General features: G+C 30.0%; 57 protein-coding genes (2 of these 57 cut by a window edge). 14 read left to right on the top strand and 43 right to left on the bottom strand.

Translation table 11 applies throughout. From position 1 onward, the window contains the following. A protein-coding gene (locus LOS86_RS00565; RefSeq protein ID WP_231842729.1) for an RNA polymerase sigma factor crosses the window boundary here: on the top strand, positions 1-58 show its end. The gene continues 485 nt to the left of window position 1, outside the view; the window shows 58 of its 543 coding nt (coding positions 486-543); its start codon lies beyond the left edge, outside the window; it ends in the stop codon at positions 56-58. Then, positions 55-1,731, top strand: a complete 1,677-nt coding sequence (locus tag LOS86_RS00560; protein ID WP_231842728.1) for a hypothetical protein — start codon at positions 55-57, stop codon at positions 1,729-1,731. The genes LOS86_RS00565 and LOS86_RS00560 overlap by 4 nt, the downstream gene beginning before the upstream one ends. 89 nt (positions 1,732-1,820) lie before the next feature. Here LOS86_RS00560 and LOS86_RS00555 read toward each other — a convergent pair whose 3' ends face one another. Next, positions 1,821-2,561: a lysophospholipid acyltransferase family protein gene (locus LOS86_RS00555; RefSeq protein ID WP_231842727.1), complete on the bottom strand. Its 741-nt coding sequence runs from the start codon at positions 2,559-2,561 to the stop codon at positions 1,821-1,823. A 106-nt stretch (positions 2,562-2,667) separates the two neighbouring features. Here LOS86_RS00555 and trpS point away from each other — a divergent pair, with 106 nt between their 5' ends. Then, on the top strand, positions 2,668-3,636 hold the full coding sequence (trpS, locus tag LOS86_RS00550; protein WP_231842726.1) for a tryptophan--tRNA ligase: 969 nt from the start codon (positions 2,668-2,670) through the stop codon (positions 3,634-3,636). Positions 3,637-3,695: 59 nt separating this feature from the next. On the opposite strand, the gene LOS86_RS00545 is transcribed toward trpS, so the two are convergent. Genes LOS86_RS00545 through dprA form a run of 4 tightly spaced genes read right to left on the bottom strand, consistent with a single transcriptional unit; the run spans position 3,696 to position 8,699 of the window. Further along, positions 3,696-4,331 carry a hypothetical protein gene (locus LOS86_RS00545; protein WP_231842725.1) on the bottom strand — a complete coding sequence of 212 codons (636 nt, stop codon included), beginning with the start codon at positions 4,329-4,331 and terminating at the stop codon, positions 3,696-3,698. Between the two features lie 4 nt (positions 4,332-4,335). Continuing rightward, positions 4,336-4,956 (bottom strand): hypothetical protein, encoded by a 621-nt coding sequence (locus tag LOS86_RS00540; protein ID WP_231842724.1) that lies wholly within the window; start codon positions 4,954-4,956, stop codon positions 4,336-4,338. Positions 4,957-4,986: 30 nt separating this feature from the next. Next, on the bottom strand, positions 4,987-7,560 hold the full coding sequence (locus LOS86_RS00535) for a phosphoenolpyruvate carboxylase (RefSeq protein ID WP_231842723.1): 2,574 nt from the start codon (positions 7,558-7,560) through the stop codon (positions 4,987-4,989). A 35-nt stretch (positions 7,561-7,595) separates the two neighbouring features. Continuing rightward, positions 7,596-8,699 carry a DNA-processing protein DprA gene (gene dprA, locus LOS86_RS00530; protein ID WP_231842722.1) on the bottom strand — a complete coding sequence of 368 codons (1,104 nt, stop codon included), beginning with the start codon at positions 8,697-8,699 and terminating at the stop codon, positions 7,596-7,598. Positions 8,700-8,995: 296 nt separating this feature from the next. Between dprA and LOS86_RS00525 the strand changes: the two genes are divergently transcribed. Together LOS86_RS00525 and LOS86_RS00520 are read left to right on the top strand one after the other, a co-directional pair. Beyond that, a complete protein-coding gene (locus LOS86_RS00525; protein WP_231842721.1) occupies positions 8,996-9,937 on the top strand; it encodes an HU domain-containing protein in 942 nt (313 codons plus the stop codon). A 98-nt stretch (positions 9,938-10,035) separates the two neighbouring features. After that, positions 10,036-10,548 (top strand): acyl-CoA thioesterase, encoded by a 513-nt coding sequence (locus tag LOS86_RS00520; protein WP_231842720.1) that lies wholly within the window; start codon positions 10,036-10,038, stop codon positions 10,546-10,548. A 35-nt stretch (positions 10,549-10,583) separates the two neighbouring features. Here the strand turns inward: LOS86_RS00520 and LOS86_RS00515 are convergent, their stop codons facing one another. From LOS86_RS00515 to LOS86_RS00495, 5 genes are read right to left on the bottom strand one after another with little or no spacing between them, the layout of a single operon-like run. Continuing rightward, positions 10,584-11,768: a hypothetical protein gene (locus tag LOS86_RS00515; protein ID WP_231842719.1), complete on the bottom strand. Its 1,185-nt coding sequence runs from the start codon at positions 11,766-11,768 to the stop codon at positions 10,584-10,586. Next, positions 11,755-12,459, bottom strand: a complete 705-nt coding sequence (locus LOS86_RS00510) for a DUF5392 family protein (RefSeq protein ID WP_231842718.1) — start codon at positions 12,457-12,459, stop codon at positions 11,755-11,757. Before LOS86_RS00510 ends, LOS86_RS00515 begins: the two co-directional genes overlap by 14 nt. Further along, on the bottom strand, positions 12,456-13,076 hold the full coding sequence (locus LOS86_RS00505) for a hypothetical protein (protein ID WP_231842717.1): 621 nt from the start codon (positions 13,074-13,076) through the stop codon (positions 12,456-12,458). Before LOS86_RS00505 ends, LOS86_RS00510 begins: the two co-directional genes overlap by 4 nt. Before the next feature lies 1 nt (position 13,077). Continuing rightward, entirely contained in the window at positions 13,078-13,752 is a 675-nt protein-coding gene (locus LOS86_RS00500; protein WP_231842716.1) for a hypothetical protein, read from the bottom strand. A 1-nt stretch (position 13,753) separates the two neighbouring features. Further along, positions 13,754-14,089 carry a PadR family transcriptional regulator gene (locus LOS86_RS00495; protein WP_231842715.1) on the bottom strand — a complete coding sequence of 112 codons (336 nt, stop codon included), beginning with the start codon at positions 14,087-14,089 and terminating at the stop codon, positions 13,754-13,756. 138 nt (positions 14,090-14,227) lie between these two features. Between LOS86_RS00495 and LOS86_RS00490 the strand changes: the two genes are divergently transcribed. Then, on the top strand, positions 14,228-15,280 hold the full coding sequence (locus tag LOS86_RS00490) for a ferredoxin--NADP reductase (protein ID WP_231842714.1): 1,053 nt from the start codon (positions 14,228-14,230) through the stop codon (positions 15,278-15,280). On the opposite strand, the gene LOS86_RS00485 is transcribed toward LOS86_RS00490, so the two are convergent. After that, positions 15,277-16,359: a helix-turn-helix domain-containing protein gene (locus LOS86_RS00485; RefSeq protein WP_231842713.1), complete on the bottom strand. Its 1,083-nt coding sequence runs from the start codon at positions 16,357-16,359 to the stop codon at positions 15,277-15,279. The genes LOS86_RS00490 and LOS86_RS00485 overlap by 4 nt on opposite strands. A 122-nt stretch (positions 16,360-16,481) precedes the next feature. On the opposite strand from LOS86_RS00485, the gene LOS86_RS00480 reads away from it, so the two are divergent. Next, positions 16,482-18,437 carry a phage tail-like protein gene (locus LOS86_RS00480; protein ID WP_231842712.1) on the top strand — a complete coding sequence of 652 codons (1,956 nt, stop codon included), beginning with the start codon at positions 16,482-16,484 and terminating at the stop codon, positions 18,435-18,437. 34 nt (positions 18,438-18,471) lie between these two features. Here LOS86_RS00480 and LOS86_RS00475 read toward each other — a convergent pair whose 3' ends face one another. Then, the gene (locus LOS86_RS00475) at positions 18,472-19,428 is read right to left on the bottom strand and encodes a helix-turn-helix domain-containing protein (protein ID WP_231842711.1); all 957 of its coding nucleotides are present in this window, start codon (positions 19,426-19,428) and stop codon (positions 18,472-18,474) included. 218 nt (positions 19,429-19,646) lie between these two features. On the opposite strand from LOS86_RS00475, the gene LOS86_RS00470 reads away from it, so the two are divergent. Then, a complete protein-coding gene (locus LOS86_RS00470; protein ID WP_231842710.1) occupies positions 19,647-21,347 on the top strand; it encodes a tail fiber domain-containing protein in 1,701 nt (566 codons plus the stop codon). Positions 21,348-21,380: 33 nt separating this feature from the next. Here LOS86_RS00470 and LOS86_RS00465 read toward each other — a convergent pair whose 3' ends face one another. Next, the gene (locus LOS86_RS00465; RefSeq protein WP_231842709.1) at positions 21,381-22,421 is read right to left on the bottom strand and encodes a glycosyltransferase family 9 protein; all 1,041 of its coding nucleotides are present in this window, start codon (positions 22,419-22,421) and stop codon (positions 21,381-21,383) included. Positions 22,422-22,431: 10 nt separating this feature from the next. Further along, positions 22,432-23,037 carry a DUF4254 domain-containing protein gene (locus LOS86_RS00460; protein WP_231842708.1) on the bottom strand — a complete coding sequence of 202 codons (606 nt, stop codon included), beginning with the start codon at positions 23,035-23,037 and terminating at the stop codon, positions 22,432-22,434. Between the two features lie 73 nt (positions 23,038-23,110). On the opposite strand from LOS86_RS00460, the gene upp reads away from it, so the two are divergent. After that, entirely contained in the window at positions 23,111-23,764 is a 654-nt protein-coding gene (upp, locus tag LOS86_RS00455) for a uracil phosphoribosyltransferase (RefSeq protein ID WP_231842707.1), read from the top strand. Here upp and LOS86_RS00450 read toward each other — a convergent pair. Continuing rightward, entirely contained in the window at positions 23,759-24,688 is a 930-nt protein-coding gene (locus LOS86_RS00450; RefSeq protein WP_231842706.1) for a DUF6427 family protein, read from the bottom strand. The two genes, upp and LOS86_RS00450, sit on opposite strands and share 6 nt — an antisense overlap. 46 nt (positions 24,689-24,734) lie before the next feature. Here LOS86_RS00450 and LOS86_RS00445 point away from each other — a divergent pair, with 46 nt between their 5' ends. Further along, on the top strand, positions 24,735-24,965 hold the full coding sequence (locus LOS86_RS00445; RefSeq protein WP_231842705.1) for a DUF6341 family protein: 231 nt from the start codon (positions 24,735-24,737) through the stop codon (positions 24,963-24,965). A 25-nt stretch (positions 24,966-24,990) separates the two neighbouring features. Here LOS86_RS00445 and purD read toward each other — a convergent pair whose 3' ends face one another. Then, on the bottom strand, positions 24,991-26,262 hold the full coding sequence (gene purD, locus LOS86_RS00440) for a phosphoribosylamine--glycine ligase (protein WP_231842704.1): 1,272 nt from the start codon (positions 26,260-26,262) through the stop codon (positions 24,991-24,993). Between the two features lie 112 nt (positions 26,263-26,374). Between purD and LOS86_RS00435 the strand changes: the two genes are divergently transcribed. Then, positions 26,375-27,709: a phenylacetate--CoA ligase family protein gene (locus tag LOS86_RS00435; protein ID WP_231842703.1), complete on the top strand. Its 1,335-nt coding sequence runs from the start codon at positions 26,375-26,377 to the stop codon at positions 27,707-27,709. Positions 27,710-27,837: 128 nt separating this feature from the next. Here the strand turns inward: LOS86_RS00435 and LOS86_RS00430 are convergent, their stop codons facing one another. The 11 genes from LOS86_RS00430 to LOS86_RS00380 all read right to left on the bottom strand — a co-directional run bounded on the left by LOS86_RS00430 (position 27,838) and on the right by LOS86_RS00380 (position 38,855). Beyond that, on the bottom strand, positions 27,838-28,590 hold the full coding sequence (locus LOS86_RS00430) for a glycosyltransferase family 2 protein (RefSeq protein ID WP_231842702.1): 753 nt from the start codon (positions 28,588-28,590) through the stop codon (positions 27,838-27,840). Further along, positions 28,590-29,948: an undecaprenyl-phosphate glucose phosphotransferase gene (locus LOS86_RS00425; RefSeq protein ID WP_231842701.1), complete on the bottom strand. Its 1,359-nt coding sequence runs from the start codon at positions 29,946-29,948 to the stop codon at positions 28,590-28,592. The genes LOS86_RS00430 and LOS86_RS00425 overlap by 1 nt, the downstream gene beginning before the upstream one ends. Before the next feature lie 3 nt (positions 29,949-29,951). Next, the gene (locus LOS86_RS00420) at positions 29,952-30,935 is read right to left on the bottom strand and encodes a UDP-glucuronic acid decarboxylase family protein (protein WP_231842700.1); all 984 of its coding nucleotides are present in this window, start codon (positions 30,933-30,935) and stop codon (positions 29,952-29,954) included. Further along, positions 30,936-32,282 carry an O-antigen ligase family protein gene (locus tag LOS86_RS00415; RefSeq protein ID WP_231842699.1) on the bottom strand — a complete coding sequence of 449 codons (1,347 nt, stop codon included), beginning with the start codon at positions 32,280-32,282 and terminating at the stop codon, positions 30,936-30,938. After that, positions 32,224-33,333, bottom strand: coding sequence for a DUF1972 domain-containing protein (locus tag LOS86_RS00410; protein ID WP_231842698.1), 1,110 nt, complete (start codon positions 33,331-33,333; stop codon positions 32,224-32,226). Before LOS86_RS00410 ends, LOS86_RS00415 begins: the two co-directional genes overlap by 59 nt. A 56-nt stretch (positions 33,334-33,389) precedes the next feature. Further along, positions 33,390-34,553: a glycosyltransferase family 4 protein gene (locus tag LOS86_RS00405; RefSeq protein WP_231842697.1), complete on the bottom strand. Its 1,164-nt coding sequence runs from the start codon at positions 34,551-34,553 to the stop codon at positions 33,390-33,392. After that, positions 34,553-35,779 (bottom strand): O-antigen ligase family protein, encoded by a 1,227-nt coding sequence (locus LOS86_RS00400; protein ID WP_231842696.1) that lies wholly within the window; start codon positions 35,777-35,779, stop codon positions 34,553-34,555. Before LOS86_RS00400 ends, LOS86_RS00405 begins: the two co-directional genes overlap by 1 nt. Next, complete coding sequence (locus LOS86_RS00395) at positions 35,776-36,456, bottom strand: acyltransferase (RefSeq protein ID WP_231842695.1); 681 nt, start codon at positions 36,454-36,456, stop codon at positions 35,776-35,778. The genes LOS86_RS00400 and LOS86_RS00395 overlap by 4 nt, the downstream gene beginning before the upstream one ends. After that, on the bottom strand, positions 36,449-37,708 hold the full coding sequence (locus LOS86_RS00390; protein WP_231842694.1) for an oligosaccharide flippase family protein: 1,260 nt from the start codon (positions 37,706-37,708) through the stop codon (positions 36,449-36,451). The genes LOS86_RS00395 and LOS86_RS00390 overlap by 8 nt, the downstream gene beginning before the upstream one ends. Further along, positions 37,709-38,218, bottom strand: a complete 510-nt coding sequence (locus tag LOS86_RS00385) for a hypothetical protein (protein ID WP_231842693.1) — start codon at positions 38,216-38,218, stop codon at positions 37,709-37,711. Positions 38,219-38,309: 91 nt separating this feature from the next. Beyond that, entirely contained in the window at positions 38,310-38,855 is a 546-nt protein-coding gene (locus LOS86_RS00380) for a hypothetical protein (protein WP_231842692.1), read from the bottom strand. Positions 38,856-38,956: 101 nt separating this feature from the next. Between LOS86_RS00380 and LOS86_RS00375 the strand changes: the two genes are divergently transcribed. Next, positions 38,957-40,453, top strand: coding sequence for a glucosyltransferase domain-containing protein (locus tag LOS86_RS00375; RefSeq protein WP_231842691.1), 1,497 nt, complete (start codon positions 38,957-38,959; stop codon positions 40,451-40,453). A 60-nt stretch (positions 40,454-40,513) separates the two neighbouring features. On the opposite strand, the gene rffA is transcribed toward LOS86_RS00375, so the two are convergent. The 16 genes from rffA to LOS86_RS00295 all read right to left on the bottom strand — a co-directional run bounded on the left by rffA (position 40,514) and on the right by LOS86_RS00295 (position 56,251). Next, on the bottom strand, positions 40,514-41,638 hold the full coding sequence (gene rffA / locus LOS86_RS00370) for a dTDP-4-amino-4,6-dideoxygalactose transaminase (protein WP_231842690.1): 1,125 nt from the start codon (positions 41,636-41,638) through the stop codon (positions 40,514-40,516). Then, positions 41,625-42,311: a GNAT family N-acetyltransferase gene (locus tag LOS86_RS00365; RefSeq protein WP_231842689.1), complete on the bottom strand. Its 687-nt coding sequence runs from the start codon at positions 42,309-42,311 to the stop codon at positions 41,625-41,627. Before LOS86_RS00365 ends, rffA begins: the two co-directional genes overlap by 14 nt. After that, complete coding sequence (locus LOS86_RS00360; RefSeq protein WP_231842688.1) at positions 42,308-43,225, bottom strand: glycosyltransferase family 2 protein; 918 nt, start codon at positions 43,223-43,225, stop codon at positions 42,308-42,310. Before LOS86_RS00360 ends, LOS86_RS00365 begins: the two co-directional genes overlap by 4 nt. A 3-nt stretch (positions 43,226-43,228) precedes the next feature. Beyond that, the gene (locus LOS86_RS00355; protein WP_231842687.1) at positions 43,229-43,987 is read right to left on the bottom strand and encodes a GIN domain-containing protein; all 759 of its coding nucleotides are present in this window, start codon (positions 43,985-43,987) and stop codon (positions 43,229-43,231) included. 56 nt (positions 43,988-44,043) lie between these two features. Next, complete coding sequence (locus LOS86_RS00350; protein WP_231842686.1) at positions 44,044-45,135, bottom strand: acyloxyacyl hydrolase; 1,092 nt, start codon at positions 45,133-45,135, stop codon at positions 44,044-44,046. Continuing rightward, on the bottom strand, positions 45,132-46,025 hold the full coding sequence (gene rfbD / locus LOS86_RS00345; protein WP_231842685.1) for a dTDP-4-dehydrorhamnose reductase: 894 nt from the start codon (positions 46,023-46,025) through the stop codon (positions 45,132-45,134). Before rfbD ends, LOS86_RS00350 begins: the two co-directional genes overlap by 4 nt. Continuing rightward, positions 46,019-46,570 (bottom strand): dTDP-4-dehydrorhamnose 3,5-epimerase, encoded by a 552-nt coding sequence (rfbC, locus tag LOS86_RS00340; RefSeq protein ID WP_231842684.1) that lies wholly within the window; start codon positions 46,568-46,570, stop codon positions 46,019-46,021. The genes rfbD and rfbC overlap by 7 nt, the downstream gene beginning before the upstream one ends. An 83-nt stretch (positions 46,571-46,653) precedes the next feature. Then, a complete protein-coding gene (rfbA, locus tag LOS86_RS00335) occupies positions 46,654-47,511 on the bottom strand; it encodes a glucose-1-phosphate thymidylyltransferase RfbA (RefSeq protein ID WP_231842683.1) in 858 nt (285 codons plus the stop codon). A 51-nt stretch (positions 47,512-47,562) separates the two neighbouring features. Further along, positions 47,563-48,585, bottom strand: coding sequence for a dTDP-glucose 4,6-dehydratase (rfbB, locus tag LOS86_RS00330; RefSeq protein ID WP_231842682.1), 1,023 nt, complete (start codon positions 48,583-48,585; stop codon positions 47,563-47,565). Then, positions 48,585-49,538 (bottom strand): hypothetical protein, encoded by a 954-nt coding sequence (locus tag LOS86_RS00325; RefSeq protein ID WP_231842681.1) that lies wholly within the window; start codon positions 49,536-49,538, stop codon positions 48,585-48,587. Before LOS86_RS00325 ends, rfbB begins: the two co-directional genes overlap by 1 nt. A gap of 6 nt (positions 49,539-49,544) precedes the next feature. Further along, the gene (locus LOS86_RS00320) at positions 49,545-51,236 is read right to left on the bottom strand and encodes a DUF6909 family protein (RefSeq protein ID WP_231842680.1); all 1,692 of its coding nucleotides are present in this window, start codon (positions 51,234-51,236) and stop codon (positions 49,545-49,547) included. Between the two features lie 43 nt (positions 51,237-51,279). After that, positions 51,280-52,095 carry a carboxypeptidase-like regulatory domain-containing protein gene (locus tag LOS86_RS00315; RefSeq protein WP_231842679.1) on the bottom strand — a complete coding sequence of 272 codons (816 nt, stop codon included), beginning with the start codon at positions 52,093-52,095 and terminating at the stop codon, positions 51,280-51,282. Beyond that, entirely contained in the window at positions 52,095-52,994 is a 900-nt protein-coding gene (locus tag LOS86_RS00310; RefSeq protein WP_231842678.1) for a carboxypeptidase-like regulatory domain-containing protein, read from the bottom strand. The genes LOS86_RS00315 and LOS86_RS00310 overlap by 1 nt, the downstream gene beginning before the upstream one ends. Beyond that, complete coding sequence (locus LOS86_RS00305; protein WP_231842677.1) at positions 52,994-53,884, bottom strand: carboxypeptidase-like regulatory domain-containing protein; 891 nt, start codon at positions 53,882-53,884, stop codon at positions 52,994-52,996. Before LOS86_RS00305 ends, LOS86_RS00310 begins: the two co-directional genes overlap by 1 nt. 2 nt (positions 53,885-53,886) lie before the next feature. After that, positions 53,887-55,377 (bottom strand): GH3 auxin-responsive promoter family protein, encoded by a 1,491-nt coding sequence (locus tag LOS86_RS00300; protein WP_231842676.1) that lies wholly within the window; start codon positions 55,375-55,377, stop codon positions 53,887-53,889. A gap of 1 nt (position 55,378) precedes the next feature. Continuing rightward, on the bottom strand, positions 55,379-56,251 hold the full coding sequence (locus LOS86_RS00295; protein ID WP_231842675.1) for a murein hydrolase activator EnvC family protein: 873 nt from the start codon (positions 56,249-56,251) through the stop codon (positions 55,379-55,381). Between the two features lie 131 nt (positions 56,252-56,382). Here LOS86_RS00295 and tatA point away from each other — a divergent pair, with 131 nt between their 5' ends. Both tatA and LOS86_RS00285 read left to right on the top strand, forming a co-directional pair. Beyond that, on the top strand, positions 56,383-56,589 hold the full coding sequence (tatA, locus tag LOS86_RS00290) for a twin-arginine translocase TatA/TatE family subunit (protein WP_231842674.1): 207 nt from the start codon (positions 56,383-56,385) through the stop codon (positions 56,587-56,589). A 119-nt stretch (positions 56,590-56,708) separates the two neighbouring features. Then, a protein-coding gene (locus LOS86_RS00285; protein ID WP_231842673.1) for a hypothetical protein crosses the window boundary here: on the top strand, positions 56,709-57,671 show its 5' portion. The gene runs 3 nt beyond the window's last position; only the first 963 of its 966 coding nucleotides appear in the window; it begins with the start codon at positions 56,709-56,711; the stop codon falls past the right edge of the window.

The raw sequence follows: 57,671 nt of genomic DNA, 5'->3' as shown, positions 1-57,671 counted from the left end.
TATTTTGAAGAATAAAATTGAGTCAAATACTTGTTTTGATGTAAAAAAAAGTAAATGAAAGAAAATAAAAATATAGAACGATTATTTCAGGAGAAATTCAAAGATTTTGAAGCAATACCGCCTCAGGAATCTTGGGATTTGATTGCTAGTCGTTTACAAGAAAAAAAGAAAAAGAAACGTGTCATTCCTATATGGTTCCGTTATTCAGGAATAGCTGCTTCTTTGTTCTTAATTGGAACATTAATTTGGAATTATAGCTTTACTAATAATCCAAACGAACATTTAACAAATCCTGAAAACACTATTGTAGATAAGGATGGAAACATTATTAATAAAAAAGATGCAAATTCTTCAATTGATAATGCTGTAGTTTATGATGCAAAATTGAACCAACAGAAATCGGATGCTAACTTAGAAAATTCAACTAAAAACGAAAACCAACTAGAAAACGCATCAACCTTTTACAAGAATTCTATTGATTCAAAAATCCAAAAAAAATCTAGTAAAACAAATGCTGTTGTGAACAATAACACGATTCAAAAATATACTGACCCAAAAGTTGTTTCTAAAAGAAAATCTAACAAAAATTACAATAACCAACTTAACGTATTTAAGAATTCTAATGATGGAGTAGTTGATATCGCTCAAAAAAATAATTCAAAAAGAAAATCAAAATATAAAACGAATAAGAAAAATTCTTCTGTTACAGAAAATGAAATCTTATTGGAAAACAATTTAATTGTTAATGATGATAAGAAGGGAAAAACTTCTGTAAATAAAGAAAACATTGATGCTTTCTTTGAAAAAGAATTATCTAATTCTACCATTGTAAACAATAACCATAATGATTCTATTGCTAATAAAACAATTCTTTCAAATGGAGTTGTTGAAAATGAAATCATTACTCAAGATAGTACTTTAGTGGCTGAGGTTGCAGTTGAACCAAATCCGCTTGAGGAATTGCTAAAAGAAAAAGAGGATGGGAAAAATGAAGATGAAAAAGAAGAAAAAAGAAGTAAATGGGCGATTAGCACAAACGCGTCGCCTGTTTATTTCAATTCCTTAGCAGAAGGATCTTCAATTGATGATCAATTCAATTCAAATAGCAAAAATTATACTACAACATTAAGTTATGGAATAGCAGGTAGTTATGCTATTAATGATAAATTAAGTTTAAAAACAGGAGTTAACAGTATTAATCTTAGTTACAACACTAACGATGTTCTTTTTGAATCTAGAATGAGAGAAGTTGATAACAATATTCCAACAATATCAAGAAATGCAAATGCATCTAATATGGTTTTTAGTTCAAAAAATGGTACTATAAATGAAATATCAGGTGATGTTGAAAACGTTATCATTGACAATAACATTGGTTCATTAAAACAAAACATCTCATATATTGAAGTTCCTCTAGAACTGAGTTATAAATTAATTGACAAAAAATTTGGAGTAGAAATCATCGGAGGTATGAGTACTTTATTTTTAAATCAAAACAACATTTCTTTAGTTACAAATGGCTTAGAAATGGAAGTTGGTAGTGCTAATAATTTAAACAATATACATTTTAGTAGTAACGTCGGTTTGGGTTTTAAATACTCGTTCTGGAAAAGCTTTAATGCCAATTTCCAACCTATGTTTAAATACCAGATCAATACCTTTAATCAGAATTCTGGAAATTTCAAACCTTATTTCATTGGTTTATACTCTGGAATTAGTTTTAGTTTTTAAGCTTTGTTGGTTAAGCTTAAATTTTTAGTTAAGTAGTTTCATTATTTGCTTAAATGAAACTGAAAAAGTCCAAATGCGTTTGGACTTTTTTATTTTAAATCCTCAAGTAACGGTTGTACTATTATTTCTCTTACTTGTTGTTTTAATTCATTTTTGTCTTCTAATGTTTTCCCTTTTGTTTCAATAATTGGAAAAATTTTAGCTCTCATTTTTCCTGGACTTCCACTAAAGAATGTATAGGAAAAACGTTTTTTATTATCGAAAAACACCATAGGAACAATGGCTAAACCATGCTCAATAGCAATTCTAAAAGCGCCATCTTTAAATTCATCTAACACAATATGTTCTTCTGGAACGCCTCCTTCTGGAAAAATACAAATACTCAACCCTTGATGAATTCTTTTTTGAGCTCTTTCAAAAACTGCATATCGGCTTTTGCTATTACTTCTATCTACTAAAATACAAACACGTTTATAGATAAATCCAAAAATTGGAATCTTCGCCAATTCTTTTTTTCCTACAAATACAAAAGGATGATTTTTAACCGCTATCAACATCAACATAATATCCGTCATCGAAGTATGATTGGCTACTAACATATAACTTTTTCCATCTTCAAAAACTTCATCACCTTCAATTTTGTAATGGAATCCCATTCCAATTAAAATGAATTTGGCCCAAATACGAGCAATTTTAAAAAATAGCGGATAGGTTTTTTCACTTAAAATCGTAGCAAAAATGAAAGGAAATAGTACAATAATGGGAACTAAAACCAAGATGTAAAACCAAATACGATATAAAAGGGTAAGCGGATATTTTAAAAATTTCATTTTCTTCAGCAAATAATATTCCCAAAAGTAATGATTTTCGTAAAACTTCTACTTTTTAGTTTTGCCTTTTTACATTATCCTTTACCTTTGCAAAAAACAGTAGAAAATGGCAAAAATTTTAACCGGAGTTCAAAGTACAGGAACGCCTCACTTAGGTAATTTATTGGGAGCAATTTTACCAGCAATTAAAATGGCTGAAAATCCTGATAATCAATCATTTCTTTTTATTGCCGATTTGCATTCGATTACGCAAATCAAAAATGGTGCAGAATTAAGACAAAACACCTACAGTACGGCGGCAACTTGGCTAGCTTGTGGATTAAATACTGATAAAGTAATTTTCTATCGTCAATCAGATGTGCCTCAAACAGCAGAATTGTCTTGGTATTTAAGCTGTTTTTTTCCGTTCCAACGTTTAACATTAGCGCATTCGTTCAAAGATAAAGCAGATAGACTAGAAGATGTAAATGCTGGATTGTTCACCTATCCAATGCTAATGGCTGCGGATATTTTATTGTACGACGCCAATATAGTTCCAGTTGGAAAAGACCAATTACAACATATAGAAATTACAAGAGACGTTGCTTCAAGATTTAATCATCAAATGGGAGAAACCTTTGTTTTACCTGAAGGAAAAACAAGTGAAGAAACCATGTATGTTCCGGGAACAGACGGACAAAAAATGAGTAAATCGAGAAACAATTTCATTAATATTTTTGTGGATGACAAAGCGCTTCGCAAACAAATTATGGGAATTCAAACCGATAGTACACCTTTAGAAGATCCAAAAAACCCAGATACTTGTAATTGTTTTGCTTTATACAAATTGTTAGCAACACCAGAACAAACGGAAGTAATGAAAGCCAACTATTTAGGTGGAAATTACGGCTACGGTCACGCGAAACAGGAATTATTCGAATTAATCGTTGAGAAATTCAAAACTGAAAGAGAAAAATACAATTACTACATCAATAACCTAGAAGAAGTAGATCGTTTGTTGTTAGAAGGTGCTGCAAAAGCAAGTGCTGTTGCAAATGGCGTTTTGAAAAGAGTTAGAAAGAAGTTGGGATATTAAGAACTAATTCCTATAAATTAAAAACCTCAAAATTTAGATTTCTAAACTTTGAGGTTTTTTTATTCTTTAATGATTTTTTCGATTTTCCATTTTTTCTGCTTTTGTGAGAAATTACAAAATACGTTATAGTGATAATACATTTTATTACATTGGAAATAAGCTTTTCCGTTTTTGTGAATTAAAACTCTACTCAACCCAGAAAGTGGAAGATGTTCATCATTTCTAACGCCACCTTCAAAAGTGTTTTTGTAAGATACTAAAACAACATCTACATTTGATTTTTCAAATTCCTTTACATTTAATTTTCGCGCTGGTAATGAATCAAATTCATACTTTAAATATTCACTAATTGGTTTATTTACTGAAAGTAAAGTGTCAATAACTGCGTATTTATATTTTTTGAATTGATCTATATTTTTGATTGCAATTTCAATGCTTTGGTTTAGTTCTAACTTAAAAGTCATCCAATCTTCATCACGTTTCTTATTCAATTGTTGAATTTCTTCTTTAGAAAATTTTAAACTATCAGTTTCTAAAGGTGGAGGAAGAAAATTGTTTTGACTTTGATTTAATTCATATTTTGCAATTCCCGGCAACACATCGCACAAAACTTCCGCTTCTAATTCTTCATAGGTTTTTTCTTTCTCAGTGCAAGAAAACAACATTAAAGAAATTAATAAAAAGATATATCTCATAAAATTATTCTTTAATGATTTCTTTAACTACCCATTTATTATTCACTTTCTCTGAAACTATTTCAATTGAATAAGGCAAACAACCAAAAGGATAAAGTTTAAAAAAAGCTTTTGTATTTTTATCATCAAACAAAACTCGAGTAACGCTTGATAACGCTTTAACTTCATGATCCTTTATAAATTCACCCCAGATAGCAATAGTGTCATTTTCAAAAAATTTAACTTTGAGTGTTGAGTCTAATAATTCATTTGGTCGAAATTTTCTTTCCATTAAACTATCAATAAAAATATTATTTATATTGATAGTATTAAATTCTGATTTGTTGATAGAAAACATAAGAGAATTTAAACCAATATGTAATTTATGTTTGTCTAGAGCTAATTTTTTGATTTCATCCGTTTGTCTCTTTATATCCTTAGTAATAGAATCAATATTTAAATTAATTTCTAATGAATCCGAACTTGGAGGAGGTGGGGGCGGCAAATTAATTTTAATAAATGGATATATAACCTCCGGCAACACATCACACAAAACTTCCGCTTCTAATTCTTCATAGGTTTTTTCTTTCTCAGTGCAAGAAAGTATAAAGAAAGAAAAAAATGTAAGTAAGATTAGTTTTTGCATAAACCTGAATTTATAAATCAACAACAAAAACTAAGCCGAATTTCTACTCGCATTAATATTTCCAAACAACGAACGCGTTACTATTTTTTCGTACACCTCAATTTGCTTTTCATCTGGGTTTTCACTCTCTTTTAATTCTTTAATTTTTAATAATGCATATTGCTGAATAGTTAAAAGTGGTAACACGATTTTCTCACGAAGTTCAACGGAAGCTTTCCCGTCAGGATAGTTTTCCATTAACTCTTTATATCCCGAAAGTTTCAATAACAAACGTTTGGTTTCTAAAAATTCGGTGTAAATCAATTGCCAAAATTCGCCAAACTCTTTGTCATTTTTCATATAAGCAGTTAACGGGAAAAACGATTTGCTCAATGCCATCATACTGTTTTCGATAAGGGTTTTAAAGAATAACGAATTGTTATATAAATCGGAAACTTTTTGCCATTCGTTGTTTTCTTCATACGTTTTTAAAGCTGTTCCTACGCCATAAAAACCAGGAACATTTTGCTTCAATTGACTCCACGAACCCACAAAAGGAATCGCTCTTAAATCGGCAAAATTCAATTTGTCAGAAGCATTTCTTTTTGAAGGGCGACTTCCTATATTGGTTTTAGCATAATAATTTAATGTACTCATTCGTTCCAAATAAGGCACAAACATTTCGTGATTTTTAAAATCAACATATTTCTGATAGCTGATTTCTGATAAGTTTTGTAAAACCGCTTTTTCTTCAGCCGTTAACTCGTTTTCGGTTTTAGTAAATACCTGATTACTTGCTCCTGCACTTAATAAATTCTCTAAATTATAACGACAAGAATCTAAGGTTCCAAAATTAGAACTTATGGTTTGCCCTTGAACCGTAAGTTGAATTTGTTGGTTTTCAATTGTTGGACCTAAAGACGCATAAAACTTATTGGTTTTACCACCACCACGCGCTGGAGGTCCACCACGACCATCAAAAAACACCACTTTAATATCGTATTTTCTTGAAATTGCCGTTAGTGCTTCTTTTGCTTTGTATATACCCCAATTGGCCATTAAATAGCCGCCATCTTTTGTTCCGTCAGAAAAACCAAGCATTATGGTTTGTTCATTTCCGCGTAGTTGTAAGTGTTTGGCATAAGTGGGATTGATATATAATTTTTCCATTACTTGATCGGCCTTTTCTAAATCGTCTACCGATTCAAAAAGTGGCACAATATCAACTGTAGGATTTTGCCAGCCACATAAATGGAACATACTCAGAGTTTCGAAAACATGTAAAGCACTTTCGTTATTACTAATGATGTATCGATTACAAGCTCTTTCTCCATTGTTTTCCTGTATGGTTTTCATTGCTCGAATTGAGCCAATTGTTGATTTTACTATTTCGTCATCAAAGTCATTTACTTCTAAATTAGATGAAACTCCTGATAAAAATTGTATTTTTTCGTTTTCAGTTAAACTCTTATAATTTTCAGGGAAATTTGATTTTTTGTTAGTAATTATAGCATCAAAAACTTTTTTATGAATTTTACTGTTTTGACGAATATCTAATGTTGCAAAATGGAATCCAAATAAATTTAATTTGTTCAATAACAAATCGATTTCATCAATATATAACGATTGATGTTTCTCGGTTACCAATTGCTTTACTTCTAATAACTTTTGGTTCAATTCTTCTAATGAAATAAATAATTCACCTTGAGAATAAAAAACCGAACGATACAACTTGTTTTCAATTTCCGCGATGATGGTATCAACTCCTAAGAAAGTAAGTTTTCGTTTTAATTTTCTAATATCAGTATAGTAACTTTTTAAGATAGAAGTTCGTAAACGGTCAGCAACTTTTAAGGTGATTTCAGTGGTAACAAATGGATTCCCATCTCTATCTCCACCAGGCCAAAAACCAAGATTTAAAATGTCGTTTTTAGGAAATTCGCCATTTAAAATATTCTTTTGGATATATTGCATCATCGCACCAGCGGTTTCATAAAATACATTTTCCAAGTACCAAATTAAACTTACTGCCTCGTCAAAAGGGGTTGGTTTTTCTTTTTTAATAAAAGGAGTTTTTCCTAATTGCGCCAATAATTGTTTAATTGTATTCAAATCGTTTAACCGAATAGCTTCTGTTAAATCGGTAATAATTCCCAAAACAGAACCCGGATAAAATTGGGTAGGATGCGCTGTTAAAACCGTTCGAATTTTGAAACTATTTAAAAACTCTTTAAGTTCTTCATGTTTGTTTTTTTGTTCGGCATTTTCTTTCATATCACGAAGCGAACCTCTTCCTTCCAAATTATTCACAACCGGAAATGCAGCATCTTCAATTGCGTCAAAAAGCACAACTTGTCTTTCAATATATTGAATAAAACGAAACATCAACGTTTCCTTTTCATGCTGAGTTGGATGGTCTAAATATTTAGAAACAAAAGTGTCAAAAATTTCAGTTGGGCTATTGTGATTTTTAAATCCATTTTCGCAAACCTCAGCAAATAAAGGCAATAATACCCCTGTGTTGTTTATTTCATCAAAGGGTAAAGTAATAAAAACACTATTATATATGTTGTATTTTGAAGCAACATTTTGCTCAAATCTTTCAATTTTTGGAAGTGTGTACATGGAATTTAAATTTGTACTAATTTACGAGATTTAAATTAAACCACCTCAAACATTTTACCCGGCAAAGGTCGGATTACGCCTTTAAGTTCCATATTTAACAAAATTGATGAAATTCGATAAATTGGAAAATCGCATTCTAAAGCGATGATATCCATCATTTCTTTTCCGTTTTTTTGAAGGTAATCATAGATGATTTGCTCCTCATCGGTTAAGGTTACGAACAATTGTTTTTGCACTGCTTTTTGAGATTCACGTTTCAATTCCCAATTCAAAATATAAACCAAATCTGCCGCCGAAGAAAGTAAATTTGCCCGTTGTGTTTTTATCAAATTATTACACCCTTGACTGTATTTATCAGTTGTTCTTCCTGGAACTGCGAAAACATCTCGGTTGTAATCGTTAGCCAAATTAGCGGTGACTAATGAACCACCTCTTTCAGCACTTTCAATTACGATAGTAGCTTCGCTTATCCCAGCCACAATACGATTTCGCTTGATGAAATTTTCTTTATCGGGATTGCTGGTGCTCCAAAATTCCGTCAAAAAACCGCCGTTTTGTTCTATTTTAGCCATGTATTTTTTGTGAACTTTGGGATAAATTTGATTTAATCCATGTGCTAAAACACCTATCGTTTGCAATCCGAATTCCATTGCCATTTGATGCGCATAAATATCAACTCCATAAGCAAAACCGCTAACAATTATTGGATTTAATGGTGAAATTTCTTCAATCAATTTCTTAGTAAATTCCATACCATATGTCGTGATTTGGCGTGTGCCGACGATACTAATGATTCTTTGGTTTTGTGAATCGATATTTCCCGCTTGGAACAAAAGTACAGGGCTGTCGTAGCAATTTTTTAATCGTTCGGGATAGTTTTCTTCTTGAAAATAAGTAGTGGAAATATTTTCTTGTGCGATGAATTGGAGTTCAGCTTCCGCTTTTTTGAAAACGGATTTATCTTGTAAATTTTTAATTACAACCGAACCAATGCCGTCAATTTTTTGAAGTTGGGATTTTTTTGAAGCGAAGACTTCTGTTGCGTTTCCGCAATTTTGGATGAGTTTTTTGGCGATTACATCTCCTACTCCTTCCACTTGCATCAACGCAAGCGTGTGGTATAATTCTGATTGTGTCATGGCGTGTATAAAATTTATTTGGTGTATAATTGAAAAACAAAAATAGTTCTTTTTAGGAATAATCCAAAAAAGAAAATGGAAAGCTAATTAGCCCTGATTGCAGTGGAAATCCTTTTTTATTTGTTGCCTGAGGTTCTCGAAGGCAACAAATAAAAGATTGCAACGTAAAGCAGGAACATGGAAACCAAGAAATCCCAAGCCATTCGCTTCCAATTATTTACAGTAAAAATCGCAATTGTTAATAATTTTTGTTGATAAAATTTTGATATTGCTATTGATTATCTAACTTTGTTGTTATGCAGATAGAAAAACACATATCCGACTTATTATATCGTTATCAGTGCGTTACTGTTCCTGGTTTTGGTGCGTTTTTAACTGAAACTGTATCCGCTCATGTTACTGGAAGCGCAAGTTCGTTTTTTCCACCTAAAAAAGTGGTTTCGTTTAATGCGAATGTAAAAAACAATGATGGTTTATTAGCGAATCATGTGGCATTACAAGAAAAAATGTCCTACGAATTAGCGGTAATCAAGATTGGTGATGTGGTGAACGAATGGACGTATTTGTTGCAAAACCGTAATCGTGTAGTGTTGAAAAACATTGGCGAAATTTCGGTTAATAACGAAATGAATTGGGTTTTTGAACCAGCGAATACCGTAAATTATTTAACAGAATCTTTTGGTTTATCTCCATTTGTTTCTCCAGAAATTACAAGAGAAGTTTTAAAACAAGAGGTAGCAACTTTAGAAGAAAAAGCACCTATTATTTTTACTCCTGAAAGAAAAAGAGATTACTCGTATTTGAAATATGCTGCTATTTTTGTGGTAATGTTGGGCGTTGGTGGTTTTGGATATAAAACATATTATGATCAACAAATTGAAACCAAAACTTTAGCGGTTCAGAAAAACGTACAAGAGAAAGTACAACAACAAATTCAAGAAGCAACTTTTGTAATTAGCGCTCCGGTTGAAGCTGTTGAATTAAATGTAGCTCCAACTGTTGAAGAAAAAATGCCCTATCATTTAGTGGCTGGTGCTTATAGAAGTGAAGAAAATGCCAACAAAGCTGTTGCCGAATTAAAAGCGGATGGTTTTGAGAATGCAAAAATGCTTCCATTAAATAAACACAACTTATATCCTGTAGTTTATTCAAGTTTTAAAACTTTAGATGAAGCTCAATCTGAAAGAAAAACAATTCAAAAAACACATAATGCTGAGGCTTGGTTGTTAATTGAATAACTATTTAACACTTTGCGTAATAATTATTAAAATCCCTTTTTTGGGATTTTTTTATGAATTTAATTTTAAAATTCCTCATTATCTTTGCAAAAAAAACAATGCAACCAAAATTTCCTTCAGAGTCGATAACGACTTTAACCGACTTAGTTTTACCAGGTGAAACGAATCCATTGAACAACTTATTTGGTGGTGAATTGCTAGCGCGAATGGACCGAGCAGCGAGTATTACCGCTAGAAGACATTCCCGTAGAATTTGTGTAACGGCATCTGTGAATCACGTGGCGTTTAACAGAGCTATTCCGTTAGGAAGTGTGGTGACTGTAGAATCTAAGGTTTCCAGAACTTTCAACTCGTCAATGGAAATTTTTATTGATGTTTGGATTGAAGACCGTGAATCGGGAATTAAAAATAAAGCAAACGAAGCGATTTATACTTTTGTTGCCGTTGATGAAACCGGAAGACCAATTCCAGTTCCACCAATTGTTCCAGAAACAGATTTAGAAAAAGAACGCTATGCCGCAGCATTAAGAAGAAAACAACTAAGCTTAGTCTTAGCTGGAAAAATGAAACCAAGCGAAGCAACGGAATTAAAAGCGTTGTTTATGGAGTAACAAACGAAAGCCTACTCATAAAGTAGGCTTTTTTATTATTCTAATTTTATTTCATACCAAGGAATATTCAACTTTCCTTCATAAAAATTTATAGTGATTGTATCTCCTTTTTTTATTATTTCATAATCCGATTCGTTCGTGTTTTCTTCTTTTGGCTCTTTTTGATTATTCCATGGTGATACTGTAAGATAATAATTTGTAGATTTTCCTTTCGTAATTCTTTTATCCAACACAATTGTTTTAAATTTCTTAGGTTGAGAATCATCTAAAGCATAATTTAAATTTATCACAGTACCAAAACTGTAGCCAAAAACAATAAAAACAGAAAATATTAAAATGGTTGATGTTCTTTCAAATTTATTAAATACAAACCCTCGGTTATTAATTATTAATGTGAAAAAAAAGCTAAAAGCAATTACAGCGGTTAAAAGCCAAACATTGTCGTAATTATAAATTTTGAAATACATTAAAGCTCTCAAAAAAATAACTGAAGTTGGGGCAAAAAATGCCCAAAAAACGCTTGGATAAACTGCTTCATTCCTTTCATCTAATGTTAACAATCCTTTTGAGAATAAAATTGCTAACAAGCAAAAAATTGGATAAACAATACACAGCAAAATTATGTAATCTGATGTCTTTAAAAGTAGAGTAGTTCCAATGGCTATAATACCTCCCGACCAATTCAAAATTTTAGCTAATCTTTTATATTTCAAAAATTTAGATTCTCTTTCCTCAATGGTCCATCCAAGATCTTGTTTACTTAAAATCTCCTGTTTCTCTTGTATTATTTCAAGCTCATTGAGATTTTTATAATTCCAAATAAGCCAATCATGAAGCTCATTTCTGTTTTCATAATAATTACTAAGTTTTATTCTTGTTTTATTACTTATTGATTCTATGAAAGTGAAATGTTCGGTAATTCGATAACCTTTTATATCATTAAAATAAATTTGTTTGTTATTAAACAATCCTGTTGTGTAAATTTTATTTTTATCAATAACAAATTTTCCAATAATAGTGTTTACAAAAGCAACGATTATCACAAATAACATAGTGACTGATAAAGGCAGAAGAAACCAATAATAAACATCTTTATTAATATCAAAATTAAAATCTGGAATAATTGGGAATAGTAATAAAACCCCAAACGGAATCATTGCTACTGGAGTTAATACACATGTAATGATTCTCCAAACTTTATCAATTTTATATACTTTCATTTTCTAAAGCATATTCGGGATACGTTTCTTTTAAATAGTCTTCTGCTTTGGATGGGATGATTACCAAAATAATATATTCGCATAATGCCATGGAAACAAAAAGTAAACTAAATAATGTAGCTTTTAGTATTCCAATATTATCAGTAAAATCAGTGTTAATTAAAATTTGAACTGGTAGATAACTTAATCCTGCAAAAGAACTATGACCGAAAATAATTTCTTTAAGCAACCATTTTTTTCCTGTTTTTTGGTATTGCTTTTTGTTTTTTCTAGATTGTAAAAATAGGCTTATCCAAAACAAAGTTAATATTCCAAAAAACAAAATTAAGATTAGATTTTCAGAATTAGCATAATTTCTAAAAACGAAAAACATCAAGAAAAATGAAAAAAGGGTTATAACAATCTTAGGAATCGTAAAAAAGGCTTTAAAATGCTGCCAAACAATTTTGTTATATCTTTTATTTAAAGCTTCTTGCCGTTTTTCTACTACATCCATGAACCCAAAAATGCCAAACTTTTTAAACTCCATTTGCAACGCATCTTCAAAAGAAACTTTTGGGTTTTCTTGCCATTGCACTTCAATTGAATTGGCTAAATGATCTACTAACTCGGTTTGCAAATCGTACCATTCTACGTAATGTTGGCGGGTGAATTTGTAAAGACGGTCTATTTGTTCTGGTGTGAGTTTCATTGGAATAAAAATTGGTTTTTCTGTTTAAAAGACTTCATTTCTAAATAATAAAATCGGAGAAAAGCAAAGAAGACAAACAAGAGTATGGAATTGAAAATAACAGACGATATAAATCTTTCATTTGCTGTTATATGTAATGGATTTGCTATTTGATATAATAAAAAAATGATGGAGAAGTTCTTATCTATATAATAAAACTTCTTCTTCCAAGTTATCAAATAATGAAGTATTCCCAAGATCAAATAAGTAAATATTACAATTACATAAAAATAATTTGTGAAATCATTAATCCCGAAATATTGAGTAAAAAAATACACCATTAGATAGGTACAAACTGCCAAAAACAATTGAAATGGTTGAATTACAAATAAGCCAAACTTCTTTAATGGTTCTTTAAAATACAACCCTTCCTCTTTATTCCCTTTTAAAATTTCTCTTTTATTCACCACCATATAACTTTTGAAAGCATCGTAAAAATCTATATTTTCAGCTTCCATTTTTTGTTCCACAGCGGTTGCAACATGGTCAAGCATTTCCATGCGAATGTCGTAATAAATGACTTCGCTGTTTTTAAGGTAATTGTCTATGAATTTTATATTTTCTGCTGTCAACTTCATCTTAAACAAAAATTTGAGTTTTTAATTCCTCTATTGTTCTCTTTCTAATTTCAATGTAAACGAATAGCGAAATCCATAAAAAAGTGAAAACAATTGTCATAAATAATCGTGTTAAAATATGATCAAAGTCTATTGACTCTTTCCCGAAAATTAAAATTGTATTAGATAATTGATAAATAGGAAATAACAGCATTGAAGCAAAATTCAACATGTGAGTTTTTAAAATGTAAAAATTTTTGATTTTTTGAAATTTTTTGAAGTATAAATACTGGGAAAACCCAAAAAACATAAGAGCTGTAGAAATAATTGCATGAACTTTCCTTGGGTCTTCAAAACACTCCAAAAACAATAAATAACCAACAAAAACAGACAAAGTCATCACAATTTTAGGAAATGTAAAATATTCCTTAATCATTTTGTTGTTTAGCTTTCTGGCTTGAATTTGAGCTTGTTTTTGTTTTTCATTCATCATCCCTTTAAAACCTTTTTTGCCAAAGCCTTCAACTTTTGCTTTCAAAACCGCATCTTCAAAAGAAATTTCATTATTTTCTTCCAAAATAGCTTCTACACTTAAAATCATGTGGTCAAGTATTTCCATATAGACTTCATAATACTTGATGTCGAAACTTTTGATGTAGTTTTCAATGTAGGAGATTTGTTTTGCTGTCAACTTCATCTTAATAACTCAATTTAGGATTTACAATCGTTTGCATGTTTTTGATGAATTCTTCTAATTCGGCTAAACGGTTTACGGTTTCTGTGGTGCCTTTTTCGGTAAGTTTGTAGTACTTTCTTAAGCGATTATCTACTTTTTCCACCTCAACATCTAATAAACCATCGGCTTCTAATTTATGCAAAGCAGGATACAAGGCGCCTTCGGTAATATTCAATTCGCCTTTGGTAATTTCTTTTACTTTCTGTGTAATTTCATAGCCATACATTCTGCCTTGCTCTTCTAAAAGCTTCATTATAATGGTGTTTAAACTGCCTTTGTATAATTGAGAGTTTTTCATAAAATTATATTTTCAAAACAAATGTATGCATAATTTTCTTATGCATAACATTCTTAAGTATATTTTTTTGACCTCTATTTTCTATAATCTATCTTCTATTTTCTTGATAAATAGTATTTTTGTAAAAAATAAAATCACATGTCATCATTTTATAAATTAAGCATTAAAGAAATCATTAAAGAAACGGCCGATGCGGTTTCGATTCTATTTAATGTACCAGAAGAATTAAAATCACATTATCAATTCGTAGCTGGTCAATATGTAAACTTAAAAATAACATTAGACGGACAAGAAATTAGAAGAGCCTATTCTATTTGTTCTGCTCCAAAAAGTGGCGAATTACGAATAGCCGTTAAAGCAATAAAAAACGGCTTCTTTTCTAAATTTGCTAATGATAAATTGGCGGTTGGAAACGTTATTGAAGTAGGAACTCCAGAAGGAAAATTCACTTTCGAACCTAAAGCAGAACGTCAGAAAAATTATGCTGCATTTGTAGCGGGAAGCGGAATTACGCCTGTTTATTCGATTTTAAAATCGGTTTTAGAAGAAGAGCCAAATAGTACTTTTGTATTAGTTTACGGAAACAAAACAGAAAAAGACACCATTTTCCACAATCAAATACACGATTTACAATTGCAATATGTGGGTCGTTTGTTTGTGCAATATGTTTACAGTCAATCTACTGCTGATAATGCTTTGTTTGGTAGAATTGATAAATCAACCGTAAATTTCATCTTGAAAAACAAACATGCTGAAATGGAGTTTTCAAAATTCTATTTATGTGGCCCAGAAGAGATGATTAATTTGGTTTCGGATACATTGAAAGAAAATAACGTTTCAAGTTCTGATATTAAATTCGAATTGTTTTCTACTTCATCAAGCGAAGGAGAAACCGTTGCTAGCGCTGATGGTCACACTAAAATTTCGATTTTAGTTGATGATGAAGAAACGACTTTCGAAATGAGTCAAAAGCAAACTTTATTAGAAGCGGCGTTGAAACAAGGTTTAGATGTTCCATATTCTTGTCAAGGTGGAATTTGCAGCAGTTGTATTTGTAGAATTACAGAAGGTGAAGCGGTCTTGAAAAAGAACCAAATTTTATCCGATGCAGAATTAGCAGAAGGATTAACATTGGCTTGTCAAGCACATCCAACAACCGCTACTATTAAAATTGATTTTGATGATGTTTAATTGTTTTTAAACTCTGATGGAGTTTTTCCTGTTGCTTTCTTAAAGGCAGTATTAAAAGAAGATTTAGAATGAAATCCCGCCATATTTGCTATTGTTTCAATTGTGAAATTGGCGGTTTCTTTTTGTACTAAAAGTTGTTTTGCTTCTTCAATTCGAAAAGAGTTGATGTAAGTGGCAAAATTCATTTCGTACTTAGAATTTAAGAAAAGTGACAAATATTTTTCATTACTTCCTATTTTCTTAGCCAATTGATTTAATGTAAGTTTAGCATCTAAAAATGGCTTTTCAGTATTCATTATCGCTATTAATTTTTCTTCTAAACCTTCAAAAAAGGGAGCATATTTTTCAGATTCTTTAGCTTCTAATTGTTCTTGCTGTGCTACAAAATCAAGTTGATCTTGTTTCCAACTAATATAACCAACATATATAAAATAAATAGCAGAATATAATTCAAATGATAATTTAAAAAATCTAGGAACAATACCTGTTAAACTTATCAGTAACAAAATCATAAAAATAATGTACCCAAAAATAAAATGTAGTAATTTTTGTGGATGAATCCCTGGTAAAGTTGCATCCATTTGTTTGTCCCTTTTGTAAATTCTAAAAACAGATATAGATAAAAACAAATAATAAATACTTAATAATGGAAAAACAAAAAGTAAAGCCAGATAATTAGAATATGTAACTAATTTTTCACTTAATTCTCTCATAAAAGGATTCTTATTTGAATCCATATATAACAATGAAAATATATTGATAAATAATAGTAAAAATACAATATAGTAGTGTGATAGTAATTTATTTTTTTTAATTCCAATTAAAAAAGCACTATATAAATAAAAGGTAGGAGGTATTGCTAATAAAAAAACAAAGAAAAGCAACATTATAATATTCGATACTTGTTCTGAAAGCCATGAAATTTTTTCGGTCGATAATAAAAAAAACAATATAGCAAATGCCCAAAGCAACAAATACAATCCTAAAAAACGAACAGCTTTATTGGCCAATTTATTTCCCTTTAATAATAAAAGCAAGCCCAAAACAAAAGCCGTTAATATTGGAATTAATAAAGTCATTAATCTATATTTTTTTGTTTAAATATAAGGAATTTGTTTAAATACAGGGAATACAAACATATAGTATTTTATTATCATGTTCAACAGAAGTAGTTTTGACCTGCATCAAAACACAAATGAATATGAAAAAAATATTTTTAACAATTATCACATTTTGCATTTTGCAATCTTATTCTCAAGTGGGTATTGGAACTACAAATCCGCATCCAAGTTCTATTTTAGACATTAATAGTGCAACACAAGGACTATTAGTTCCAAGACTTACGACTATAGAACGTAACGCTATCAGTGCTCCTGCAAATGGATTAATGATTTACAACACCACCATTTCTTGTTTCGAATTTTTTAATGGTATAACATGGCAATCCCTTTGTAATACAAGTGTAGAACCTACAATTAGTTCAATTCCTTGTAATGCACCTTTTACTGTAACACCTTCTGGAAATGGAGTTGCTGGTTTACCTTATAACAAAACTGTATCAATACCATATTTAGGAGGAAATGGCGCATCTTATTCTGAAGGTACTCCAATTGCTTCAACAGGTGTAACAGGTTTAACTGCTACATTAAATGCCGGAACATTAGCCACAGGATCTGGAAACTTCGTTTTTACAATTTCTGGAACTCCAGACCCTTTTGTATCTATTTCAAATACTGCATCAGCAATATTTAATTTTAGTTTTGACGGAAAAATTTGTAGTTTTTCTGTAACTATAGATAAAGCACGCATTGGTTCAACCATTAATTGTTCTACTGCTGTTGTAGAAAACCCTTCTTCTGGTAGCAATGGAATTCCTTATAATGGAACTATTACAGTAACTTATTCTTTGAGTATACTAACAAATGGAGGAGCATATGCTTCTCAAAACATAAATTCAACAGGAGTAACAGGTTTAACCGCTTCATTACCTGCAGGTTTTGTAAATGCTTCTGGAGGCACATTAGTATTTACTGTAACAGGAACGCCAAATTCAACTGGAAATGCACAATTTAACTTAAGTAACTTTATCAATGGACTTAATTGTTCTGGATCAAATGTTCAAATTGTTATTAGTGGACCTCCAATCGTAAGTAGTTTAAACTGTAGTGGTGCTACACATTCTCCATCATCTGCAACTCAAGGGAGTCCTTATACAGGAACAACGACTTTGCCTTATACAGGAGGAAATGGAGTTGGATATACAAGTCATACTATTAATTCAACTGGGGTTACCGGATTAATTGCCACATTATCTGCCGGAACTTTGACATCTGGGAGTGGTGGAATATTAACATATTCGATATCGGGTATACCTAACTCTTCTGGTTTAGCAAGTTTTGAAGTAAATTTTGGAGGACAAACTTGTGTGTTTTCAATTCCTGTTAACGGACGCGTAATTTCAATTGCATATTTAGATGGAAGTGCTTTTTTCTCTACTTCACAATTTGGACAACAAACAGTTCCTCAAAATTATGGTCCTTCTGGAATTTTTAATACCATTGGTGGAATTCTGCATGATGATTACACTTCAAGTTTTAATTCAGGAGTTTCTCCTCTTACCATGAGAAACACTAGAGAAATAATCGCATGTGGTCCTAATAAAACTGTAGGTTCAAGATCATTATCAGACTGTCAAAGAATAAGAGATTATGTTGCATTAGGAGGTATTGCAATTATTACATTAGATGCTAATAATGCAAATGCGATTACAACTTCAAATAATTACCATGCCGTTTTTGGTGGTACAGGAACTTTTGTAGCAGGATCAAATCCAACAACCGTAAACTCAACTATTGCTTTAAGTAGCAGTTATTGGGGCACTGCAAATGCGGGAGTGGCAATAGAAGGAACAGGAGTAAGTGCTGAATTTAGTGGTACAGCTTATACATTGCCAATTGGCGCACAAGTTCTCGCTAGATTCACTAATGGAAAACCCGCCATTTGGACCTGTGGAGAAGGAAACAGAGCTATTTTTATATGTGATGATGGGTTTTTAAGAAATACAACAAATTTTACAACCATAACCATAAATACTGATCAAGAAAAATTTTTCCATAATCTATTAAAAAATTATATTTTAGTTCATTTAGGATTTTGATGCAAAAATGCTAATTACTAATGGTGAGAAGGAGCTATTTTGCTCCTTTGCTCATCTTAAACTCTGAAGGTGTTAAACCAGTCTCTTTCTTAAAAACACTATTAAAGTTTGATTTAGAATTAAAACCTGAAATATTTCCAATACTTTCAATGGTATAATTTTCATACGCTACATTTAATAATAACTCTTGTGCATGATCAACTCTAAATTTATTTATCAAAGTAGAAAAAGATTCGTTTTGAATTTTATTTATCGCATTGGAAAGATATTTCTCATTTGTTCCAATCATTTTTGCTGCTTTTCTAATAGTGAGTGAATTATCTAAAAACAACTTTTCTTCTTGTAATTTTTCTAAAAAAAGAGCATTTATTTTCTCGTATAGATTTACTTCTTCAATTGGATTAAATCTATTTTTTTGAAGAACAAACATGCTAATAGGGAAGTAAACATAAAAATAAGTTTTTATTAAAAATTTAATAGTGTAAGAATCAAAAAGATAATTTAAAAACCATAAAAAAATAAATAAATTATAAAATAAAGTAAATAGAAATAAATTAGATTGGAAAGCGTTTTTCAAACCTTTTAATTCGTTTAATTGAAACAATAATTTATAACTCAAATAACTGTAATAAACCGTTACAATTGGAAACAAAAAAAGAATTACGATATAGTTTACATAAGTCATTACATTTTCTACTACTTCATAGGTAAATGAAGAATCTTTTTTAGGATTTAAACTAAAAAATACAATAGAAAAAATGTTTATTATAAAAACAGCAACTGGAAGATAAAAATGAGTAAATGGTAATTGACTTTTCTTTTTAATTTGAAGTATTACACCAAATAATAAAGGCGGTAATAATATAAGCCATACAAAAAACAATAAAGCAAAAGTACTAATTAATGATTCACTTAGGCTTAACGATGGCGTAGTCGAAATAAAAAAACTTATAAAAACCAAAAACCAAATTAAATAAAATGCAAACACCATAGATTGTACTTTTTTAACTACAAAAAAGTAAAATGTTATCAAAAATGATAAAAATGATGTAATTGATAAGCCTACTACAAAATCCATAATCTTCAGAAAATATCTTCCAAAGATACTGAAATTTGTACGTTTTCCGTAATTCTGTACATCGTTTTTTATATTATACTATATAATAAAAATACATTTGCACCACGTTAAGATAACCTAAATCTATTATTATGAAAAAGATTTTATTGTTTACTTGTTTAGTATCAACAATGATTAGTTTTTCCCAAGTAGGAATTAACACTACTAATCCAACAGCTACATTACATATTTTTGGTTCAACTACTCCAGGAAGTAGCGGTGGTACAGTAAACTTAATCAATGAAGATTTTAGCAGTTATACTGTAACTCAAAATCACACTACAGACAGTGATTGTACAGGAAATGCTACTCAAGGATGGGTAACCGGTACTGGAAACACAAATGTTAATTGTACTTCATGTACTGGAACTTGGTTGTTTATTAGTTCAGATGCCTTAAACTGTGGGCTTAATTCAACTGCAATTATGAATTTTACAACTGCACCTACAACTACAAGCATCTCAATTAGTTTTGCTTACCGATATAACAACTTTGGAGCTGCACCTGATTCTTTTAGAGCGTATTTATATAACAATACTACTTCTTCACAAGTTGGAGCAAACTTTTTTAATTTAACTGCAGATGCAAATACTACTTATTCTGGAACTGCTACAGTTGTTCCAGGTAATAGTTATTCTTTAAGATTTGAATATCAAGGAAATTACGATTATGGTGCTTCTGTAGATAATGTATTGGTAACCGAAACGGCTACAGCTTCTCCTGGCACCTATAGTTTTAGACTTGAAGATGGAACGCAAGGTGTGGGCAAAGTATTAACTTCTGATGCGGATGGAAATGGATATTGGCAAACTCCAACAGGCGGTGGATCTGGTACAGATAGCCAAACATTAAGCATTGTGGGGAACGACTTAACTATTTCAAATGGAAATACAGTTACCTTGCCTTCTGGTGGAAGTGGAAGTTACACTTTTACAAACGGTTTAACATTAACAAGTTCAACTGTAAGATTAGGAGGTACTTTAACACAAGGAACTACTTTAAATTTAGATACAAATGATTTAACTTTTAGTAGTAGTACATCGGCAGCATTTCCAGGCGAAATGATTATTCAAGGTACCGATAGAAAAATAATGGATACTCGATTTGACGACAACTATATTCATTTTGGAGATGATGCATTTTTAGATTCAGATGATGGAACTACATTTAATGATACAGGTAGTACAACATTTACAAAAGATTTCGTTGCAGGATTTAGTAATTCAAATTCGGGAGGTTCTGCAGTTGCTATAGGATCTATTGAATATTTTGTTGATGGAACCAATGAACTATTTTTTGAAGGTTCTGGTTTTAATCCAATGACAGATGAAACAAGCTCATTTGGAAACACATTAGGAAAAACAAACAGAAGATGGGGTGCAGTATATGCAACAAATGGTGTTATTACAACTTCTGATATGAATTTGAAAACAAATGTACAACCCTTAACATACGGTTTAAAAGAATTATTAAAATTAAATACAATAACATATAATTGGAAAAACTATAAATTAGGAAAAACCACAATCCCCCTAGAGAAACAAGAAAAGAAAATTGGATTTTCAGCTCAACAATTATTGGAAATCTTACCAGAAGTAGTTCAAACTCATAGTTGGGTTCCTGTTAACGAAAATGGAGATTACAAAGAGGTTAAAAACGAACATTTAGGTGTTAATTACAGTGATATTATTCCAGTTACTGTAAAAGCAATTCAAGAACAACAAGCACAAATTGAAGAGTTGAAAAAAGAAATTGATGAATTAAAATTATTGATCAAAGAATTAAAAAAATAGTTTATAGTTTGATTTTTAGTAAAGTCGTGACAATTAATTTTGTTGCGACTTTTCAATTTTATCAATAATTTCTTTAGGTAAAATAGTTCGCATTACATCCTCATAGCCCTCAACCTTCTTGTTTCCATAAATGGAAGTTGGTAGTAACGGATATTTACTTCTATCAGCTGTTACGCAAAAATCATCGGGTTGATTAAATGGTTTAAAACCTGCAAAAGGATGTGTTGCTCCCCAAAGTGTTATCACTTTAACACCGAACATTGCTGCTATATGAGAATTTCCTGAATCCATTGAAAGCATAACATCTAAATTAGAAATCACCTTTAATTCTTCATTAAATCTTAGTTTACCAGCCAATACAATTACATTTTCGTGTTGGTTTTGTAATTGATTTAGCATCAGAATTTCTTTCTCGCCTCCACCAAATAAAAATATTTTTTGGTTTTTATTTTTGGCCAAACCATCAATAACTTGTTGCATTAAATCAATGGGATAGACTTTACTTTCGTACTGCGCAAAAGGTGCAATTCCTATCCATTTCTGGTTTTTTATTCCTGTTATAGAAAGAATTTCATCTGATAAAATTGCTTTATCTGGAAACTGAGGATTCATTAAGTCAACTGAAAAACCAAGTTGTTTCAGGGTTTCAACATGTCTTTCTACCATTGGTTTAACCAGAGCAAAAACTTTATTGGTTAAACTTGTTAATGCTTTCTTTTCGGCTCTACCTTTATCCGTTGCAGCGACTTTTTTTCCGCTTAACAAGAATAAAGTTCGAACAACTTTAGAGCGAAGAACATTGTGTAAATCGGCAACCACATCTATTTTCAACTTTCGTAAATCGGAAAACAAACGAAGTAAACCTAAGAAACCTTTGTGGCGTTCTTTCAAATCAACACCAAAGAAATTCACATTCGGAATTCCATCAAAAAAAGGTTGAAAAAAAGGTCGAGAAACTACCGTAATTTTTACTTCTGGATATTGCAAAACTAAGGCTCTCAACACAGGAACTGTCATTGCAACATCACCCATGGCTGAGAGCCTTATTACCAATATGTGTTTTGGTTTAGACATCAAATGATGACTATTTTTTATTTTGATACAACACCGGGTTTAACTCCTCATCGTTGTACATTTTCATTTGTTTGTACACTTTCATGTATTTGTCACCCGCTTCAATATCTTCAATTAGTTGACTAATTGAAGTAAACATGTCATTTTTTTGGTCTAATAATACATTTAACTTTTCTTGACATTTTGCTCTATGTTCAGCCGTTGCTTCTACACGAGTTGCTTCTTCGTTCATGTGATAAATTTTCAAAGCTAAAATTGACAAACGATCAATTGCCCAAGCCGGACTTTCTGTATTAATTTTTGCATTTGGTTTTACTTGAACATCTTTATATTTGTTTAAGAAATAACTATCGATATATTCCACCATATCCGTACGAACTTGGTTAGAAGCATCAATTTTACGTTTCAAATCTAAAGCTGCAACAGGGTCAATATTTGGGTCACGAACGATGTCTTCGTAATGCCATTGCACTGTGTCTACCCAATTTTTTGCAAACAACAAATATTCAATAGTTCCTTTTTCATAAGGATTTACAACAGGTTGATACACATCATCAATAATGTGGTACGTTTTGATACTTTGTTCAAAAATTGGAAATGCAAATTCAGCAAACATAATAATCGTTTTTAAGTGATTACAAAAATAAGGTTTTTTTGTACTTTTATCCTGAAATTTAAAAGAAAATCCAATGCACATTCATTATATCTCGGAACAGAACAGTATTTTAAATCATTTCTTAGCCCAAATTCGTGATATCCATATCCAAAAAGACAGTATGCGTTTTAGAAAAAATATTGAACGTATTGGAGAAATAATGGCATATGAATTAAGTAAAACATTGGATTACAAAAATATCGATGTCCAAACACCTCTTGGTATCAAACACACTACAACTATTGCAGAACCTGTGGTGTTATGTTCTATTTTACGCGCAGGATTGGCTTTGCATCAGGGTTTTATGAGTTTTTTTGATAATGCAGAAAACGGATTTGTTTCGGCTTATCGTCATCATTATAACAACGATGATAAATTTGAAATTTTAGTAGAATATCAAGCAGCGCCCTCTTTTGAAGGAAAAAATTTAATTTTAATTGACCCTATGTTAGCAACCGGACAATCATTAGTGGCTGTTTTACAGAAATTACATTTAGAACAAAAACCAAAAGAAATTCATATAGCTGTCGTAATTGCAACTCCAGAAGGAATTCAATATTTGGAAGAAAATGTTCCTTCAAATTGTCATTTATGGGTAGCAGCTTTAGATGATAAGTTAAACGAACACAACTACATTGTTCCTGGATTAGGCGATGCAGGTGATTTGGCTTACGGAATTAAATTATAATTGCATTACAAAGAAGAAAATTCCCAACGCCAAAAGAGCATAAACTACAATTTCTTTTAACCAATTATTTTCGATTTTCTCGATAAAATTAGCTCCAATAATAGCTAATGGTCCAAAACAAAATGCCAAACTTCCGTTGTTTTTATTTGCCGAAAGTACATAAATGCCAACACCTAATATAAATGAGAAGATTATTGTTTTGTGTGACGATTGCATATTCAATGCTTTATTTGGTAAATCAAACAAATGAGATACAAAAAAGAATAAACTTATTGATGTAAATAAAGCCAAAGCAATTCTTTGGTAAATATTATCAAAGTAATAAAAATCAAAACTTATATAGGTCTTGTCCAATAATGTACTCATTAATGTATTGTCTAAAATACTATTCGCAAGGAAAAACAAAATAGTTACAGCAAACAAAGCAATGAATGGTATTATCCAATTTCGATAATCTTTTGAAACGTGTAAAATAATGGCAATGAATACCAAAACAATATAAAAAATACTCCAAAAGTGAAACAAAGCAGCAAGAAATATCCAAAAAGAAGCATCAAAAATTTTCTCTTTTGTAAGTAATAACGATTTTAATGAAACCAATCTTCTTAAAGCTAAAAGCAATAAAAAATTAGAAATAATAATGTTTTTATTTTGGAAAATGGAGGAAAAAAATAGTAAAAAAATGAAAAACAACAATAAAGCATAATTATTCCCTTTCGTTAATCCATTCTTAAGCGTAATGAAATTTAAGATGAATAAAGAAGCAAAAAGTAGTAAATATAAACCTAACTCTTCTATGTAATAAAACCAAGAAGTATTAGGTTGTGCTAAAGCAAAAATCCTCGCTGAAAAGAAAAAAAGCGATAAAACTCCAACTAATAAGTAATTAAATGGTCTTGTTTTACTAAAAATGCTTGCTAACATTAGAATATTTTATATTTTTGTGGTGTAAATATAATACTTTATCAAAATGAAATCATTTTTTGAAGGAATACAATCACTTTTTGTAGATTTTTTATTCAAACCGCTTGATTGGTTAAGAGCATTAGAGTTAACTAATTGGTGGACTGCAAATATCTTAAATTGGATTTTTATTATTATTTGTTGTGTTGCTATGACGTATTGGATTAAACAATTGAACATCTTCAAAGCAAACAATGAAGATGACCAAGATACAACTGCACACTCATTTTTAAAATAATTAAAAACTTTTATTGGTAAGGACTTTACAAATCCTTACCAATATCAGTTCTAAAATACATCTTATCAAATTGTAGTTTTGCTATACTTTGATAAGATTTTTTTATGGCTTCTTGAAAGTCGTTTCCGTAAGAAGTTACCGCAATAACGCGACCTCCATTTGTAACAACTTTTCCATTTTCTAATTTTGTTCCGGCATGAAATGGAATAGAATCTGTAATGTTTTCTAAACCAAAAATCTCTTTTCCTTTTTCATAATCTTCTGGATATCCGCCCGAAACCACCATAATAGTTGTAGCTGCTCTTTCATCGATTTCCAAAGTAATTTTATCTAATTCTTGATTCGAAATGGCTTCAAAAATTTCAACTAAATCACTTTTTAATCTTGGCATTACTACTTCAGTTTCAGGGTCGCCCATACGAACATTGTATTCGATAACCATTGGTTCGCCTTTCACGTTGATTAATCCGATGAAAACAAATCCTTTGTATTCAATTCCGTCTTTTTGTAAACCTGAAATAGTAGGTTTTACAATTCGAGTTTCAATTTTTTCTAATAAAACAGCATCTGCAAATGGCACTGGTGATACTGCTCCCATTCCACCAGTATTTAAACCTGTATCACCTTCACCAATACGTTTGTAATCTTTTGCTGTTGGTAATATTTTATACGACTTTCCATCCGTTAAAACGAAACAACTTAATTCGATTCCATCTAAAAATTCTTCAATCACTACTTTTGAACTTGCTTGCCCAAATTTAGCTCCCACTAACATGTTTCGTAATTCGGTTTTCGCTTCTTCTAAATCCGATAAGATTAAAACGCCTTTTCCAGCGGCTAATCCGTCAGCTTTTAAAACGTATGGAGCTTCTAAAGTTTCTAAAAATTGACAACCTTGTTCAACTGTTTCTTTTGTAAAACTTTCATAGCGAGCAGTTGGAATATTGTGTTTTACCAAAAATTCTTTTGCAAATTCTTTACTACCTTCTAATTGCGCTCCCACTTTTGATGGACCAATTACTGGAATATGGTTAATTTCAGCGTCATTCTTGAAGAAATCATAAATTCCTAAAACTAATGGATCTTCTGGACCTACGACAACCATTTCCACTTTTTCTTCTAAAACAAAAGTTTTAACAGCTGCAAAATCATTTGGATTTAACGCTATATTTTTAGCTATTTCTGCAGTTCCGGCATTTCCAGGAGCAACAAAAAGAGAAGTACATTTTGAACTTTGTAACATTTTCCAAGCCAGTGCGTGTTCGCGACCGCCAGAACCAAGAAGTAAAATAGTCATTTTGAGTGTTGTTATGTTGTTTGGCAAAAGTACTATTTCTTAAGAAGAAAGAAAAAAGAAAAAAGAAGAAAGATTATTTTCAGATTTATTACTTTTGAATAAATTCCCACGAATGTTCAACTTGTTTCATCTTTCTTTACAATTAAGCGGTTTTCCTATTGCGAAAGCTCAGGCTGATTTTGAGAAAATTCTACAAATTTCAGAGGCAGATTATCCCGATTATCTCGAAACTAAAAAGAGAGAAATTGTGGAATTTCATTTAAAAAACAATACTTTTTATCAAAATTTAGTTGGAAAAGAAACTTTCGATCCCGAAAATTCGGGATGGAACGATTTACCCGTTCTAACCAAAAAAGACTTGCAAAAACCTTTAAAAGATAGACTTTCCAATGGTTATTCTGAAAAAACTGTTTTTGTGAATAAAACTTCAGGTTCGAGTGGTGATCCTTTTGTTTTTGCGAAAGATAAAGAAGCACATGCTATAACTTGGGCTTCTATAATACATCGTTTTGGTTGGTATGATGTTGATTTTAATTCATCCTATCAAGCGCGATTTTATGGTATTCCATTAGATTTTATTGGATATCGAAAAGAACGTTTAAAAGATTTTTTAAGCAAACGATATCGTTTTCCGATTTTTGATTTATCCGACAAAGTTTTAGATGGTGTTTTGGAACATTTTAAAACCAAAAAGTTCGATTACATAAATGGTTACACAAGTTCGATTGTGCTTTTTGGAAAATATTTACAAGCGCGAAATATCATTTTAACCGATGTTTGTCCAACCTTGAAAGTTTGCATGGTGACTTCGGAAATGTTGTTTGAGGAAGATAAAATCTTGCTGGAAAAACATTTAGGAATTCCTGTTGTGAATGAATATGGTGCTTCGGAATTAGATTTGATTGCTTTTCAATCCCGAAGTGACGGGACAAATTACGAATGGCAAGTAAATTCTGAAACTTTGTTTGTGGAAATTTTAGATGAAAATAACCAACCGGTTCCGTATGGAAAAGAAGGAAAAGTGGTAATCACTTCGTTATACAACAAAGCACATCCGTTTATTCGTTATGAAATTGGCGATGTTGGAATATTGGATGAAAAAAGCACATTGAAAAAACCCATTCTAAAAAAATTAATTGGAAGAACAAGTGATATTGCCATTTTACCAAGTGGAAAAAAATCGCCCGGATTGACTTTTTACTATGTGACTAAAAGTATCATTGAAGACGATGGAAACGTGAAAGAATTTATTGTTCGACAGACAAAATTGGATAGTTTTGAAATTGATTACGTGAGTTCGGAGGAATTAACTTTGGAACAAATTCTGGAAATAGAAAAAGCAATTGCAAAATATTTAGAACCTGGTTTGCATTTTACTTACAACCGAAAAGCAGTTTTGGAAAGAACAAAAAGAGGAAAATTGAAGCAATTTCAGTCGATGCTTTGAATCAATTACACAGAGTTTCACAAAGTCAAGCACAAAGTTCCACAAAGTATTTTTAAAATTTGAGAATTTGCGGTTAAAAACCTTGTGTTCCTTGAGCCTTCCTTGTGTTCTTTGTGGTAAAATAGGAATTAATTTCTATACTTCATAAAACCACGAAACATCCAATGCAACATATAATAAGTGGCTTGAAAAACATTCAACTTTTCAACTTCTCTATAAAATTGCCATTGGTATTTAATTAAATCTGATTTTTTTCTGGAAAGTGAATTTTCTCTGATTCGGTAAATCGCTTGCGTTTCTTGAATGCCGTAAGCGAAAGGAATTACTTTTAAATAGTTCAACCACAATCCCATGTCTTGACGTTTTCGGATTAATGGCATATATTTTTTGCCTAGTTTATTAATATCTAGAAAAGCAGTTAAACAGCTAATCGAATTGGATTTTAAAATATCGGTATACGAAACTTTATGCGGAACAATAAAATCAGAATAGATAAATTCTAATTGTTCATTGGCTCTTCTATAAGATGAAAATACGAATGGAATTCCGGTTTCTTGAATCGTTTTTATGTTGTTTTCGATGAAAGTTGGGAACCAAATATCATCGGCATCAATAAACGTCATGTAAGCTCCTGATGCCTTTTCAATTCCGGTATTTCGAGCTACAGCTGGACCTGAATTTTGACTTAATTTGTGAAATTGGATACGGTTGTCGTTTTGGATTATGGATAAAACTACACTTTCCGTTTCATCAGAAGAACCATCATCCACAATAATCATTTCCCAGTTTTGATACGTTTGATTTTGTACGGATTGTATGGTTTCGGCAACAAATTTTGCAGAATTATAAGTTGGTGTAATTATTGAAACTAAAGCGTTCATTAATAAGCTTTTTCTTCTCCTTTAAAAATATTGACTACCGTTTGAATAATGATTTTAATATCCATTAATAATGACCAATTTTCAATATAATATACATCAAATTTAATACGGTTTACCATGTCATTTTCAGTTTCAATTTCACCTCTATACCCTTTAACCTGTGCTAATCCTGTGATTCCAGGTTTTACATAATGACGCACCATGTATTTCTTTACTTTATTTCCATAGGTTTTATTTTGTGACCATAAATGAGGTCTTGGACCTACAACCGACATATCACCTAATAAAACATTGAAAAATTGTGGCAATTCATCAATACTGGTTTTTCTTATAAATCGACCGATTTTTGTAACTCTTGGATCATTTCTAGAAGCTTCTTTTTCAGTAGTTACATTTAACTTCATTGATCTAAACTTATAACATAAAAATTCTTTTTCGTCTAAACCTGGTCTACTTTGTTTAAAAAATACAGGACCTCTCGATTCGATTTTGATTAATAATGCCATTAATGGGGTTAACCAAGAAAGAATAAAAATGACAACTAATAAAGAAAAAACAAAATCAAAAGCTCTTTTAAAATTTTTAATTAACGGATCGTGAAGTGCTGTTTTTTGAAGTGATAAAACAGGAAAAAGTTCGTAATAGTCAATTTTTAAATTTTTGGAAAAAATAGCTTTTGAATCTGGAATAAACTTAACGACAATGTTGTTTTCATCTCCAAATTCAACTAAATCTTTTAGTTTTTCATTAGAAAGTTCATTTAAAGAACAATAAATCTCATCTATCTTATTTTCCAAACAATACGATTTGATAAGATCTACCTTTCCAATGATATTTTCATTTGTTTTTTTATCAGAGAAATATCCTTTGAATCGATATCCATAATCTGGTCTTTCTTCAAATATTTTTTTTAAATCAATAGCTTCTGTTGTATATCCTATAATAATTGCATTTCTAAAGTTATTTCCAGTTACAATTCTGTATTTTTTTAAATAATAAAAAAGTAAACTTTTTATAACAATAATAATTGAAAACAAGGTAATGGAGTACAAAGCTATTGCTTTACCACTAAAAATTGTTTCTTTATTAAATGGAAAAAAAGCAATAATTAGTAAAATAAAAAAAACACTCTGTTTGGCTATTTTACTAAGGATTTCAACTGGAGTTGTAAATCGGTAAACATTATAAAAAGATGAAAAAAAGGCAACAATAACCCATGTTATCGCAAGATAAATTCCAAAAATTGTAAAATTAATATCCAGGCCTTTAAAAAACAAAGGCAATAAACCAAGTACTAAAATTAAATCTATTAAAATACTTAATGGTCGGATGTATTTGGAATATCGTCCTTTTTGCATAAATTAGTAGATATATTTAGAAAAATCTTTATGCTCCTCTTTTAACAACTCTTCTGATGAAAGCGTTTTAAAATATTCGTATGTAATTTTCATTCCTTCAGCTCTTGATACTTTTGCTTCCCAACCTAATATTTCTCTAGCTTTTGTTGTATCAGGTTGTCTTTGCATAGGATCATTAATTGGTAATGGATGATACACCACTTTTTGATTAGTTCCAGTTAATTTAATGATTTCTTCTGCGAACTCTTTAATTGTAATTTCATCAGGATTACCAATATTTACTGGAAGATGATAATCAGAATGAAGCAATCTAAAAATACCCTCCACTTGATCATCTACATAACAAAACGAACGTGTTTGGCTACCATCACCAAAAATAGTTAAATCTTCACCTCTTAATGCTTGTCCAATAAATGCTGGAATAACTCGACCGTCATTTAATCGCATTCGAGGTCCGTAAGTATTAAATATTCTAACGATTCTAGTTTCTACACCATGAAAAGTGTGATATGCCATTGTAATAGATTCTTGAAAACGTTTAGCTTCGTCATAAACCCCTCTTGGACCAATGGTGTTTACATTTCCATAATATTCTTCAGTTTGTGGATGAACTAATGGATCTCCATATACTTCTGAAGTAGATGCGATAAGTATTCTTGCTTTTTTTACTCGAGCTAAGCCTAATAAATTATGAGTTCCTAAAGATCCTACCTTTAAAGTTTGGATTGGAATTTTTAAGTAATCAATAGGACTTGCAGGTGAAGCAAAGTGTAAAATATAATCAAGTTTTCCGGGCACATGAACAAACTTGGTGATATCATGATGATAAAACTCAAAATTTTTATCTTTGAATAAGTGTTCAATGTTTTTTAAATCCCCAGTAATTAGGTTATCCATTCCAATAACAAAATAACCTTCTTTAATAAATCTATCGCAAAGGTGCGAACCTAAAAAACCTGCTGCACCTGTTATTAATATTCTTTTCATTTATTTTCTCTCAATTTTAAATTGTGCTGAAATGTTAAAAAGGCAATAAAATACCATAAAAAAGATAACACCTCTTTGTCTCCATAAAAAAGATTCTGTCAAAAATAAGCTTATCATTAGAATTGAAAAAGCAATATGAATAAAATCTTTACTTTTTAATGCGTTTTTTATATTTAAAACTATCATTGCAAACAACAATAAAAATCCCACAATACCTAAATCAACAAAATTTTGAATGTATTGGTTGTGGAAATTCTTTTTTTGGTAGCCTTCGGTAATTTCATCACCTAGAAAAACATTATATTTTTTTCCTTTTTCTTCTGTTTTCTTTAAAGCGGCATTTAATCCAAATCCTTTCCAAAAAATAGGCTCTTCTTGAAGAAATTCTAAAAATATTCGAGCTTGATATACTCTGAATGCTGTTCCTGGAAAAAAATCGTTTGGTGTAAATTTTTCATTAAACCAAGCTTCATAAATACTAATATTGTGAACCCCTTGTGGAATTCCTTTTATTACATTACTGCTTAAACTTTTATTCGTATTTGATTGAAACTCGATTTGAAATCGTTCCTTTATTTTTCCAAAAGAAAACATTAAACCCAATATGACTATCATTACAATCAGGTTTCTTAATCGCATCTTATTTGCAATTTTTGAATAAAAAAGGAAGTAAATGACAATTAAGGTTATTACAACTAAAATGATGTTTTTTGATGATAATAAAATGATAAAACTAAATAACAATACAGAGATAAATAACGTAACTTTAGTTTTTACTTCTTGAGTTAAAAAATAAAAAAATGCAATCGCAACAAATACTGAAAAATGGATAGCATTTAATAGTTTGGGCACTAACCCATAATCATTATCATATTCGCCGTGATAAAAAAATACTTGAGCATCTTGAGTAATAGCATATCTAATTATAGCTCTAACTAAATAATAAGCGACTAATAAAGTTATAGAATAACTGTAAATACTGATAGCCTTAAGTTTCTGTTGGAGTGTAAAAGGGACAAACAAAAAAACAATAGGTAAAATCAAAAAACCTATTTCTCTTGGAATTGCCTTAAGTGTTCTTGCGCTATCAATTGACCAAAAATAAGAAAAACCCATCCACATAAAGAGGATAATGGGCAAGCTTAATGCTAATGAAAAATAAATTTTGGATTTGTTTTTATTGAAAAGTACTGATAGAACAAATAATGCTAAAAAGAAATTATTTATTCCTAATGGCAAAGGAATAGTTACCATTAATAAAACGAATGGTAAAAAAGAAATGTTCGTTTTACTTTCGTTTAGAAGATTGTTCCATACATTTTTCAAAAAGTTGTAAATAATCGCCATTTATTTTTTCCCAATTAAAATCGTTTGCTATTGCCTGATAATTGTTTTTTATAAAGTGCAAGTTATCACTTTTTTTAATAGTATTTAAGATTTTTTTAACTTCGGAAGGATTTGAAAAATAATATGCATTTTCTTTAAGAACCCCTTTATTAAAATCGTTGTTATGAGCAATTATCAATGCTTGTGATGCCATTGCCTCTAAAAGTGATGGGTTGGTTCCCCCTACACTATGTCCGTGAAAATAAAGATTACTATAATATCTTAAATTATTTAAATGTTCTAAATTGTAAACACCGCCGATAAATCGAATATTAGAATTATTTTTAAATTTATCTTTTAGATAAGCGCCGTATTTTGTTTCGTGTTTTCCAATAACTAAAATTGGAGTTTGGTCTTCATTGTTTAAAGCAACCCCTTCTAACACCATATCTAAGTTGTTTTCGGGTTCAAATCGCGCCATAATCATGTTGTAGTTACCTGGTTCGACTTGGTATTGCTTTAAAACATCATCATTTGGTGAATCAAATAAATGGGCGCCATAAGCTATATAAGTAGACTCTTTTTTATATTTCTTCTTTAAAAATGATTGAATTCCTAACGAATCTGCCACCAGATAATCCCCTGATTTTGCTGCTAACCATTCTGCAACTTTCAAAAATTGTTGCACAGGCCAAGAATATTTAGAACGTTTCCACTCTAAACCATCCATGTTAATTATGTTAATAGCTTTTTTTGGCATTAAAAAGAACCAAATAGAATTACTAGTGTACCCTAATTGTAAGATGATATCAAAATTTCGTTTACGCGCATCTATTATACAATTATAATCATAAATGAATTGCCCAAAAGTACCATACTTGTACTCTGGATCATGTTGATGTATTATATGAACACCATTAAAGGTTTTTTCTTGAAATGGGTGATTATGTGAATTATAACAATAAACTTCGTGACCTTTATTTGCTAAATACACAGAAAAAAATTCTGCAAATTGTTCAAATCCTCCGTAATAATTGGGAACACCACGCGTTCCTAAAATAGCAATCTTCATTAAAAAAATAATATTTTTTCAAATGTAACTATTTTAGAATTATTATTAAAAGAAAGTTAAACAACAATGTTTTCAAATAATTTTTCAAAAGATTGTACATACTGTTCAACCGAAAACTGATGGATCACTCTATGAAAACCATTTTTACCCATTTGTGTTCTCAATTCTTGATTTTGTAGTAATTTTTCAAGAGCGAAAACCAATTCTTGTTGGTCATTTGGTTGAACTAAAAAGCCTGTTTTATTGTCTTCAACTATTTCAGATAATCCTCCATGATTCGATGCAACAACAGGTTTTTGAGCTAACATAGCTTCAATGGCTACCATGCCAAAAGGCTCTGGTTCTGTTGAAGGAACAACAGCAATATCAATTGATTGCCATATCTTTTGAATTTCATTTTGAAAAGGCAAAATCATTACATTATTTTCTAATTGATATTCCGCTATTTTTTTTTCTAAATCTTCTTGAAAGTTTTCTTGATTTGGTGGTGGTGCACCAACGAATACTAACTTAATGTCTGTTCTGCTTTGAATTAATTTTTGAAAAGCTTCTAACAAAATCATTTGGCCTTTCCATCTACTTATTCTTCCTACTAAAGCAATTACAATTTCATCGGAATTTAGCTTGAATTTATTGGTCCGTATATCTAAAACATCATTGTGATTAATTTCGATAGAATTCGTTTCTATTCCGTTCCAAATTACTATTCCTTTTTTGGAAATCTTTTCATTAGCTTCCCAAAATGTCTGAGTTGCTTTTGAATTATACACAATAAAATTATTGCACTTTAAAATTAATAAAGCCATGAAACCTTTTTTAAACAAAGTGGGTTTCTCAATAATTTCATGTACATGCCATAAATGTTGGATGTTGTTTTTCCAAGCATACATAATACCCAATAAAACAGCAAGTGTATTAGAATAAATAAGCTCAAATTGATGTTTTTTATGTAGCTCATTTATTATTTTAAACGCTTTTTTAATATCGCCAAAAAAACCTAAAATGTTTTTAGGTGTAAATAATTTTCTATATAATTTTAATACCGGAGCAATTACTACTTCAATTTTTTCGGATTCCAATGCCTCTTTTAAAGGACCATCAAAAGGTAAAATTACAATAGGCTTAAATTTAGTTTTGTCTAAATTTTTTAACAACAATAATAATGTTTTGTCTGAACCATAAAGTTCTGCCGATTGATGAATAAAAAGAATTTTTTTCATTAATAAGTAATTTTTCTCAAATGGTTTTTATAAGAAAATAAAAATCCAATTAATAATGATTTAGAATCTAATAAGTTGTAAAAACCCATAAAAACCCAATAAGAAATAATGAGAAATAAACCTGTCCCAATAAATAATAAGTTTATGTTATGATCTAAATCGTTTACACTTGATTGTTTTCTAAAAAAATAAAAAATAGAGCCAAAAAGTAATAATAATCCTGGGATTCCGGCTTTTAAATAAACCGTCATATAACCATTATGTAATATAGAAATATGTCTTAAATCCATATCACCTAATCTAACTTTTTGTTTTAAATCAACTTGTGAACCAATTCCTTCACCTAAAATATAAGAATCATTATAAGTTAATTGTTCTATAGTTCTAACATTTTCATACGAACGATAATGGTCATGAAAATCTTTCCAATCATTTCTGTTAATTTTAGTTGCAAAAGCTTCTAAGGGAATTAATTTTATTTTGTATAGAAATTCATTAACGCTATCTCCATTTCGCTTAGGGTTATACAAATAAATAGCTGTATAAGATAATACTGATGCTATTATAAGAGTTCCAATGATGGTTAATGATTTTTTATCAAGTATCAACCAACCTTTCATCGCCATGAATAGTATTACCAGCTGAATAAAATTTGTTCGTGCTAAATAAAAAAAGGTTGAAAGCCCCATAATGATAAAAAACAATCTGTATCTTTTAGTAGACAAATCAACTTGAAACTTCTTATGAAATAATAAAATAATAAAAGTATAAATTTCGTAATCATTAAAATAGCCACCATATTCTCTAATGCTTGCCACACTTTTTGCTCCTTGAAAAACAATTCCATAACCCACTAAGGCTAAATGAATTATTGCCATTGCCAGCCCTGAGTATAATAAAAACTTAAAAGGATTTTTAATTGTACTATTAAAAAATTGATACCCAATAAAAAGCCCTAAAATTGGTTTTAATAAATAGGTTATATCTCTAATAACAAAATATAATCGGTATTGATAAAAAACCCCAACTATAAAAGCTAATATGAAAATAAAAATGAAATACGATACATATCGTAAAAAGGAGGTAGAATATGATTTTTTAAATGTTAATACTAAAGCTAATAACCAAGAAATAAATGATAATTCGTAATTATTAAAAAAAGGAATAACTACGCAAAAAGTAAAGAACAATTGATAAAAAAACTCTTTATTTAAAGATAATTTCATTGAGTTATTGTTTTTAAAATTTTTGCTGGTACACCACCAATTACTGTGTTATCAGGAAACTCGCCATTTACTACAGCTCCAGCGGCAATCACACAATTATTTCCAATTTTTGAGCCATCTAAAAAAGTAACTTTGGCGCCAATCCAAACATTGTTTCCAATCAAGATACCTTTTGATGTAACGCCTTGCTCTCTTATTAATCTGGAAGGGTCCTGAAAAACATGATTTTCTGAATGAAAACTAATATATGATCCTGCAATAACATCACTTCCAATTTGGATACCTCCTGCCGCACCAAACTCGGTAAACTTTCCAAAAGCGGAATTGTTCCCAATAGTAATTCCTTCACCATATTTGGAAAAATGACTGGTGCAAGATATCCACGAATATGCACCTATTTTAACGTTATTGCCAAATGATAATTTATTTTTGGAATATCCATCAATACTAACGTTGTTTTCTATTGTAATATTGCTTCCAAAAATAATATTACGTTTATTCGAAATTTTACAATTTTTTCCTAAAAAAATCTTCTTATACAACCAAAAATATCCTCTACACACCATTATGAATCTAGAAAACATGCTTGATATGAATAAACTAGATGGGATATTGGGATCGATTTTATAGTTTTTTCCTGCTCTATTAAGTAATTTTTGAAATATTAACTTAATCATGAAATTTGTTGTTTTTCTTTAATTGGTAAATATAAAAAATTATAACTATTAAATCTGTTGCAATTAAAGAATAAAAAACACCATAAACTTTAAATAAAGGAAGTAAAAATACGATAGCCAATAAGTTAATTAGCACCATAATTGACGTCAATCGAACATAAAATTTTTTATAATTTAAAGCTAGTATTAATTGTTTTAAAGGAACCGAAATAGCTAATATTAAGGGAATAAATACAGCTACCTCTAGCAAATTACTTAAAACATATCTGTTAGTTGGATTAAAATAAGCTACAATTTCGTATGAGAAAAGATGAAAAAGTGCCATGCTTATTAATACAAAAACAAAATTAAACCCGTTATAAATTATCCAATTTTTTAATCCTCTTTTAAAATCTGTTTCAATTAAATAACAAACTCTTGGGAAAACATAATTAAAAAATAGAAAGATATATGTTTTGAATATTACAATAATTTGTTCTACTATTCGATATTGACCTGCCATTAAATTATTTCCAAAATAACTAATTAAAACAACCGGTGCGTATAATTGTAATGAAACAAAAATTTGAGATGAAAACATAGAGAAGTCATTTTTAATATGTTTAAAAACTTCTTCTTTATTTACCATTAAAAAAGAGAATCGATGTTTTTTAATAATCCATATAAGAATCAAAAAGTTTGAGAAAATCATTCCTAAACCCCACCATAAATTGACGTATATATAATCTGTTTCTTTTTTTATAGTAAAGAATATCCCTAATAGATATATACCTTTTGATATAATGTTAACTAATGTAATCCATTTTACATTTTCAATTCCTTGTAAGAACCATGTGGGATTAAGAAATTGCCCTATTAATACCGAAAGCCCTAAGGTAAACATTATTTTTTCGGATTTGAAAAAAGGAAAAGTAAAGAAAATAAAAGATGCAAAAGTTAAAACAATCAACAAAATAATTCCTTTTACAGCATATGTTGTTGTAAAAATTTTATTTAATACTTCTGGATTATCTCTGTTAACTGAAACTTCTCTGACTCCAATAATATCTGAACCAAAATCGATAAATACAATTAAGAAAAAAGCAATCGCCATTCCCACAGCTGTTTTCCCAAAATTTTCTTCACCACAAACTGATACAATATAGGGAACAACCAACAGGGGTGTAACCAAATTGAAAAGTTGACCAAAACCATAAATACTAAGTTTATGAAATTGAGGATGAAATAGTATTTTATTAAAGATTTTTAGCATTTACTTTTCAGTATACAATTGGCTTAATTTGTTATATAATTTATCGCCTTTAGGATATAGTGATGGACCTGTTGCTTGATTAGGTTCTTTTCTTTTTAAACTTCCAACTAATTTATCAATTACTGTATTTGATTCATCTACCCTAAATAAAAAATATACTTCTTCTCCTTTAGCTGTAATTTTTTCTTTTTTATAATAAAAGGCTATTTCATTTAATATGATTTCGGGTTGTTTTTTATTACGACCAAAATCTATTCTAATTTGTTTCGGTTGAATGGTATCTGGAAATGTAAAATTAATGGTTTGATTTTTTTTACTTCCTTTTACTTTTATCCAATAGGATGCTTCTTTATGAAATGCAACTGAATTACTCGTTGTATAATATACAGCTATTGAATCCGATTTTTGAATAACAGCATCTAGCGACATTTTTAAAGAATTAGATGCAGATTCATTTTCACAACTGAAAATGAAAATTGATAAACAAATAAGAAATAAATTCTTTACCATTTTAAACTAATTTAAAGTAAATATAACTGATTTATTAAATAAAAAAAAGTGAACCGCAGTTCACTTTTTTAAATATACTATAAAAATATTTTTATTTTGCTAATTTTTCAATTTCTTGCTTTAATGTAGGCTCTTGAGGGTACAATGATGGGTTTTGTCTAACACCGTTTTCAATATTTGATTTCACCACTCCTGTTGATGGATCAAAAGTACAAGTGTTTTCATCAGCTCTAAAATACATTCCAAGTTCTTGACCTACAATTTCTTTTTTATTACCGTTATATTCTAAAATAACAGATTTTAATGTAACATCAGACTGATCTGGTTTAATACCTAAATCCAATCTAAGGTGTGTTGGAAATACATCTGCTGGTAATTGAAACTCTACTTGTTGTTCATTTTCGCTTCCTTCAATTGATTTCCAAACTCCATTTTCACCAAAATTAACTGTGTTGTCTTCTGTGTATAATAGACAAAAATCGTCTTTTTTAGCTGCTATAAAATTTACTGTAACTTTAAATTGTTTAACCGTCTCTTCAACTTCAGTTGCAGGAGTAGTAGCATCTGTGTTTTCATTTTTGCATCCTACAAAAGAAAACAAACAAACTATCAATAAAGAAAAATAATAATTTTTCATCTTTTTAAGGTTTAATTTTTTTGACAAATTAAAGAATTATCTTATTATCGTGCAAGTTAATTTATTTATTTTTACTGAAATTTAAAAACATCATTTTTCACATGAATAATTTATTAAACAAAGGGTTTGAAAAAGATATAAAAATGTATTTTTTTACATTTTTTTTATCACTAGTCGCTTATGGTTTTGCACTTTCAAATTATACATTAAGTGTAGATAATGAAATTCCTATTTTATCTGATTTTGCATTAGATATGGGGAGATGGGGTCAAAATTTAATTAGATATCACCTCTTTAATGGTCATTTACAATATTTTACTTTAATTCTGGGGTTATTTTTCTTTAGTGTTTCTGCTGTTAGACTTTCTAAACTTTTTAAGTTTGAAAATATTTATGCCTATTTCTTTTGTGGTCTATTTATCACTATTCCTCAAATATCATATCAGGTTGTATTTTATATGATGTCAGATATTGCTGGTTTAGGTGTTCTTTTATCTGTAATTAGTGTTGAAATTTTTATAAAAAACATTGAAAATAGTTCAAAAATCAAATTGTTTTTTTATTTGTTACTTGCTAGTTTAATAATAATGTTTGCTACTTCAATGTATCAAATTCTAATATTATTTCCTGTGACTATTTATGTAATTCACTTTTTTCAAAAATTACACAATGAAGACTTTAATCAAAAAAAAGAAATAAAAAATTTATTTGTTTTTGCAGGATTAATTTTGTTTTCTATTGTTCTTTATTCTATATCCGTTAAAATTATTTGTCCACCTATTAAAGATAGCGGGTATTTATTATCCTTTACTTCTGGAAACTCAAACAACATGATTTCAATGTTTTTTGATATTTGGATTAATAATCTAAAAGGTAGTTTTTACTATGGTGAAAAATTATTTATAATTGTTCCCCTAATTTCAGTTATTCTTCTTATTCGCTTTTTTATTGAAAAAAAATATTTTATTTTAAAATTATTAGTTCTATTCTTTTTAATATTAAGTCCATTTTTAGTTTCATTATTTATCTCTAATGGTTATCATCCACCTAGAATTTATGTTACTACGGGTATTATCTTTGCATTTTTAATTGTGTTTTTTATTAAATCTTTTAATATTAATAAATACAATTACATTACTTCAACATTTATATCCTTAATTATTATCTGTAATATTTATTTTATTACCAATCTGTTTTATACTTGTAACAAAATTTATCTTTACGATAAACGTAACTCTGAAAAGATGTATGATTTAATTTTGAAGAAATATCCTAATTTTGAAACTACTGAAAAAGTTGTATATTTTTATGGTTTCTTCGATTTTGAATATCATCAAAAATTCAGATTGGATAAAAGTGAAATTTTTGGTGGTTCAATATTCCACTGGGGAGAAGCAGATAATTACAGAGTAAATAATTTCTTTAAACTTTCAAATATTGGCGATTTTAATATGATAAATAAAGAACAATACGATTCTGTTAAAGATTCAATAAGTAATATGGCAGTATGGCCAAATGAAGAATCTATAAAAATGATTAACGGTGTAGTAATTGTAAAACTTGGAGATAAAAAAGGAGCTAAACTTTATTTTGAATAAAAGACAAAATTTACTCAAAATAAAAAAGGCTGGTTTTAATAAATTAAAACCAGCCTTTTTTTAATATTTTTTTAAACAATTAATTACCAAATCTGTTTCTAATTCTAAAAATAATGGTAAACGAAGTAAACAATCTGTAAAATTATCCGTTTCAGGTAAAATTCTACCATCGTGTTTGCTTTCATAAAATGGGCTTTTATGCAAACTAATATAATGAAAAACTGCCATTATTCCATTTTGTTTTAAATGTTGAATTAAAGCGGTTCTTTGTTCTAAATTTTTACACACTAAATAAAACATATGAGCATTATTTTTGGCATAACTAGGTAATTCAGGTAAACTAATTTCATGTTTTTTTGCCCATTCATTTAATTCCAAATTATAATTTTCCCAATGTGCCTTTCTTGTATTTTGAATATTTTCAAGATTTTCTAATTGTGCCCATAAAAAAGCTGCAACAATTTCAGAAGGTAAAAATGAACTTCCCACATCAACCCAACCATATTTATCTACTTCTCCTCTGAAAAATGAAGAACGATTTGTACCTTTTTCCCATATTATTTCAGCTCGATTGATAAATTGTTCATCGTTAATGGCTAACATTCCGCCTTCTCCAGAAATAATATTCTTGGTTTCATGGAATGAAAAAGCAGCTAAATGACCAATAGATCCTAATGCTTTTTTAATTCCATCTTTTCCTGTATAATAACTATCTATAGCTTGAGCGGCATCTTCCACCACAAATAATTTATACTTTTTTGCTAGATCCATAATCGTATCCATATCACATGCTACACCTGCATAATGAACTGGAACAATAGCTTTTGTTTTAGAAGTAATTAAAGATTCTATTTTAGAAGCATCGATATTTGGATGGTTTGGCATACTATCAGCAAACACAATTTTTGCTCCTCTTAAAACAAATGCATTTGCTGTTGAAACAAAAGTATAAGATGGTATAATTACTTCATCACCCTCTTTAATATTTATTAAAATAGCAGCCATTTCTAAAGCATCAGTACAAGAAGTGGTTAACAACGATTTTTTGAAACCATAATTAGATTCAAAAAATTGTTGGCACTTTTGAGTAAAAATTCCATTACCTGAAATTTTACCTGATTTCACTGCTTCTTCTATATATTGGGTTTCTTTACCTGTTAAATAGGGTTTATTAAATGGAATCATTTCTCCAAAAATGTTTAATAATTATACTTTGCTTAACTTTATAACCTTGTTTTTCATAAAATGAACACGCCTCAAAATTCTCTTTTTGTGTAGGAATATTAAGAATTTTTATATCGTTTTTAATTAATTCATTTTCAACAACTTGTAATAATTTTTTTCCTATTCCTTTTCCTTGATGATTAGGTAGAACTGCAACTAAACCAATTGTTGCTTCGTTTTTTTTAATTTTGTAACTTATAAAGCCAATTATTTTTTTTTCTTCAACATAGACTAAAATATCATCTGAAAAACCAAAATCAAGAGAATTATCTATCCATCTTTTATAAAGATTTTCAAACTGTTGAATTGAAAATTTTTTATCTTTTTTAAAACGACTATATTTTCCACTTTCAAAAGACAATTCATATAATTGCTCTCTTGAAAAATTTTTACTAGAAAAACTTAAAATATTCTCAGAATCTAATTGATTTTTAACTAAATCTTTAATATAGACAATCTTATTTTCTTTATATGATTCACTATATCCAGGTAGATTAATATCTTTATCAGAATTACAAAAAACATAAATCAAATCATACGTTTTTTCAACATTAATAACGGATTGATTATCTATAAAACATTCTGCTATTTGCAATTCAAAAAAATTTGAATCCCAATCAAGTTGATTTATCATTCTGTTGATTTTTCTATAATATAACTTGGTCTGTTTTTAACACCTTCAAAGATTTTACCTATGTATAAACCTACTACTCCAAGTGTGGTTAATAAACACCCGCTCAAAAACCAAATACTAATAATTAAACTTGCATACCCACTAACTGAAACTTTTCCTGTCATCTTTTCAAATAAAACATAAATAACCATTATAAAAGATATCAATGCAATGGATAATCCAAATTTAATTATTAATCGCAAAGGCTTGTCTGAATAGGCTAAAATAATATCTAAGGCTAAATTGAGTAATTTTTTTAAATTATAATTTGATTTTCCTTCTGATCTTGATGCGTGTTCAACATTTACAAAACTTGTTGAAAACCCAACCCATTTCACCATAGTGGGAAAGTATTTGATTTTCTCTTCTAATTTTACAACCTCATCTATAACTTGTTTAGAATAAATTCCAAAATTTGCAACTGTTGCATCTTGTTTTGTTCCTGTTAAATAGGATAGAGTTTTGTAAAATAATTTTGAAACTGTTTTTTTGTAAAGAGAATCTTTTCTTTCATATCTTCTGGCTAAAACAATATCGTATCCTTTCTGAGATTCAACAAATAATTTATTAATTTCTTCAGGTTGATCTTGTAAATCGCAATCTAAAACTACAATATAATCTCCTTTTACTTGATTTAAACCCGCTGTAATTGCATAATGTTGACCAAAATTTCTACTTAATTTAAAACCTCTTACATTGTTGTTTCTTTTTGAAATCTCTTCAATTTTTTGCCATGATTTATCTGGACTAAAATCATCCACTAGTATAATTTCAAAAGAATTAAAAGCTGATGGAATACTATTTGAAATTCTTTCTACTAACTCTTCTAAAACTAACTCAGCTCTATAAACTGGAGAAACAACTGATAATTTCATAAACTAATATATTACTCTACCTCTAAACACTTCTTCTACATCCACAATTGGAGGTACATTTTTCAATACCACATTTCCGGTTGCGAAAATAGTTCCTTCTATTTGATTAACGGGATAAACAAACATGTCGTTAGAACCTCTATGAAAAACTTTAATAGTTTGGGCATAAAATGCGTCACCGTAAAAACGACCGTTTCCAAAATAAAAATTTAACAACATTTGATTTGTATTTCCATTAACATAATAATTGGAAACCGTATTACTCTCTACTACTAATTGCTCATTATTGACCTGAACATTAAAATCTCCTGTTCCTGCTTCATCTCCATCATCACCTAACGAAAACAATCGAACTACTCTAGAATGTAATACACCATCCGATTCTATTTTTTGTTCCGTTTTACTGTGCAATTCTAACTCGACAATAGCAGGAAAAACCGTTCCATCTGGAATAGTAACAACTACTTTTGTTTGCCCGTAATCTCTAGCAATATTACAAGTTGAATTGTCTTTTATGACTAACATATCGCCATTTAATCGTACATCTATATCATCAATAATATTATCGGATGTATTAATTTTAACTTCATAATTAATACCTTCTTTAACCACTAATCCTACACCACTATATACTTTGATTTTTGTAAATCCTTCTAATGGATATGTTTTGGTAATTTGATTGCCATTCCCTTTAAAACAATCTTCAGAAATACCGCAGCTTGCCATTATAAGTAATAGAAGATATATGAAGTATTTTTTCATCTGTTTTATTTAATTTTTATAATAACCTAATCTAGTTTTAAGCGATTTTCTGTGATTTACAATCTTATTCCTATTGAAAATTCCCCTGCCTCTGCTCTTCCTCCATGCGCTTTTAAACCTACACCCGTAAAAATATTTTTGTAAATATAATATTTTACTCCGAGTCTTTGATAAAGGTTTGTTTCATAATCAAATGGCTTATAAACATAATACCCTAATTGTGTTTCTATTGATAGTTTATTTATAAACAATTCATGTCCTAAAACAAGTCCTATTCTTTTATAATCAGTATTAGGATCACTATTTTTTTCAGGAAAAGCTACCGATGTAAACTCGATGTAATCAATTAAATATCTTGAAAAGAAAATATCGGTTCCAATTTGTATTGCACTTTTTCTTCCAATTCTTTTATCTGCATAAAAACCAAAATGATAAAACTGACGTTGACCTAAATGAGGAACAGGTCCTTCTGAAATTCCTGTTCTAAATGCTATATTATATTTGATTCTCTCTCTGTAAGAAGCTTTTGATGGTAATGAATCAACAATAAATTCTTGTTTTTTGCTTGTTAGGTTATAATTTAACCCAACATTTAATGCAAAAGTATTAATTCCGCTATTTGGTGCTTTAAGTCTTCCATTAGAAAAATGAGTTAACATAAAACCCGCTTGAAAACCAAACCTATTAAAAATATTTTCCTTTTTATATTGCAACAGTACATAATTATTATCCATTAGTCTTGTTCCAAAAGCATTGTTCTTATTATTGGATTCCTTATCGTATGGATTTGAAGTAACACCAATACCTTGTGAAATTCGAAACATTAAATTTCGATTCAAAAAGTAAAAATTGTAATGTAATCCTAGGGCAATATTATAGCCTAAATATTGATTTTGGAAGTCTAAATAATGGAATGAAATACCATAATCTGGATAATTATAAACTTGTTCCCATTCTTTTTTACCAAATGTTTTCCAATTGTAACTTAACATAAAACCATCGGGATGGCCTGTAATTAAATGTCCAATATCATCAGTATGTTTGATGATATTACCTCTGAAAAGTTGAACATCAATATAGGCTGGATTATTTTCTTGTGAGAAAACAAACGAAACAGAAAAACAGAAAAAAAGTAGGGCTTTTTTCATCTTTTCAGTTGTGTTAAACATTCTTTTAAACTATCCTTCCATTCCTTAATTTCAATGTGAAATACCTTTTTAATTTTTGTTTTATCTAAAACACTATATGCAGGTCTTGAAGCAGGTGTTGGATAAGCTTCTGTTGGAATAGGATTTAGGTTAATTGAAATAGCGTTTTGTTGAAATATTTCTTTTGCAAAATCATACCAAGAGCAAATCCCTTCGTTACTGAAATTGTAAACTCCGAAGTTGTTGGGTGATACTGAAACGAGTTCAGCATGACAAGACTGTATGATTTTCAACAAAACCTCAGCTAAATCTACTGCATTTGTTGGCGTTCCAATCTGATCATGTACAACAGACAAAGTATCACGCTCCGAAGCTAATCGTAACATGGTTTTCATGAAATTATTTGCAAATTGCGAATACACCCAAGAAGTTCTTACGATGAAATATTTTTCCCAATTATTCTGAATTGCTAATTCGCCATCCAACTTCGTTTGTCCGTAAACGCTTTGCGGATTTGGGATGTCGGTTTCTTTGTACCCATTTGTCATACTGAGCGAAGTCGAAGTACCATCAAAAATAAAATCGGTAGAAATATGAAGTAAAACAGTGTCGAATTCTTTACAAACTTTAGCTAAATTTTCTGGACCAACAGCATTAATTAAATGCGCTTTTTCAACTTCACTTTCTGCTTTATCAACTGCGGTATAAGCAGCGGTATTAATACAAAATTGTGGTTTATGAACTGCAAAAACAGATTGGCAATTTTCAAAATTAGTAATATCCATTTCTTGATAATCAGTATAAACAAACTGAATATTTGGATATTTATGAGCAATAAATTGAATGGATTGTCCTAATTGACCGTTGGCTCCTGTAACTAATACTACCATACTTTCTTAGCATTTTGTAGATTAGGTAATACTTGGTCTTTTTCTGAAATAATCAAGTCTTGAGAAGGAAAATCCCAATTGATTTTCAGGGTTTCGTCATTATAAATTAATCCTCCTTCACTTTCTTTGTTGTAAAAATTATCACATTTATAAAAGAAGGTTGCCGTTTCTGATAGCACTAAAAATCCGTGTGCAAAACCTCTAGGTACAAAAAACTGTTTTTGATTTTCACTCGAAAGTAAAACGGCTTCATATTGACCAAATGTTTCTGATTCAGGACGTAAATCAACGGCAACATCTAAAACTTCACCTTGTAAAACACGAACTAACTTGGCTTGGGCGTGTTCGCCACATTGATAATGTAATCCTCTTAAAACACCTCGAGTAGAGAAAGATTGGTTATCTTGAACAAACGTTACATTTTGTCCAATTCCTTCTTGAAATGTTTTTGCATTAAAACTTTCCATGAAGTAACCTCTTTCGTCATTGATTATTTTAGGTTCTAGGATAAAACATCCTTTTAGTTGGGTTTCTATAAATCTCATATTCTACATAATGTGCCAATTTTCAATATGTTAATGAGTCTATTTTTTTCATTGGCATATTGTCACATTGACAAACTGACTAATTAAATAAGGCTCATCAAATGTTTTCCGTAGCCACTTTTTAATAATGGCTCTGCTAATGCTTTTAACTGATTTGCATCAATGAAGCCCATTTTATAAGCGGCTTCTTCAATTGCTCCAATTTTCAATCCTTGACGTTCTTCAATAACCTCAACAAATTGACCAGCTTGCATTAAGGACTGGAATGTTCCTGTGTCTAGCCAAGCGGTTCCTCTATCTAAAATACTTACTTGTAATTTGCCTCGATTTAAATATTCTTTATTTACATCGGTAATTTCTAATTCGCCTCTGTGGCTTGGTTTTATGTTTGCCGCAATTTCTAAAACATCATTATCATAGAAATAAATTCCAGGAACAGCATAGTTTGATTTTGGTTGGGCTGGTTTTTCTTCTATAGATAAAACTTTTCCATCCTTATCAAAATCTACCACACCATAACGCTCTGGATCGTGTACATGATACGCGTAAATAATTCCTCCATTTGGATTGTTATTCGCTTGAAGTAATTCTGCTAAACCAGTTCCGTAGAAAATATTATCTCCTAGAATCAAAGCTACTTTGTCGTTCCCTACAAACTCTTTACCAATGATAAAAGCTTCAGCTAATCCGTTTGGATGTTCTTGAACAGCGTATTCAAATCGGCAACCTAATTTACTTCCATCGCCTAACAATTGACGAAATAATGGTAAATCGTGAGGTGTAGAAATAATTAAAATTTCGTTTATTCCTGCCCACATCAAAGTTGATAATGGATAGTAAATCATGGGTTTATCATAAATAGGCATCAATTGTTTGCTCACCGCTAATGTTAACGGATGTAAACGGGTTCCTGAGCCTCCTGCTAATATAATTCCTTTCATTTTTAATGCGTTTATAGTTTGTGGTTGATTGTTTATAGTTTCGAAAAAAAACTATAACTCGTTAACACTAAACTTTTTTAAATACCATTCTATTGTTTTTACAATTCCGGTTTCAAAGTTTTCATCGGCTTTCCAACCTAATTCGGTTTCGATTTTTGTAGCATCGATGGCGTATCTTAAATCGTGTCCTGGTCTGTCTTTTACAAAAGTGATTTGTTCTTTATAACTTCCTGATGCTTTTGGCTTCATTTCGTCTAAAATTGAACAAACTTTATCAACAATATATAAATTGTTTCTCTCATTTCTGCCACCAATATTATACGTTTCACCAGCTTTTCCTTTTTTGAAAGCCAATTCAATTCCTTTACAGTGATCTAAAACATATAACCAATCGCGCACGTTTTTTCCATCGCCATAAATCGGAATATTCTCTCCAGTTACCGCTTTACGAATAATAGTAGGAATCAACTTTTCATTATGTTGTTTTGGACCATAATTGTTAGAGCAATTTGTGGTTACAACGTTCATTCCATAGGTATGAAAATAACTTCTCACAATCATATCAGAACCCGCTTTTGAAGCCGAATATGGGCTATTTGGCGCATATGGTGTTGTTTCTTCAAACAAACCCGTTTCGCCTAAAGTTCCATATACCTCATCAGTAGAAACATGGTGAAAGCGTGAATTTTCAAATCCAATGTTGTATTGATTAGGAGCCGACATCCAAAGTTTTCTTGCTGTATCTAACAAATTAAACGTTCCTAACACATTGGTTTTAATGAACGCTTCTGGACCTGAAATCGAATTATCAACATGACTTTCTGCTGCAAAATGAATTACATCGTGAAACTGATATTTTTGAAATAATTCTTCTACAAAATTTCGATCGCAAATATCACCTTGAACAAATGTATATCGAGCATGATTTTCTACTTCTGATACATTTTCTAAATTACCAGCATAGGTAAGCAAATCTAAGTTTACTAAATGATAATCTGAATTGTTCTCTATAAAATACGGAACAAAATTTGCTCCAATAAATCCGGCACCGCCAGTTACTAAAATATATTTCATTAGTTAATTCTTGCTACTTGATTTTTATATAATTTTATAAACCAATACCCTATTAAATATAAGAATACAAACAAAATAGGTACAATAAATTTCATTTTATTACTTAATCCTGAAGTATTAATTTGGTTGGCAACAATACTTTGATCTTTTACAATCTTATCGTATTCAACACTATTTAAAAGTTTGTATTGATTTTCTTTTATTAATTCGTCTTTCTTATTAATAATGTCGTTTATTCCGCTATTTTCAGAAATAGTAACACTACCCGATGGCTTGTTTTCAGAAAACGAAAGTATCAATCCATCAATTTGATTTATTAATTGATTGTTAATTTCAATTTTCGTTTTTACGTTATTTTGATAAATAGTTTTTAATTTATTAAAATGCTCTGAATCTTGAAGGAAGTTTAATATTGGATCAATAAGTTCGTTTCTTTTAAATGGTTTAGAAGTATTTATTACTAATTGATGTTGATAATAATTTTTACTCGTTATATCCTCCTTAATTATTTTCTCAATATTGCCGTCTTCTGCCATTAATTTGATAAACTCAAAATTTAAAGCATTGTCTTTTGAATTAATAAAACTATAAATTCCGTTGATTGGCTTAATTTCAATTTTACCAATTTCATCGATATCCTTTATACCAATTTGTTTAAAAAAAGCAACATCTTTCTCTTTTAATTTAGACTCCAATAAACTTATCTTATTGTATAGATATTCATTACTTCCAAAATTTGGAATTAGAACCAATTTTTGAATATAACTATGTCTGCTATCTAGAACAACACCGGCAGCAACACCAGCTATAAACAATATAATTATGATTATGATTTTCTTTTTAATGAAGAAAATAAAATCAAAAATGGTATTTAAACTATTATTAAAAAAGTTCTTAATTCCAGTTCCGATTTGGCCTAAATCGATTTCTTGATCTTGAGAATTTGTGCTCATTAATGCCTATTTTACGTTAAAGATTTGTTCTAATATTTTAATCGTAATCAAATACGTAGGTTTTACACCGGTTGTTCCTAATCCTCCCGATGCTAGAGTGCTTCCTGTTTCTAATGGATTATCCGATGCATAATAAGCGTATCTTACTTTTACATCTGGATTAATACTTTTTCTAATTTTAGAAGCCGATTGAATCGCTTTTTGATAATACGCGCCTTCCATTTCTAAACCAATCGCTTGCCAAGTTGATTCATGGAAAAACTTCAATAAATCTCTGTTTTGAAGCGATGTACCTAAAACCGTTATCATTGGACCTGCAAAAACAGGAATTCCGTTCCCCTCAAACATCTCTTTGGTTAATTCATTTTCAAAAGGATAATTATCCGCTGTTCCTTCGTTTACATGTGCGCACGGAATCATAATATCGCCTTTTCCTCCTTCTAAAATTCCAGCTTTACCCATAATAGAAACTGATTCAAGATTCAAGAATATTTTGTTTTTCTTTTCTGTTTTATACGGTTTCAATAACTCATCAATTGTCTCAAAAGCTTGTTCTCCAAAGGCATAATCCATTACAATAATAACCGGTTTTTCTTTGGCTAATTTTGCATCTGCAAAAATGGTTTTCTTGAAATCAATTTTAGCAGTATCAAAAATTTGAACGTCGATATTGGTTCCTGATGCATCTGGCAACGAAATCATTCCTTGTGATAACGCAAAATCTTCCACTTTCTTGCGTAACTCTTTGTTTGCCGAACTACTTAAATCCTCAAATATCTGAAATTCAGGTGTGTTTTTGTATTTTTTTCCTAAAACTGGTTCTGCAAATAATGAGTTCATCACACTGTGCATATTGGCACTAATGATATGAATTGGTCTATCAATTAAATCGTTTTGAAGTAATACTTCTTTAATTGTGGTTGCCCAAATGTCACCATAAATGTGATGACCTAATCGTTCTCTTAAAATGGGACTAAAAGTAATGGTTCTTTTATTGTTATCAACAACTTCTTCTATAGCTAATTTTCCTAACCAATACACAACGTGTAAGAATCGATCTGGAGCTTCGGCAGTAGCAAAATCATCGTAAATATCTTGTACTTCTGCAAACGTTCTTCCTAAGACATTAGCCGCATGAGAAATTGCTTTTTCACGGTCAATTAGACTTAATTTTTTAGTTTGTTTTACCGCTATTTCTAATTTTTGCCAATCTCTTGAAACTGAACCTTCGTCATCGATTAAAACACGGTCTTTAATTTTGTGCGATTCGATAAAGATGAACGTTAAATGTGTCAAAATATCATAAATATCCGAACGTCCTCTTGTGATTTCCACATTCATTTGTTCGTCATCTATACGGTAACAATTTCTTCTTCTTTTTGGAGGAACAATTGCTTTAAAATGCGAATTCGAATAGCCTTCATCTGAAGTTAAATTGATGTAACGGCATTCTTCAATTCCAATTGGTAAACGTTCAATTACGTATAAAAGTCCGTTTAGTTCTACTTTTTCTTCGGCTATAGAACCGTAAATTTCTGGTCGAAGCGATAATAATGCTTCTCTTAAGGTTTCCCCTGAAACACCCATTGGCTTATAGAAACCTCTGTTGAATAAATGTCTCATGGTAATGTACAGTCGCTCAATAGCTGCTGAGGACTCTTGCGCTCTAGAACGCGAAATGTTTTTAATGTCTTTCATTAATTTTTTTATTTTCTAACCTACAAATGTAGTGTTTTTTATTTTAGTTCGTTAAAATCAGGTTTATTGAGGGTTCATATACGCTGATTTTTTCTGAATTTTCACTTGATTGCTTGCTCCATTTTCCGTAAGCATACGTATAAAAGAAATCTCTATCTACATAATTATAAAGCACATATGGTTGATATTTGTTGCCTGTTTTATTGCTTTCTATCAACAATTTCTCATATGCAACAAACATACCGTTTTCGGGAAAAACCAAATCAAATTGCGAAATAGAATAACGGTGTTTGAGAACTCCTTTTTTTAGCGTTACAACAAAGTCTTTTGTTAGTAATTCTTCACCAGGAAATCCGTTTTCGTCTACGCTATAAAAATGTAATTTTATAGTGGCATCCTCAATTCTACTATCTGTAAAAATGGTTACTTCTTTTAAAAATTTTGTTTTATTATAAGAAGCTTTATAAGGAAAAAACTTTGCTTCGATTTTAGGTCCGTTATCAAAAGATTGAAAAATAGCATCTTTGATTTCACCAATTTCAATTTGTTTCGACTGTTTTTTATTCAATATAACCACTTCTCTTAAATCGTACGTCATTGGTCTTAACAACACTTCCGATACTTCGGTTCCTTTAAGCACTTTTCTTTCATAACCTAATACTGAAATTACAATGTTTTTTTGGTTTGAAGCTTCTAAATAAAACGTTCCATCTGCATCTGACATAGTGCCAATCGTTTCATTTTCCACCCAAATATTCACAAACGGAATGGGTTCGCCAGAAATACTGTCTTTAACTACGCCACGGATTTGGGCTGTAAGAGAAATAGATAGTAAGTAAAAAAAGAAGAGATATTTCATTAGTTGGTTAGAGTTATAGTCATAGAAGGAGCTAAATATTTATCATGATATTTTCTCATTAATAAATTTTCATAACTCTTTGGATTTTTTAAAATGTGTTTTTTAGATTTTGTCCAATTTCCGTTTATTGTTGATTGCCAAATAATATCATGTTCAATAGGAATAAAACATAATTCAGGTTCAATTGACATTGATTTACGTGTTACTTTATTCCCTTGATTATCTTTATAAGTATATTCACTATAATGCTTATTATCTTCGATAAGTAATTTTTCAAAAGAAATAAAAAACCCAACTAAAGGAATCTTAAGTCTGTACTCTGTTAAATCAACTTTATTTTTACTTTTGCCTTTTTTTACAGAGACAATAATTTCTTCGTCTATTAAGCTTTCTCCAGGAGAATTATCAGTATTTACACTTAAAATTTTTATTCTAATTTTTGCATTATCAATATCTGATTTGGTTAAAAATTTTATTTCTTTTAAAAATGGATGTGTTATCATTTCATCATAAGGTTTAAAATAAACCGCAGAATTTATATTTCCTAATCCAATTCTAAAACCGCTTGTTTCATAGTTACCTACTTCAATTTCATTCTTAAATTTTGGTTGTTCAATAACCACTTCCTTCAACTCAAAAACTTTTGGTTTCAATAAAATTATATCTGTCCTTGAAGATGCTTTTTTTACTTCATACCCCAATGCCGAAAAAACTAAGACTTTTTCTTCTTTTATATCTAATGAAAAACTACCGTTGGGTTCAGAAGTAGTGCCAATCGTTTCATTCTCCACCCAAATATTCACAAACGGAATGGGTTCGCTAGAAATACTGTCTTTTACTACGCCGCGAATTTGTGCGGAAAGGGATATTGTTAAAAAGAAAAAGAGTAATGATTTCATTAATTTGTTAGTATAAGATTTATTGCCGGTTCAAAAACTTTATTATTGTATTTTTCTTTTGAGCCTATTTCATTGTTATGCCATCTTTGTAACTTAATCCATTTTCCAAATCTATTATGATATGTGTTTTGTTCTTCAACTAAATTGCATTCAAAATCAGGTGCATAATATATTTTTTTGATTAATTTTTTACTTTTGTTTTCAGTATATTTAAATTCATATTTATTGCTTTCAATTTTTAAAACTTCATAAGCAATAAATAAACCTTCTTCTGGGAAAACTAATTTGAAATTTGAAATATCAATTATATTCTTCCTTTTTCCTTTTTTAACCGTTACAATAATATCCTCATAAAGTAAATCATCTTCAGGAGAACCTTCCTTATTTACACTAAAAATTCTAATTTTAAATTTGGCATTATTAACTTTACTTCGAGTTGTAATTTTTATTTTTTTTACAAACTTTGTTTGTTCATAAGTGGTTTCATATTTAAAGAATTTTGCGTTAGACCATTCTAAATCTCCCGAAATATGATAGCCTAAAGGTTTATTAAAATTTCCAATTTCAATTTCTTTTTTAAATTTTGGTTGTTCAATAACCACTTCCTTCAACTCAAAAACTTTTGGTTTTAGTAGAATTACTTCGCTTTTAGAAGATAATTTCTTTGTTTCAAAACCCAAAGCAGAAAAAATCAATACTTTCTCGTCTTTTATATCCAATGAAAAACTTCCATCTGCTTCCGAAGTGGTTCCAACAGTTTCATTCTCCACCGAAATATTCACATACGAAATTGGTTCGCCAGAAATACTGTCTTTGACCACGCCGCGAATTTGTGAAAACGCAAACTGTGCAACAATCAAAAAAATCCAAATCAGTCTTTTCTCTTTCATCTTTATTCTTTTATCTCAAAAAACTGTGCAATTTTTCTATCGTTACTTAATCTAGGTAATTTATTTTGTCCACCTAATTTGCCTATTGATTTCATGTAGTCTTGGAAACCGTTTTTTGGAACTTTTGTGATGACTAATGTTCGCAGTACATTCCCAACAATCAAATCGTCATAATACACGTTTTGTTTGCGCATAGCAGCGTCGATTTTTAAAGCAAAATCTTCTAAATTGGTTGGTTCATTTTCAAATTCGATGAACCATTCGTGATATGGCAATCCTTCATTTGGTGTGATTTGTGGCGCAACTGTAAATTCATTTACGCGAACATCAGTTCCTTCCATTGCTTCTTTTAGTGCTGATTCCACTTCTTTTCCGATAACGTGTTCGCCAAAAGCGGAAATATAATGTTTGATTCTTCCTGAAACGATTACTCGATACGGTTTTAAACTCGTAAACTGAATCGTATCGCCAATATTGTAAGCCCAAAGTCCGGCATTTGTTGAAATTATTAAAACGTAATTAACGCCTAATTCCACTTCGCCAATTGTAAAGCGTTTTGGATTTTCAGTGAAAAATTCGTCGGCTTTAATGAATTCATAGAAAATTCCGGAATTCAATAACAGTAACATGCCTTTTTCTTTTTGTGAATCTTGGTAGGCAAAAAATCCTTCTGAAGCGGGAAACAATTCAATAGAATCAACTTTTCTTCCGATTAAATTTTCAAATTTTGCTCTATAGGGTTCATAATTGACACCACCATAAATAAACAAATTGAAGTTTTTGAAGATTTCGCCAACCGGTTTGTTTGCTTTTTCCTTTAACTTCTCAAAATACATTTGCACCCAAGACGGAATTCCAGAAATCACAGACATATTTTCCTTGATGGTTTCCTCTACAATCGCATTGACTTTAGTTTCCCAATCTTCGATACAATTGGTTTCCCAACTTGGCATGCGGTTTTTTTGCAAATATTTCGGAACAAAATGCGCTACAATTCCGGATAATCTTCCCAATTTAATTCCGTTTTTTTCTTCTAAAATGGGACTTCCTTGTAAGAAAATCATTTTTCCAGATACAAAATCCGCTTTTCCAGTTTCATAAATGTAACTTAAAATAGCATTTCGAGCCGCTTGAATATGAAAGGGCATCGATTCTTTTGTCAATGGAATGTATTTAGCTCCCGAAGTAGTTCCTGAAGTTTTAGCAAAATAAAGCGGTTTTCCTTTCCAAAGTACATTTTCTTCGCCTTTTACGACTTTATCAACATAATGTTTCAAACCTTCGTAATCGCGAACGGGAACTTTTTGAACAAAATCGGAATGGGATTTTATAGAATCAAAATCGTGGTCTTTTCCAAATTGAGTTTGAGTTGCTTCTCTGATTAATTCTTCAAAAACTTTTTGTTGGGTTTCAATAGGATTATTAGCCCATTTTTGGGTTTTGGCGTGAATTCTTTTGGCAAATAACTTAGCCGCAAAAGCTTTTACTGACATGTTAATTGAAATTGATAAATTGCGTTGGATCAATTGGGAAACCATCTTTCCATAATTCAAAATGCAATGTAGCACCCGAATTAAGAACGGAATTTGTATTTCCAGCTAAAGCGATTACTTCTCCAGATTTTACTATATTTCCTTGAGTTTTTGTTACTGAAGCCGCGTTTTTATAAACAGATAAAATATCATCTTTATGGCGTACAATCACCACATAACCCGAACTAGGAGTCCAATCAGAAAAAATAATAGTTCCTGTTGCAACGGCTTTAATTGGAGTGTTATTGGTTAATGCAATTTTCACTGCTAAATGTTTATTAGCAACATTATATTTTTGTAAAATAGCTCCTTGTGCTGGAGGAAATAACACAAAACTAACCTTTGGTTTAGAAGATTCAAAAACATTGTACTTATCTTCTTTTATAACTTGATCTCTTAATTCTTCTTCTTTTTCAGTTGCGGTAAGTCCTGATAAATCTAAATCTGCAGCATCTAAGGCTTTAATAGAATCTTTATTTAATTTGGCATATTCTAAATCACCTGTAAGTACTTTTTTGATAGAAGCAATATAAGCATTATTGATTTTTACCGACTTTTCTAAAGAATCTGATTTTATAGCCATATCCATTGCTTCCTGCTTTAATTTAGAAGAAGCATAACCTGGAATATATTCGCGAAGTGGCGTAAAAGCAATAATATAGGTGGTAACAAAAATGATTATTATTGCTCCTAATGTCCCCACAACAAAGACGTTCATTAAATTTAATTTTAATGAAAAAGTTTCTTCAAAAGTGTCCTCGTTTAGAATAACTAACCTTCTCTTATTGAATAATTTTCTTAATAAAAGTTGTCTTTTTAGCCTTTTATTAGCCATCTTATTAGTTCTATTAATTACACAAATATACTAAATACAACGGGTTTCTAATTTCTAATAGTATAATTAATCGTTAAAAAATAATCATTTGTTAATTTCTTTATATCTTTGTGCTTTAAATCATAGAAAAAATGAATGCATTAACTATATCTTTAGGAATTGTAGGAGTTCCACAAGCAATTTTAATCATAGCAATTGTTTTATTATTATTTGGAGGTAAAAAAATTCCAGAATTAATGAAAGGTCTTGGTGGAGGTGTTAAAGAATTTAAAAACGCCATGAAAGACGATGAGCCTAAAAACTCTAAAAAAGAAGAAGAAACTAAAGAAAAAGAATAATTTTTCTTTTCAATATTTAAAATCCCAAATTCCAGTTATTTCAAAAGGAATTTGGGATTTTTTTTATAGAACGCAACCAAATTATCATTTCATCATCTTTAAAATATAAAAACATTCTCATGAAAAATTTTGGTTTTTTAATTTTAGCTATTACTGCATTATTTAGTTGTGATAAGAATAATGATTATGATTCTAATTTGGCAAACTCTTCAGTAGTTGATGTTTATGTCACAGGAAAATATAACAACAATCCGTGTTATTGGAAAAACACACAATTAGTATTACTTGATAATGGTGGGCTAACTAATGGGGTTGCTCAAAAAATTATGGTTTCAGGTTTAGATGTGTATGTTTTAGGTCAAGGAACTGGATATCTTAATACTTTATATTGGAAAAATGGAATATTAATTGATTTAAATTCTTTATTAAATCCCAATAATGAACCCTTTTTACAAATAAATGACATGTTTGTTGAAGGAAATGATGTTTATTTCTGTGGTAGTATTGGAAATTATACTACTAAAGAAGTTTGTTTTTGGAAAAATGGAGTGAAAACTACTTTAAGTCACAATGACAATGGTAGTGCTAATTCAATAGTAGTTTCTAACAATGATATATATGTTACTGCTCAAAGCAGCTTAGGAAGAGGTTACTTCAAAAATGGAATATTTAATGATGAAACATATTATTGTGGAATATATGGATTGAGTAAGATAAATAATGATGTATACCTTTATGGAACAAAAGATAGCTCCTTGACAGGCTCAAATTATCAAGGATACTATAAAAACTTAACAACAGATATTGCTACCTATTTATCAAATGTTGAGTATGTTAGAAATTTAAATGGATATAATAATAATATATATTTTAATGATAGTTTAAATTTTTATACGAACAATAATCCTGCTTCATTTTTTTATAATGGAATGGGAATAATAGATTTTAAAATTGTTAATAATAATAGTTATATAATTAGTATTGAGGATTCATCAACTGTAAATTTTTATTTAGATATTAATAACACGAATTCAATTCAAATTAGTGGTGCAGATGGTGAGTTTACTTCAATTCTAGTAAAT

Source organism: Flavobacterium cyclinae (assembly GCF_021172145.1).
Classification (GTDB): domain Bacteria; phylum Bacteroidota; class Bacteroidia; order Flavobacteriales; family Flavobacteriaceae; genus Flavobacterium; species Flavobacterium cyclinae.
Note: the sequence above shows the minus strand (reverse complement) of the source record. Positions and strands in the feature narration are given on the sequence as shown.

Bases quoted from the DNA above. Each gene is read 5' to 3' on its own strand.
- LOS86_RS00295 (WP_231842675.1), bottom strand. From the start codon at position 56,251: ATGGCTAATAAAAGGCTAAAAAGACAACTTTTATTAAGAAAATTATTC.
- LOS86_RS00510 (WP_231842718.1), bottom strand. From the start codon at position 12,459: ATGAAACTCACACCAGAACAAATAGACCGTCTTTACAAATTCACCCGC.
- LOS86_RS00375 (WP_231842691.1), top strand. From the start codon at position 38,957: ATGAATAATTTATTAAACAAAGGGTTTGAAAAAGATATAAAAATGTAT.
- LOS86_RS00310 (WP_231842678.1), bottom strand. From the start codon at position 52,994: ATGAAATCATTACTCTTTTTCTTTTTAACAATATCCCTTTCCGCACAA.
- LOS86_RS00390 (WP_231842694.1), bottom strand. From the start codon at position 37,708: ATGCTAAAAATCTTTAATAAAATACTATTTCATCCTCAATTTCATAAA.
- LOS86_RS00450 (WP_231842706.1), bottom strand. From the start codon at position 24,688: ATGTTAGCAAGCATTTTTAGTAAAACAAGACCATTTAATTACTTATTA.
- trpS (WP_231842726.1), top strand. From the start codon at position 2,668: ATGGCAAAAATTTTAACCGGAGTTCAAAGTACAGGAACGCCTCACTTA.
- LOS86_RS00495 (WP_231842715.1), bottom strand. From the start codon at position 14,089: ATGAAAAACTCTCAATTATACAAAGGCAGTTTAAACACCATTATAATG.
- LOS86_RS00465 (WP_231842709.1), bottom strand. From the start codon at position 22,421: ATGTCTAAACCAAAACACATATTGGTAATAAGGCTCTCAGCCATGGGT.
- LOS86_RS00500 (WP_231842716.1), bottom strand. From the start codon at position 13,752: ATGAAGTTGACAGCAAAACAAATCTCCTACATTGAAAACTACATCAAA.
- LOS86_RS00385 (WP_231842693.1), bottom strand. From the start codon at position 38,218: ATGGTAAAGAATTTATTTCTTATTTGTTTATCAATTTTCATTTTCAGT.
- LOS86_RS00365 (WP_231842689.1), bottom strand. From the start codon at position 42,311: ATGATAAATCAACTTGATTGGGATTCAAATTTTTTTGAATTGCAAATA.
- LOS86_RS00325 (WP_231842681.1), bottom strand. From the start codon at position 49,538: ATGAGCACAAATTCTCAAGATCAAGAAATCGATTTAGGCCAAATCGGA.
- LOS86_RS00460 (WP_231842708.1), bottom strand. From the start codon at position 23,037: ATGTTTGCTGAATTTGCATTTCCAATTTTTGAACAAAGTATCAAAACG.
- LOS86_RS00395 (WP_231842695.1), bottom strand. From the start codon at position 36,456: ATGATTAAGTTAATATTTCAAAAATTACTTAATAGAGCAGGAAAAAAC.
- LOS86_RS00540 (WP_231842724.1), bottom strand. From the start codon at position 4,956: ATGCAAAAACTAATCTTACTTACATTTTTTTCTTTCTTTATACTTTCT.
- purD (WP_231842704.1), bottom strand. From the start codon at position 26,262: ATGACTATTTTACTTCTTGGTTCTGGCGGTCGCGAACACGCACTGGCT.
- LOS86_RS00525 (WP_231842721.1), top strand. From the start codon at position 8,996: ATGCAGATAGAAAAACACATATCCGACTTATTATATCGTTATCAGTGC.
- LOS86_RS00435 (WP_231842703.1), top strand. From the start codon at position 26,375: ATGTTCAACTTGTTTCATCTTTCTTTACAATTAAGCGGTTTTCCTATT.
- LOS86_RS00520 (WP_231842720.1), top strand. From the start codon at position 10,036: ATGCAACCAAAATTTCCTTCAGAGTCGATAACGACTTTAACCGACTTA.
- LOS86_RS00430 (WP_231842702.1), bottom strand. From the start codon at position 28,590: ATGAACGCTTTAGTTTCAATAATTACACCAACTTATAATTCTGCAAAA.
- LOS86_RS00405 (WP_231842697.1), bottom strand. From the start codon at position 34,553: ATGAAAAAAATTCTTTTTATTCATCAATCGGCAGAACTTTATGGTTCA.
- LOS86_RS00380 (WP_231842692.1), bottom strand. From the start codon at position 38,855: ATGAAAAATTATTATTTTTCTTTATTGATAGTTTGTTTGTTTTCTTTT.
- rfbA (WP_231842683.1), bottom strand. From the start codon at position 47,511: ATGAAAGGAATTATATTAGCAGGAGGCTCAGGAACCCGTTTACATCCG.
- rfbC (WP_231842684.1), bottom strand. From the start codon at position 46,570: ATGAGATTTATAGAAACCCAACTAAAAGGATGTTTTATCCTAGAACCT.
- LOS86_RS00560 (WP_231842728.1), top strand. From the start codon at position 55: ATGAAAGAAAATAAAAATATAGAACGATTATTTCAGGAGAAATTCAAA.
- LOS86_RS00515 (WP_231842719.1), bottom strand. From the start codon at position 11,768: ATGAAAGTATATAAAATTGATAAAGTTTGGAGAATCATTACATGTGTA.
- LOS86_RS00420 (WP_231842700.1), bottom strand. From the start codon at position 30,935: ATGAAAAGAATATTAATAACAGGTGCAGCAGGTTTTTTAGGTTCGCAC.
- LOS86_RS00480 (WP_231842712.1), top strand. From the start codon at position 16,482: ATGAAAAAAATATTTTTAACAATTATCACATTTTGCATTTTGCAATCT.
- LOS86_RS00300 (WP_231842676.1), bottom strand. From the start codon at position 55,377: ATGTCAGTAAAAGCTTTTGCGGCTAAGTTATTTGCCAAAAGAATTCAC.
- rfbD (WP_231842685.1), bottom strand. From the start codon at position 46,025: ATGGTAGTATTAGTTACAGGAGCCAACGGTCAATTAGGACAATCCATT.
- LOS86_RS00410 (WP_231842698.1), bottom strand. From the start codon at position 33,333: ATGAAGATTGCTATTTTAGGAACGCGTGGTGTTCCCAATTATTACGGA.
- LOS86_RS00555 (WP_231842727.1), bottom strand. From the start codon at position 2,561: ATGAAATTTTTAAAATATCCGCTTACCCTTTTATATCGTATTTGGTTT.
- dprA (WP_231842722.1), bottom strand. From the start codon at position 8,699: ATGACACAATCAGAATTATACCACACGCTTGCGTTGATGCAAGTGGAA.
- rfbB (WP_231842682.1), bottom strand. From the start codon at position 48,585: ATGAAATATATTTTAGTAACTGGCGGTGCCGGATTTATTGGAGCAAAT.
- LOS86_RS00305 (WP_231842677.1), bottom strand. From the start codon at position 53,884: ATGAAAGAGAAAAGACTGATTTGGATTTTTTTGATTGTTGCACAGTTT.
- LOS86_RS00315 (WP_231842679.1), bottom strand. From the start codon at position 52,095: ATGAAATATCTCTTCTTTTTTTACTTACTATCTATTTCTCTTACAGCC.
- LOS86_RS00490 (WP_231842714.1), top strand. From the start codon at position 14,228: ATGTCATCATTTTATAAATTAAGCATTAAAGAAATCATTAAAGAAACG.
- LOS86_RS00360 (WP_231842688.1), bottom strand. From the start codon at position 43,225: ATGAAATTATCAGTTGTTTCTCCAGTTTATAGAGCTGAGTTAGTTTTA.
- LOS86_RS00425 (WP_231842701.1), bottom strand. From the start codon at position 29,948: ATGCAAAAAGGACGATATTCCAAATACATCCGACCATTAAGTATTTTA.
- LOS86_RS00535 (WP_231842723.1), bottom strand. From the start codon at position 7,560: ATGTACACACTTCCAAAAATTGAAAGATTTGAGCAAAATGTTGCTTCA.
- rffA (WP_231842690.1), bottom strand. From the start codon at position 41,638: ATGATTCCATTTAATAAACCCTATTTAACAGGTAAAGAAACCCAATAT.
- LOS86_RS00545 (WP_231842725.1), bottom strand. From the start codon at position 4,331: ATGAGATATATCTTTTTATTAATTTCTTTAATGTTGTTTTCTTGCACT.
- LOS86_RS00320 (WP_231842680.1), bottom strand. From the start codon at position 51,236: ATGAAAGACATTAAAAACATTTCGCGTTCTAGAGCGCAAGAGTCCTCA.
- tatA (WP_231842674.1), top strand. From the start codon at position 56,383: ATGAATGCATTAACTATATCTTTAGGAATTGTAGGAGTTCCACAAGCA.
- upp (WP_231842707.1), top strand. From the start codon at position 23,111: ATGCACATTCATTATATCTCGGAACAGAACAGTATTTTAAATCATTTC.
- LOS86_RS00505 (WP_231842717.1), bottom strand. From the start codon at position 13,076: ATGAAGTTGACAGCAGAAAATATAAAATTCATAGACAATTACCTTAAA.
- LOS86_RS00355 (WP_231842687.1), bottom strand. From the start codon at position 43,987: ATGAAAAAATACTTCATATATCTTCTATTACTTATAATGGCAAGCTGC.
- LOS86_RS00400 (WP_231842696.1), bottom strand. From the start codon at position 35,779: ATGAAATTATCTTTAAATAAAGAGTTTTTTTATCAATTGTTCTTTACT.
- LOS86_RS00470 (WP_231842710.1), top strand. From the start codon at position 19,647: ATGAAAAAGATTTTATTGTTTACTTGTTTAGTATCAACAATGATTAGT.
- LOS86_RS00475 (WP_231842711.1), bottom strand. From the start codon at position 19,428: ATGGTGTTTGCATTTTATTTAATTTGGTTTTTGGTTTTTATAAGTTTT.
- LOS86_RS00415 (WP_231842699.1), bottom strand. From the start codon at position 32,282: ATGGCGATTATTTACAACTTTTTGAAAAATGTATGGAACAATCTTCTA.
- LOS86_RS00445 (WP_231842705.1), top strand. From the start codon at position 24,735: ATGAAATCATTTTTTGAAGGAATACAATCACTTTTTGTAGATTTTTTA.
- LOS86_RS00350 (WP_231842686.1), bottom strand. From the start codon at position 45,135: ATGAAAAAAGCCCTACTTTTTTTCTGTTTTTCTGTTTCGTTTGTTTTC.
- LOS86_RS00485 (WP_231842713.1), bottom strand. From the start codon at position 16,359: ATGACTTTATTAATTCCAATATTAACGGCTTTTGTTTTGGGCTTGCTT.